45 protein-coding genes and 3 pseudogenes are annotated in these 56,263 nt (G+C 40.7%); 34 read left to right on the forward strand and 14 right to left on the reverse strand.

What is annotated here, in order from left to right; translation table 11 throughout:
* Positions 1-194, reverse strand: a pseudogene (locus tag V7K35_RS14440) (hypothetical protein); the annotation flags it as partial.
* A 20-nt stretch (positions 195-214) separates the two neighbouring features.
* Here V7K35_RS14440 and V7K35_RS14445 point away from each other — a divergent pair.
* The 8 genes from V7K35_RS14445 to V7K35_RS14480 all read left to right on the forward strand — a co-directional run bounded on the left by V7K35_RS14445 (position 215) and on the right by V7K35_RS14480 (position 11,803).
* Positions 215-604, forward strand: coding sequence for a hypothetical protein (locus V7K35_RS14445; protein WP_335079984.1), 390 nt, complete (start codon positions 215-217; stop codon positions 602-604).
* Between the two features lie 57 nt (positions 605-661).
* Complete coding sequence (locus V7K35_RS14450) at positions 662-1,942, forward strand: S41 family peptidase (protein ID WP_335079985.1); 1,281 nt, start codon at positions 662-664, stop codon at positions 1,940-1,942.
* A 45-nt stretch (positions 1,943-1,987) separates the two neighbouring features.
* Positions 1,988-2,896, forward strand: a complete 909-nt coding sequence (locus V7K35_RS14455; protein ID WP_335079986.1) for a hypothetical protein — start codon at positions 1,988-1,990, stop codon at positions 2,894-2,896.
* A 206-nt stretch (positions 2,897-3,102) separates the two neighbouring features.
* Positions 3,103-4,632, forward strand: coding sequence for an efflux RND transporter periplasmic adaptor subunit (locus V7K35_RS14460; RefSeq protein ID WP_335079987.1), 1,530 nt, complete (start codon positions 3,103-3,105; stop codon positions 4,630-4,632).
* Positions 4,629-7,751 (forward strand): efflux RND transporter permease subunit, encoded by a 3,123-nt coding sequence (locus tag V7K35_RS14465; protein ID WP_335079988.1) that lies wholly within the window; start codon positions 4,629-4,631, stop codon positions 7,749-7,751. Before V7K35_RS14460 ends, V7K35_RS14465 begins: the two co-directional genes overlap by 4 nt.
* A gap of 158 nt (positions 7,752-7,909) precedes the next feature.
* Positions 7,910-8,233 (forward strand): DUF433 domain-containing protein, encoded by a 324-nt coding sequence (locus V7K35_RS14470; protein ID WP_335079989.1) that lies wholly within the window; start codon positions 7,910-7,912, stop codon positions 8,231-8,233.
* Positions 8,234-8,248: 15 nt separating this feature from the next.
* Positions 8,249-8,599 carry a DUF5615 family PIN-like protein gene (locus V7K35_RS14475; protein WP_335079990.1) on the forward strand — a complete coding sequence of 117 codons (351 nt, stop codon included), beginning with the start codon at positions 8,249-8,251 and terminating at the stop codon, positions 8,597-8,599.
* 75 nt (positions 8,600-8,674) lie between these two features.
* Positions 8,675-11,803, forward strand: a complete 3,129-nt coding sequence (locus V7K35_RS14480; protein WP_335079991.1) for an efflux RND transporter permease subunit — start codon at positions 8,675-8,677, stop codon at positions 11,801-11,803.
* A gap of 445 nt (positions 11,804-12,248) precedes the next feature.
* Here V7K35_RS14480 and V7K35_RS14485 read toward each other — a convergent pair whose 3' ends face one another.
* On the reverse strand, positions 12,249-12,425 hold the full coding sequence (locus tag V7K35_RS14485) for a hypothetical protein (RefSeq protein WP_442939727.1): 177 nt from the start codon (positions 12,423-12,425) through the stop codon (positions 12,249-12,251).
* A gap of 364 nt (positions 12,426-12,789) precedes the next feature.
* Positions 12,790-13,377, reverse strand: coding sequence for a hypothetical protein (locus tag V7K35_RS14490; protein ID WP_335079992.1), 588 nt, complete (start codon positions 13,375-13,377; stop codon positions 12,790-12,792).
* A 516-nt stretch (positions 13,378-13,893) separates the two neighbouring features.
* Between V7K35_RS14490 and V7K35_RS14495 the strand changes: the two genes are divergently transcribed.
* Positions 13,894-15,333, forward strand: a complete 1,440-nt coding sequence (locus V7K35_RS14495; protein WP_335079993.1) for a DUF3131 domain-containing protein — start codon at positions 13,894-13,896, stop codon at positions 15,331-15,333.
* 277 nt (positions 15,334-15,610) lie between these two features.
* On the opposite strand, the gene V7K35_RS14500 is transcribed toward V7K35_RS14495, so the two are convergent.
* Both V7K35_RS14500 and V7K35_RS14505 read right to left on the reverse strand, forming a co-directional pair.
* On the reverse strand, positions 15,611-15,946 hold the full coding sequence (locus V7K35_RS14500; protein WP_273770523.1) for a hypothetical protein: 336 nt from the start codon (positions 15,944-15,946) through the stop codon (positions 15,611-15,613).
* A gap of 8 nt (positions 15,947-15,954) precedes the next feature.
* Entirely contained in the window at positions 15,955-16,389 is a 435-nt protein-coding gene (locus V7K35_RS14505) for a hypothetical protein (protein ID WP_335079994.1), read from the reverse strand.
* A 630-nt stretch (positions 16,390-17,019) separates the two neighbouring features.
* Here V7K35_RS14505 and V7K35_RS14510 point away from each other — a divergent pair.
* The 4 genes from V7K35_RS14510 (at position 17,020) to V7K35_RS14525 (ending at position 23,622) form a co-directional block, all read left to right on the forward strand.
* Positions 17,020-19,827, forward strand: a complete 2,808-nt coding sequence (locus V7K35_RS14510; protein ID WP_335079995.1) for a DUF3131 domain-containing protein — start codon at positions 17,020-17,022, stop codon at positions 19,825-19,827.
* 182 nt (positions 19,828-20,009) lie between these two features.
* Complete coding sequence (locus tag V7K35_RS14515; protein WP_335079996.1) at positions 20,010-21,110, forward strand: tyrosine-type recombinase/integrase; 1,101 nt, start codon at positions 20,010-20,012, stop codon at positions 21,108-21,110.
* A 3-nt stretch (positions 21,111-21,113) separates the two neighbouring features.
* Positions 21,114-22,715 carry a tyrosine-type recombinase/integrase gene (locus tag V7K35_RS14520; protein ID WP_335079997.1) on the forward strand — a complete coding sequence of 534 codons (1,602 nt, stop codon included), beginning with the start codon at positions 21,114-21,116 and terminating at the stop codon, positions 22,713-22,715.
* Positions 22,708-23,622 (forward strand): DUF6262 family protein, encoded by a 915-nt coding sequence (locus V7K35_RS14525; RefSeq protein WP_335079998.1) that lies wholly within the window; start codon positions 22,708-22,710, stop codon positions 23,620-23,622. Before V7K35_RS14520 ends, V7K35_RS14525 begins: the two co-directional genes overlap by 8 nt.
* 87 nt (positions 23,623-23,709) lie before the next feature.
* Here V7K35_RS14525 and V7K35_RS14530 read toward each other — a convergent pair whose 3' ends face one another.
* Positions 23,710-24,549, reverse strand: a complete 840-nt coding sequence (locus tag V7K35_RS14530) for an MT-A70 family methyltransferase (RefSeq protein WP_335079999.1) — start codon at positions 24,547-24,549, stop codon at positions 23,710-23,712.
* A gap of 363 nt (positions 24,550-24,912) precedes the next feature.
* Here V7K35_RS14530 and V7K35_RS14535 point away from each other — a divergent pair, with 363 nt between their 5' ends.
* The 8 genes from V7K35_RS14535 to V7K35_RS14570 all read left to right on the forward strand — a co-directional run bounded on the left by V7K35_RS14535 (position 24,913) and on the right by V7K35_RS14570 (position 32,984).
* Positions 24,913-25,533, forward strand: a complete 621-nt coding sequence (locus tag V7K35_RS14535; RefSeq protein WP_335080000.1) for a PD-(D/E)XK nuclease superfamily protein — start codon at positions 24,913-24,915, stop codon at positions 25,531-25,533.
* Between the two features lie 3 nt (positions 25,534-25,536).
* The gene (locus V7K35_RS14540) at positions 25,537-25,785 is read left to right on the forward strand and encodes a hypothetical protein (RefSeq protein WP_335080001.1); all 249 of its coding nucleotides are present in this window, start codon (positions 25,537-25,539) and stop codon (positions 25,783-25,785) included.
* Positions 25,786-25,894: 109 nt separating this feature from the next.
* Positions 25,895-26,143 (forward strand): hypothetical protein, encoded by a 249-nt coding sequence (locus V7K35_RS14545; RefSeq protein ID WP_335080002.1) that lies wholly within the window; start codon positions 25,895-25,897, stop codon positions 26,141-26,143.
* A 522-nt stretch (positions 26,144-26,665) separates the two neighbouring features.
* Entirely contained in the window at positions 26,666-27,724 is a 1,059-nt protein-coding gene (locus V7K35_RS14550) for a hypothetical protein (protein ID WP_335080003.1), read from the forward strand.
* Positions 27,725-29,194 carry a DUF3131 domain-containing protein gene (locus V7K35_RS14555; protein WP_335080004.1) on the forward strand — a complete coding sequence of 490 codons (1,470 nt, stop codon included), beginning with the start codon at positions 27,725-27,727 and terminating at the stop codon, positions 29,192-29,194. It abuts the gene before it with no gap.
* Positions 29,195-29,290: 96 nt separating this feature from the next.
* Complete coding sequence (locus V7K35_RS14560; RefSeq protein ID WP_335080005.1) at positions 29,291-31,276, forward strand: glycosyltransferase; 1,986 nt, start codon at positions 29,291-29,293, stop codon at positions 31,274-31,276.
* Positions 31,277-31,337: 61 nt separating this feature from the next.
* Positions 31,338-32,048, forward strand: coding sequence for a PIG-L deacetylase family protein (locus V7K35_RS14565; protein ID WP_335080006.1), 711 nt, complete (start codon positions 31,338-31,340; stop codon positions 32,046-32,048).
* A gap of 609 nt (positions 32,049-32,657) precedes the next feature.
* Complete coding sequence (locus V7K35_RS14570; RefSeq protein WP_334798096.1) at positions 32,658-32,984, forward strand: STAS domain-containing protein; 327 nt, start codon at positions 32,658-32,660, stop codon at positions 32,982-32,984.
* 284 nt (positions 32,985-33,268) lie between these two features.
* Here V7K35_RS14570 and V7K35_RS14575 read toward each other — a convergent pair whose 3' ends face one another.
* The 5 genes from V7K35_RS14575 to V7K35_RS14595 form a co-directional block, all read right to left on the reverse strand.
* Positions 33,269-34,459, reverse strand: coding sequence for a SpoIIE family protein phosphatase (locus V7K35_RS14575; RefSeq protein ID WP_335080007.1), 1,191 nt, complete (start codon positions 34,457-34,459; stop codon positions 33,269-33,271).
* Positions 34,460-35,161: 702 nt separating this feature from the next.
* Positions 35,162-35,830, reverse strand: a complete 669-nt coding sequence (locus V7K35_RS14580; protein WP_335080008.1) for a nucleotidyltransferase family protein — start codon at positions 35,828-35,830, stop codon at positions 35,162-35,164.
* A 12-nt stretch (positions 35,831-35,842) separates the two neighbouring features.
* Entirely contained in the window at positions 35,843-37,000 is a 1,158-nt protein-coding gene (locus V7K35_RS14585; RefSeq protein ID WP_335080009.1) for an XdhC family protein, read from the reverse strand.
* 434 nt (positions 37,001-37,434) lie between these two features.
* The gene (locus V7K35_RS14590; RefSeq protein ID WP_335080025.1) at positions 37,435-37,884 is read right to left on the reverse strand and encodes an ISAzo13-like element transposase-related protein; all 450 of its coding nucleotides are present in this window, start codon (positions 37,882-37,884) and stop codon (positions 37,435-37,437) included.
* On the reverse strand, positions 37,806-38,126 hold the full coding sequence (locus V7K35_RS14595) for a hypothetical protein (RefSeq protein ID WP_335080010.1): 321 nt from the start codon (positions 38,124-38,126) through the stop codon (positions 37,806-37,808). Before V7K35_RS14595 ends, V7K35_RS14590 begins: the two co-directional genes overlap by 79 nt.
* A gap of 587 nt (positions 38,127-38,713) precedes the next feature.
* Here V7K35_RS14595 and V7K35_RS14600 point away from each other — a divergent pair.
* From V7K35_RS14600 to V7K35_RS14625, 6 genes are all read left to right on the forward strand, one after another.
* The gene (locus V7K35_RS14600) at positions 38,714-39,886 is read left to right on the forward strand and encodes a substrate-binding domain-containing protein (RefSeq protein WP_335080011.1); all 1,173 of its coding nucleotides are present in this window, start codon (positions 38,714-38,716) and stop codon (positions 39,884-39,886) included.
* A 590-nt stretch (positions 39,887-40,476) separates the two neighbouring features.
* A complete protein-coding gene (gene nifH / locus V7K35_RS14605) occupies positions 40,477-41,445 on the forward strand; it encodes a nitrogenase iron protein (RefSeq protein ID WP_335080012.1) in 969 nt (322 codons plus the stop codon).
* Positions 41,446-41,827: 382 nt separating this feature from the next.
* On the forward strand, positions 41,828-43,222 hold the full coding sequence (nifE, locus tag V7K35_RS14610; protein ID WP_335080013.1) for a nitrogenase iron-molybdenum cofactor biosynthesis protein NifE: 1,395 nt from the start codon (positions 41,828-41,830) through the stop codon (positions 43,220-43,222).
* Positions 43,222-44,532 carry a nitrogenase iron-molybdenum cofactor biosynthesis protein NifN gene (nifN, locus tag V7K35_RS14615; RefSeq protein WP_335080014.1) on the forward strand — a complete coding sequence of 437 codons (1,311 nt, stop codon included), beginning with the start codon at positions 43,222-43,224 and terminating at the stop codon, positions 44,530-44,532. Before nifE ends, nifN begins: the two co-directional genes overlap by 1 nt.
* Before the next feature lie 284 nt (positions 44,533-44,816).
* Positions 44,817-45,668, forward strand: a complete 852-nt coding sequence (locus V7K35_RS14620; protein WP_335080015.1) for a type I restriction endonuclease — start codon at positions 44,817-44,819, stop codon at positions 45,666-45,668.
* An 84-nt stretch (positions 45,669-45,752) separates the two neighbouring features.
* Positions 45,753-46,121 (forward strand): hypothetical protein, encoded by a 369-nt coding sequence (locus tag V7K35_RS14625; RefSeq protein WP_335080016.1) that lies wholly within the window; start codon positions 45,753-45,755, stop codon positions 46,119-46,121.
* A gap of 122 nt (positions 46,122-46,243) precedes the next feature.
* On the opposite strand, the pseudogene V7K35_RS14630 reads toward V7K35_RS14625, so the two are convergent.
* Positions 46,244-46,447, reverse strand: a pseudogene (locus V7K35_RS14630) (ABC transporter permease subunit); the annotation flags it as partial.
* Between the two features lie 126 nt (positions 46,448-46,573).
* On the opposite strand from V7K35_RS14630, the pseudogene V7K35_RS14635 reads away from it, so the two are divergent.
* The 6 genes and pseudogenes from V7K35_RS14635 to V7K35_RS14660 all read left to right on the forward strand — a co-directional run.
* Positions 46,574-47,008 (forward strand): annotated as a pseudogene (locus tag V7K35_RS14635) (transposase family protein); the annotation flags it as partial.
* A gap of 349 nt (positions 47,009-47,357) precedes the next feature.
* The gene (locus V7K35_RS14640; RefSeq protein WP_335080017.1) at positions 47,358-48,119 is read left to right on the forward strand and encodes a HesA/MoeB/ThiF family protein; all 762 of its coding nucleotides are present in this window, start codon (positions 47,358-47,360) and stop codon (positions 48,117-48,119) included.
* Positions 48,120-48,210: 91 nt separating this feature from the next.
* Positions 48,211-49,179: a helix-turn-helix transcriptional regulator gene (locus V7K35_RS14645; protein ID WP_335080018.1), complete on the forward strand. Its 969-nt coding sequence runs from the start codon at positions 48,211-48,213 to the stop codon at positions 49,177-49,179.
* Between the two features lie 204 nt (positions 49,180-49,383).
* Positions 49,384-52,020 (forward strand): TonB-dependent siderophore receptor, encoded by a 2,637-nt coding sequence (locus V7K35_RS14650; protein WP_335080019.1) that lies wholly within the window; start codon positions 49,384-49,386, stop codon positions 52,018-52,020.
* On the forward strand, positions 52,020-53,030 hold the full coding sequence (locus tag V7K35_RS14655) for an iron-siderophore ABC transporter substrate-binding protein (RefSeq protein WP_335080020.1): 1,011 nt from the start codon (positions 52,020-52,022) through the stop codon (positions 53,028-53,030). Before V7K35_RS14650 ends, V7K35_RS14655 begins: the two co-directional genes overlap by 1 nt.
* Positions 53,031-53,058: 28 nt before the next feature.
* The gene (locus V7K35_RS14660; RefSeq protein WP_335080021.1) at positions 53,059-53,718 is read left to right on the forward strand and encodes a hypothetical protein; all 660 of its coding nucleotides are present in this window, start codon (positions 53,059-53,061) and stop codon (positions 53,716-53,718) included.
* Positions 53,719-53,936: 218 nt separating this feature from the next.
* Here V7K35_RS14660 and V7K35_RS14665 read toward each other — a convergent pair whose 3' ends face one another.
* Positions 53,937-54,146: a TOBE domain-containing protein gene (locus V7K35_RS14665; protein WP_335080022.1), complete on the reverse strand. Its 210-nt coding sequence runs from the start codon at positions 54,144-54,146 to the stop codon at positions 53,937-53,939.
* A gap of 618 nt (positions 54,147-54,764) precedes the next feature.
* Between V7K35_RS14665 and V7K35_RS14670 the strand changes: the two genes are divergently transcribed.
* On the forward strand, positions 54,765-54,959 hold the full coding sequence (locus V7K35_RS14670) for a hypothetical protein (RefSeq protein ID WP_335080023.1): 195 nt from the start codon (positions 54,765-54,767) through the stop codon (positions 54,957-54,959).
* A 665-nt stretch (positions 54,960-55,624) separates the two neighbouring features.
* Here V7K35_RS14670 and V7K35_RS14675 read toward each other — a convergent pair.
* Positions 55,625-56,263: CAAD domain-containing protein (locus V7K35_RS14675; RefSeq protein ID WP_335080024.1), on the reverse strand; the 639-nt coding region annotated here is incomplete at its 5' end.

The following is a 56,263-nucleotide window of genomic DNA, read 5'->3' on the forward strand; positions in this document are numbered from 1 at the left end:
AAAGACTCATTAACGGAGTTCAAAGACTCATTCACGAGTATAAAAGACTCGTCAGCGAGTATAAAAGACTCATTAACGGAGTTCAAAGACTCATTAACGGAGTTAAAAGACTCGTTCACGAGTATCAAAGACTCGTCAGCAAGTATTAAACCAATGCCCCCTGCCCCCTTGGTCAGAACAGTCGGATTACACACAACAAAAATCAGAGAAATAAATGATTAAAAAACAGATAATTTTACCAACCCTTTTACTTGCAACTATCCTGATTGCAGGAATGACAGGTTGCACCAGTTCAAAGTCTCCAGATGTGTCTCAAGGAGAGGACTCTGGAACAAAGGTATCTAATACCAACACTTCTGCGACAAACTCTCCTGGGGCGAATACGCCGGAACGCGCCGAGAAACGCGAAGCAGTTCGCAAGCAAGTTGAGGCAGTTCTGACTCCAGATCAGGTAAAGCAATTGTCAGCGAAATTACAACAAGGTGAAAGAATGCGTAAAGCAGTATTGAGCCTGAATCTCACGGCTGAACAAAAGACTAAAATTCAGGATATTTTTAAGACTGCCTATCCCCACCGGAAAGGGCAATCCCAAGAGAAGTCCTAGTGCAAAAAGTCAAAAAAAAGAATACTTATAAGGTAATAGATGCTAAATAGTTAAATTATGTTCAAGCAAAAATTGATCCTCAAGATAGAACTCGCTATTATCACAGCAATCCTGGCAGGAAGTAGTCTCTACGCTTCAAAAGCTCTAGGTAAACCCCAACCTAGCCCCCAAAGACTCGTGGATGAAGTGTGGCAAATCTTAGATAAAAATTATGTTGATGTCAGCTTTAACCATCAAGATTGGAAAGCAATTCGACAGCAGTATCTTAACCGTTCCTATAGTTCCAACAAACAGGCTTATGGGGCGATTCAAGAAATGGTGGCTAAATTAGGCGATCGCTACACAGAGTTTTTCGACCCCCAGGAATTTCTTGCCTTAAATAAAGACCTTTCTGGCAACCTCAGTGGTGTAGGGCTGGAACTGGCACAGAATGAAAAAACTAAAGCTTTAACCGTTGTCGCCCCAATTCAAGGAACGCCTGCTTTTAAAGCAGGTATTTTGCCGGACGATGTAATTGTCCAGATTAACGGTCAAAGAACTCAGGGGATGAAAATTGAGGATGCCGTTAAGCGGATTCTCGGCCCGGTGGGAACCAAGGTAGTACTAACGATTCAACGGGGCAATCAATCGCAAACTTTCAACCTTACCCGCGCAAATATTGCTATCCATCCTGTAACTTACAACACGCAAACAACAGCAGTGGGTAAAATTGGTTATATTCGTTTACCAGAGTTTACGCAAACGGCGGCGGGAGAGATGCATCGAGCAATTCAAGCATTAGAAAAACAGCAGGTGCAGGGCTACGTTTTGGATCTGCGTTCCGATCCAGGTGGACTGCTGGATGCGAGTTTGCAAATTGCCAGTATGTGGTTGAAGCAAGGGGCGATCGTATCTTTGGTAAATCGAGACAAAGTTAAAGAAAGTTACAATGCGTCGGGACACCCCCTCACCAACAAACCTTTAGTGATCCTGGTCGATAAGGGATCTGCTAGCGCTAGCGAAATTCTGTCGGGAGCGCTGCAAGATGACAATCGCGCTAGGTTAGTAGGGACTCGCACCTTCGGTAAAGGTTTAGTTCAATCCGTAGAGCCACTTTCTGATGGTTCGGCGCTGAAACTAACGATCGCTAAATACTACACACCCAAAGGTCGAGATATCAATCATGTCGGCATTGCACCAGATATTAACGTGGAGTTAACTGAGGCACAACAGAAAGCATTGGTGCAAAACCGAACTTTGGGGACATCAGCTGATCCTCAGTATGCTAGCGCCGTTGCTGACCTGAGCAAATTGATTCAGTCACAGGCTAATCATGTAAGTTTACAACGTGGGCAATAAGTATAGGGATACTCTTGAGAATATCTCCTATCGCCACTTTCAATCATGTCAACCCGCAAAGCCCAACGACTTCAAATTTGTGAACCAGTCCCAGGTCTGCAAATCTTGGTTCGACTCAGTAACACTCCCCTAGTGCGGACAGTCATAGCTACTGTTACCCATCATCAGCTAGCGATCGTCGGGCTTGTATTTGTTGCCACCTTGGTTTTTGCTATGCGGGATAACGCCCCCTGGCTGACAGTGCCTAAACAGGTGGCGATTGAATTCTTTTCTGCTGTATCCCAGTCCTTAGCTGCTTTATTGGGGGTGTTAATTGTTTTCCTGACGTTTAATAGTCAGTTGATCGCTCAAAGGCAGCATGAGGACTACTATACACTTCAGATTCAGATTGACCAACTCATTCGTCTAACTCAATCTCTTCCCCCCGAACTCAGTAATTTTGAGGAAACTCTGATAGCGCTGATTAACTATTTAGTTCCCTTGCATTTAAAGGATTTACCAATTTGGGCAACTAGTTCCCAGGTGCTAACTTTGGACAAGCTTTTAGACAATTTCAAGAATGAAGATGAATGGGCGCAAGGGCAGCAACAATACTCCTTAGCTACCCATCTATACCGACAACAAATTTTACTTGTCATCAATAACATCGAAGAAATCGTGGAGGGATTTTCCAGGCTTTACAATCGCATCCTAGAAATGAGCCGTTTCATTCTGGCGATCGTCAAGTTGTCCTTTCTGTTGGGAGTTTCGCTCCTATTTCTGCTGTTATTTGGCATTATCGATTTGCAAAGGAAGTTTCCTGATCTCAGCCTACCTGTAATTGTTTCTCTAGCAATTTGGGTGTTGATTGCTCTTTTGGAGCTAGTGCTTGATACTTGGTTTCTTTACAAAGACCTTTATGGCTCGTTGAGTCATTATCTGCGGTTTTTCCCTAATAAAAAATCCCCTAATTAAGCAGTTAAGTGAACAGGAACTACTTTTGCAGCTAAATCAAAGGAAAAAAGCCAAGCAGAAAATGATCGCGGTTAATGAATTAGTACGGAATAACGAACCGCCAAGGCGCAGAGGACACGGAGAAATGAGAGTTTGAGAGATATTTTGCTTAAGTCCGATCATACTGAATTCTGTTTTTAATAAACTAAAATCCAGTGGAGGTTCTGATGAACCATGAAATTGCTAATGAGAGTTTGACTGAAAACGAGAAGAGTATAAAACCAGAGCTACCGCGATCGCCAAAAAAGATTACTTGGGTAATTTTGGGCGCGATCTTGCTGGCTGGACTAGTTGTTTTTGGTATTCATGCGGGTGCAGCCAAGACAGAGAAAACTGAAAAATCTGGCCGGAATCGGCAGCAAGTAACACCTGTAACCGTTGCAATGGTGACACAAAAAACGGTTCCGGTACAATTGCAGGCGATCGGCAATGTGCAATCGGGGTCTACAGTATCGATTACGCCCGAAGCTAGTGGACGGATCATTGGAGTTTATTTCAAGAAAGGTCAAGATGTGAAGAAGGGACAACTTTTGTTTACCTTGGATGACCGATCGCAAACTGCTGCAATCCAGCAAGCTCAAGGAACTGTAGCCAAAGACCAAGCCTCGGTACAACAAGCAAGAGCTACATTAGCTAGAGATTTGGGTCAAGTAGACCAAGCTAAAGCGACTTTAGTCAAAGACCAAGCCTTGGTGCGACAAGCTCAGGCAAATTTGGCCAAGGATCAAGCCCAAGAAAAATTTGCCAAAGGACAGAGCGATCGCTATGGTACGTTGTACAAAAAGGGCGCTATCAGCTTGGATCAAGCACAGCAATATGTTGCCAACAGTCAGGCAAGTACAGCAACCCTACAAGCAGATCGAGAAGCGATCGCTAATGCTGAGGCAGTTTTGAAAAGCGATCGGGTGGCGTTGACGAATGCCGGTGCAGTTGTCCAGGGCGATCAAGCTGCGATCGCTAATGCTCAAGCCGTTGTCCGTTCCGACCAGGGAGCATTGGACAATACCAAAGTGCAATTATCTTACGCCAAAATTTATGCGCCAATTGATGGTCGCGCTGGCAATATTCTGGTGACTCTGGGCAATGTGGTGCAAGCTAACAGCACAACTCCACTTGTTACCCTGACCCAAATTCGCCCGATTCAAGTTGCTTTTTCCATTCCCGAAACAAATCTGCCTCAAGTACAAAAGTATATGGAGAATGGCAAGCTGAAGGTAGATGTAACGTTCCCCGATAATCAAGCTCATCCTTTACCAGGTGTTTTGGCATTTGTCAATAATACGGTCGATAACACTACGGGGACAATTCAACTGATTGGCGACTTTGACAACACTCAGGGACATTTATTTCCCGGTCAATTTGTGAACGCAACGCTAACGTTAACCGAAGAACCGAATGCAACGGTTGTTCCCTCCCAAGCCGTGCAGAATGGCCCGGATGGACAGTTTGTCTTTGTAGTTAAGCCAGATATGACGGTAGAAAATGTGCCAGTTACAGTTAGCAACAGCATTAATGGACTAGATGTGGTTGAGAAAGGGCCGCAACCAGGCGATAAAATTGTCACCGATGGTCAAGCGAATCTCGTTTCGGGAAGCAAGATCCGCATCAAAACAGCCGGCAATAACTCAAATGCAGATGGAAATTCCTCGAAGTCAAGAAGAAATCATGCCCCGAAATCAGGCGGAGGTGATTCGTGAACCTCTCAGAACCATTTATCCGCCGTCCGATCATGACGACTCTGGTGATGGCGGCGATTTTAATCTTCGGTTTCATGAGTTATCGCTTGCTGCCAATCAGCGATTTACCAAGTGTGGATTATCCCACAATTCAGGTAAGTGCCGCCCGACCGGGAGCCAGCCCCGAAACGATGGCAGCATCGGTTGCCCGTCCCCTAGAGAAGCAATTTTCCAGTATTGCTGGACTCGATTCGCTCAATTCAACTAGCACTCTGGGACAGACTCAAATTACCCTGCAATTTAACCTGAGCCGCAATATTGATGATGCGGCGCAGGATGTGGAAGCAGCGATATCGGGAGCATCGGGGCAAATTGCTACTGATTTACCTAATCCTCCTACCTACAGCAAGGTTAACCCCGCAGATCAACCGATTCTTTACCTTTATCTGGACTCACCCACTCTGCCCCTTTCCCAGGTAGACAATTATGCCGAGACTTATTTGGCGCAAAAGCTATCTACAATCAATGGGGTAGCACAGGTAGCTGTTTACGGTTCCCAAAAGTATGCGGCTCGAATTCAACTTGATCCGCAGCAATTGGCAACGCGGCAAATTGGGTTAGATCAGGTAGCGACGGCGATTCAACAGAATAACGTCGATTTGCCCACTGGTAGTCTTTCGGGAAATCACAAGAATTTTACAGTCCAAACCAACGGGCAACTCCAGGATGCGGCTGCTTATCGCCAGTTGATTGTGTCTTACAAAGATGGAATGCCCATCTATCTCAATCAACTGGGTCGGATAATTGACAGTGTAGAAAATGACAAGGTAGCAAGCTGGTACAACAATACCCGCGCCATTATTCTCACCATTCAAAGACAGCCCGGAACCAATACGGTGCAGGTTGTAGACACGATTAAGAAATTGCTCCCGAATTTGCGAAGCCAGATTCCGGCATCCGTGGAAATTGGGATTCTCTATGATGCGTCTCAGTCAATTCGAGATTCAGTGGATGATGTCAGATTTACGTTGATTCTGACCATTGGTTTAGTTATCTTAGTAATTTTCCTCTTTTTGCGGAACCTCTCGGCGACGGTGATTCCCAGTTTGGCATTACCCGTTTCGCTGATTGGTACCTTTGCCGTGATGTATATGTTGCATTACTCACTAGATAACCTGTCGCTGATGGCGTTGACCCTTTCGGTGGGTTTCGTAGTGGATGATGCGATCGTCATGCTAGAAAATATCGTCCGTCACATGGAAATGGGGGAACGTCCATTAGAAGCAGCGTTGAATGGGTCAAGAGAAATTGGTTTTACAATCCTGTCGATGACCCTTTCTTTGGTTGCAGTCTTCATCCCCATGTTGTTCATGAGTGAAGTGCTGGGACGATTATTTCATGAATTTGCTGTGACGATCGCAGTTGCAATTCTCGTATCTGGTTTTGTGTCTTTGAGTCTGACTCCGATGTTGTGCAGCCGTTTTCTGCGTCCTGTGGATCATGCTAATCAAAGTCGCTTATATCAAGCTTCCGAATATGTGTTTGATCGCTTGCTGGGTTTGTACGATTGGAGTCTCAAAAAAGTCTTAAAATATCACCGCACCACGATGATTTTATCTGTCTTTTTATTCGCGGTGACAGTTGGACTGTTGGTGATAGTTCCTAAAGGCTTTATTCCTAGCCAAGATACCGGACAAATTACAGCCATTACCCAAGCAGCCCAGGATGCATCTTTCGATAATCTTGTCCAGCATCAGCAGACAGTTGCTAACCTGATCCGCCAAGATCCGAATGTAGATGCAGTCAACTCTAATATTGGGGCGGGAGCCAGTGCTAGTGGCAGTGGGGCAGCAGTTGCAGCCAATTCCGGGAGTTTGTTTATTCGCTTAAAACCGCGATCGCAGCGCCAACTAGGTGCTGATGAAATCATTCAAAATTTGCGAACCAAACTCGCCACTGTTCCAGGCATCCAAGTATTCTTACAAAATCCCCCAGCGATTCCCATTGGCGCTCAACAAAGTACAGGACTTTATCAATTAGCACTTCAAAGTTCTGATGTCAAACCCTTACAGGAGTATGTTCCTCAACTTGTTGTCAAGATGAAGACTTTGACAGAACTCCAGGATGTCAACAGCGATTTACAGTTTGCTTCCCAAATTCAAATTGACATTGACCGCGATAAAGCATCAACTTATGGAATCACCGCCGAGCAAATCGAAAATACCTTGAGAAATGCCTACGGCTCCTACCAAATATCAACCATCTATGCAGCGACCAATGAGTATCAGGTAATTCTGGAATTAGCGCCTCAGTATCAGGAGGATATCAATGCTTTGTTGACACTGTACATTAACTCCAGCACAGGAGTGGCAGTTCCTCTGAAGACATTTGCCAAACTATCTCAGGGAGTCAGCCCGTTAATGGTCAATCATAACGGTCGAATGAACGCCGCCACCATTTCCTTTAACCTCGCTCCTGGTGTTTCCTTGGGAAATGCCAACGAAGAGATTGAAAAACTGATTGATCAGGTAATTCCTGCCAGTATTAGCACCAACTTTAAGGGTGCAAGCCAAGTATTTCAAAGTTCACTGCCGAGTTTGGGTTTACTGTTAGCGATCGCTGTCCTAGTAATTTATCTGATTTTGGGTGTTCTTTATGAGGATTTCATTCACCCAATTACGATTCTTTCCGGTTTGCCTTCAGCAGGTTTTGGCGCATTGTTAACGCTGATAATATTCCATGTCGAACTGAATGTTTACTCCTTCATCGGCATAATTCTCTTGGTGGGCATCGTCAAGAAAAACGGGATCATGATGGTGGACTTTGCAATTGTTGCCCAGCGAAATGAAGGCAAAAAGCCATCTGAGGCGATTTATCAAGCCTGCTTGGTGCGTTTCCGCCCGATTATGATGACGACAATGGCAGCGCTAATGGGAACCTTACCCATAGCGATCGGATTTGGGGCTGGTTCAGAATCCCGCCGTCCTCTAGGTATTGCAGTTGTGGGCGGACTGGTATTTTCTCAGATATTGACTCTGTATTTAACTCCCGTATTTTATATCTACATGGAATCGTGGCGGAAAAAGCTCAGTCAAGTTAAGTTCCGTCGGGTATTTTCATTTACAGGCGGGCGATCGTGATTTTCAACAAGCAATATTAGTGTTTTACCTATGCTCGATTTAACATCAATTTTCTAAAGGAAGGCTACAGATTAAAATAATTCATAATTATGAATTACGAATTACGAAATAGCACCACACTAAAATTTAGATCCTAGCGTTTCTGGAATAATGACACTATGACTTTAGCAATAGAACAAGAAATTCCTCCCTTAAGTGAAGATGCAACAGGTGCAATTCGAGTAGGTAATACAAGGGTTTTGCTAGAAATGGTGATTCGTAGCTTTCAAGATGGTGCATCCCCTGAATCTATTGTTGGGCGTTACTCATCCTTGTCATTATCTGATGTATATCTGACTATTGGCTACTACCTTCGACATCGAGATGCTGTGGAAGCATACCTCGTTCAACGTGAACAATTAGCTGAATCTGTTCATCAACGTTTGTCAAGTGTTCAACCTGATTTGAGCCTAATTCGTTCTCGCTTATTAGCCCAGCAATAAGCTTAAAAAATGTCAATGCTGAAGTTATTGAGCGATGAGAATTTCAATGGCGATATTGTGCGAGGACTATTTCTGCGTCAACCGAATCTTAACTTACTTCGGGTTCAGGATGTTGGTTTGCAGGAAGTAGATGACCCAGCAATTTTAAATTGGGCAGCAGCAAGCGATCGCATACTCCTCACTCATGACCGTGCAACAATGCCAGATTTCGCTTACGAGCGATTGTTAAAGGGAGAACAAATGTTGGGTTTGTTTGTAGTGAATGACCGGATGCCGATTAGACAGGCAATTGATGAATTACTGCTGCTGGTTAATTACAGCGATCAGTCGGAGTGGAAAGGGATTGTCCTATATTTGCCCTTATGAAATATAAACCTAAAACAATACAGACTGAGCGATTTAATTGCACATCTCTACCACATTTCTGGGAGAACACAACTCATGAACCTTTCAGAACTCTTCATTCGTCGTCCAGTCATGACCACCTTGGTAATGATGGGTATCCTCATCTTTGGTCTGATGAGTTATTTCCTGTTACCCATCAGTGCGCTGCCTAACGTTGAATATCCTTTTATTTCTGTCTCTGCTAGTCTCCCTGGTGCTACCCCAGAAACAATGTCATCTTCGGTCGCCGCACCCCTAGAAAGACAGTTTACCGAAATTGCCGGACTCAATTCATTCAATTCCACCAGTTCAACTGGCAGCACCAACATTTCCCTACAATTTGACTTTAGCCGCAGAGTGGAGGATGCTGCAAAAGATGTGCAGGCAGCCATCTCAGCCGCAGCCGGACAACTGCCCGCCGGAATGCCTCACCCCCCCACTTACCGCAAAGTTAACCCGTCTGTCTCACCAGTTCTTTTCCTCTATATGTATTCTGAGACACAGCCAATCTCGACAGTAGATGAATACGCAGAGGTAACAGTTGGTCAGCCAATATCGATGATCAATGGTGTTGCTCAAGTACAGGTTTTTGGTCAACAGCAATATGCAGTCCGAGTCCAGCTTGACCCGCGAGAGTTGGCATCCAGGGGAATTGGTCTAACTCAGGTGAAAACTGCAATTCAACAGGGAAATGTCAACTTACCAACCGGCAGTCTCTCTAACACTTATAAAACCTATACGATTCAGGCGAACGGTCAACTCACCGATGCTGCCAGCTATCGCCAACTGATTGTAACTTACAAAAATGGTGCGCCCGTGCGGCTCCAGGATTTGGGACAGGTGATTGACAGTGAACAAAACGTTAAAGTCTCAAATTTGTATAGCGATCGCAAGGTGACAAACCGCCATTCCGTTGTTCTCGCCGTGCAGCCGCAGCCGGGTGCCAATACAGTAAATATCGTTGATGCTATCCAGAAACTTTTACCTACACTCCGCGAACAAGTTCCCAAATCGATTGAAATGGGGATTATGTACGATCGCTCCCAAACAATCCGAGCCTCTGTCAACGATGTGAAGTTTACCTTGGTTCTCTCGGTTTGTCTAGTTGTCTTGGTGATTTTCTTATTTTTACGTGACATAACTGCGACGCTAATTCCTAGTTTGGCGCTACCTGTAGCCATTATTGGCACTTTTGCTGTAATGTATCTGTCGGGCTTCTCCTTAGACAACCTCTCACTAATGGCGTTGACCCTCTCCGTGGGCTTTGTCGTGGATGATGCGATCGTCGTGTTGGAAAATATCGTCCGTTATCGAGAAATGGGCGAATCTCCCCTAGACGCGGCATTGAAGGGATCAAAGGAAATCAGCTTCACAATTTTGTCAATGACGCTTTCCCTAGTAGCGGTGTTCATTCCGATCATGTTTATGAGTGGAATAATCGGTAAATTATTTCATGAATTTGCCGTGACGATCGCTGTGGCAATTTTGGTTTCGGGTTTTGTTTCCCTCAGTCTCACCCCAATGTTGTGCAGTCGATTCTTAACTTCATCTCATCAGCAAAGACCAAATCGGCTCTATCGAGTCTTAGAAGGGGGATTTGATTTACTCCTGCGGGGATATGATTGGACGCTCAAGCCTGTCTTAAAATACCGCCTGATGACGCTGATTGGTTCTGGTATTCTGCTGGTAATGACCGTCTATCTGTTCATCATCGTTCCCAAAGGATTTATTCCCACAGAAGACACCGGACAACTGATGGCGAACACCAAAGGAGCGCAAGATATTTCTTTTGATGATATGCGCCGCCACCAGCAAACGGTTGTTGACATCATTCGTAAAGACCCCAACATTGAAGCAGTTGACTCGATTGTGGGTGCAAGTGGCCCGAACGCATCGGTCAACTCTGGGCGAATTACGATTCGGCTCAAGCCACGTTCTCAACGTCAACTGAGTGCTGACCAAATCATTCAAGAGTTAACCCCGAAGTTGAGACGGACAACTGGGATTAAAACATTCCTCCGCTCTCCGCCAGCGATTCCCATTGGTGGACAACAAACTAATTCTACTTATCAGTTCACGTTGCAAAGCTTAAATTTGCAAGACCTACGCCAATACGTTCCTAAACTTGTAGATAAAGTCAAAACCCTACCAGGACTCCGGGACGTTGATAGCGATTTACAACTCAGCACTCCCCAAATCCAAGTCAAAGTTGACCACAATAAAGCTGCAACTCTTGGGATTACCGCCCAACAAGTTGAACAAACCCTCAGTGCTGCCTATGGTTCCAGCCAGGTATCAACTATCTATACCCCAAATGACCAATTTTATGTAATCTTAGAAGTGAAACCGGAGTTTCAGCGAGATCCCAGTGCCCTATCGATGCTGTATGTGCAATCGAGTACTGGAAAACAGATTCCCCTAAGTGCGATCGCCAATATCACCCAGAATGTCGGCCCCCTCACTGTCACTCACGTTGCTCAACTTCCCTCTGCAACTATCTCTTTTGACACCCTACCAGGAACGTCTCTAAGTCAGGCTACAGATGCCATCAAGCAAGCAGCCAGTGAGATGCTACCCTCAACAATTACCCCCAGCTTTCAGGGTTCAGCCCAAACTTTCCAGCAGTCCTTCAACGATTTAGGCGTGCTGTTGTTGGTATCTATTTTAGTAATCTATCTGATTCTCGGTATCCTCTATGAGGATTTCATTCACCCGATCACCATTCTTTCTGGTCTACCTTCGGCGGGTTTTGGCGCATTACTGACGCTGCTGATTTTTCAGGTTGATTTAAATCTTTACTCTTTCATCGGCATCATCCTGCTAGTGGGCATCGTCAAGAAAAACGGGATTATGCTAGTGGATTTTGCAATTGAGGCGCAGCGAAAGGAAGGGAAAAATTCCTTTGATGCCATCTATGCGGCTTGCTTGATTCGCTTCCGTCCGATTATGATGACGACGATGGCAGCTTTAATTGGCACACTCCCGATTGCTCTGGGGACGGGAGTAGGTTCAGAAGCGCGTCGGCCTTTAGGGATTGCGATCGTTGGTGGATTACTGTTCTCTCAGATATTGACTCTCTATCTGACTCCAGTGTTTTATACTTACATGGAGGCATGGCGAAAAAAGCTTAGTGTACAAAGTAGAAAAGCTGAAAAAAAGCATCTGCCAGCAATTAAAAGTCAATGATAGTTTTTGATAAAATTGGATTCAGGGGGCGACAGGGGAGCTAAAGAGCTTGCTGTATAAGTGGCATAGCTTTCAAACCTTGGCGATAAAACCTCTGCTTATTGCGAATAGAACTTATGAGTTCCTCAACCCATATTTGACACTCATGAAAAGCAGTTATCCAATTTTGTCAGTATAAACCTATCCAAAAATTACTGTGCCGTTTTTTAGTTCTACCTTTTTCTTGAGTCCGACAGACATAGAGTTGTTGTATTTGTAATTTAGTCCTTTGTCGAATGGCACTAAGAAAAGCCGAAAAGCTTGTGTAACCTTGTTCCCAGTCTGAAGACTGGGAACGAGTTCCAAGAGGCTCTGCCTCTCGTTAACAAAGAGGAGGCGGAGCCTCTCACAATGGTTTCCCAGCCTGGAGGCTCTTAACGAGGCAACACAAGACTTTGGACTTATCTTAGTGCCATTCAGTCCTTTGTCCTTGTAACCAAGCAGAAGTCATTGCCAAGGTAATTAACAAAATTAAACGTACAAGTCTATCAGGATTAGCTTTAGAACCCTCCAGATTGTAACCACCAGTTTTACAGTCTTTAAACATCGCCTCTTCAACTGGTCGAATCTCTTGAGGATACATTGAAGTCTGACTCCAGATATAGCAAGGGACTGGGGACTGGGTGAAAAGCCTTTTTGTATCTAATACCAATTCTCTATGAAGATGCACAGAATATTAAACGAACCGCCAAGTACGCCAAGAGCGCCAAGAATGGAGAGTTACTCATTTAATGCAGCTTCACATTAAATTGGTATAAGTTTTATCATGTGTTAATGTCCTAAGCACCTTAGCTATTGCTATACTAGACCGGGAGAAGGTTTCAGATTTGATTTTACAAGTTTGTCCGTTCGCGTTGAAAGCGCTGGGTCGTCGCAAGAGCTTGATGCTGCCGAAACTAGTATGGCAGGCCCAGTCAGGTGCAGCACCTGCTTTAGCAGTATAGTTCTCACCTACAGACCAAATTGGGCTGACTACTGTACAACCGAAATAACGGCTGGTGACTAACTTTTACATTGCTATGGCGCAGATTGAAATCTGTCGGTTGGAGTCGATACTCGGCAAAAAGCCGCAGCAGTTCTGCTTCGTGTTCGACAGCGAACACTAAGAATAGATCCGGTCGGCGATCGCCAGTTAGAATATTGATCGCCTGATACACTGGCTCAGGGATGAAGAACGGGGGATCAACGACAATCACATCAAATTCTCGGTTAATCGGCTGCGGCTCCCGCAAATCATAAGGGAGGAAATCCGCGAATTCGGCAAATTTCGGGTCAATGTCTAGAAGCGTAACCCGACGCCCTCGTCGAAACCATTCAGCTGCAAGCCGAGGTGTACAAAGGCAACAGGGATTTGCATATACATCCAGCGCGCACACGAGCGTGGAAGCGGTTTGTTGTGTGAAGAATATCTGGCTCAACGTGAAGTCAGGAGGTACAAACTGGTCGATGGGATCTACCCTAGACTCAAACCACGGCTGACCAGGACCGATTGCCATCCGCTCCGTCAAAACCCGCTTAAGTTGATCTTTGTCCATACGTAGACCTCTTGCGACATCTGTATAACGTCTCAAATCAGCGGCTACTGAGGTCTTTGATGCACCACTAGGATCTCATGTCAGTCGGCTGCATCGTAATGTTAGCTTGAATTTCTCACAACTGAAAAATAATTTAGATGATTTTTGAAAAAGAAATTACTAGCTAAAGTGGTTGAATCAACATATCCCATTTTGGGAAAAGTGGATTTGGCTGTAATCTAGACTCGACTTGCTGGCTTTCTTAGTCAGGGAAATCTCTTTTTGGTAAATAGTCTTACTTTGAGCAAGTGAGCGAGATACTGACAGGCTTCATCAATAAATAGAACGTCATTGTTAGTTAGATTTAAAAGTTGGGAAAAATGTATTTGGTGAAACTACGCAAGTATAGCCCCTGCCATTCTGCTTAGACAAGTCTGCGATGGATAGCTGTCAGAGCTACTCTCTTCGATTTGCTAATCTCCTAAGCTGTCTGACCACTGCTATAACAGTAATTTACAATATGAGGCTTGAATCCGCATGAGTTCTGATTTTCAACCACCACCTAAGAGTTTGTCCATACTAGCTTCTGTAGGAGGAGTTGTTACCGCTGTAATAGCGATCGCAATTTTAAATTTTTGGTCTAAGCAACTTTCTCAGACTGTTCCCATAGCAAAATCTAAAATATCAACTGCCAGTCTTGATGCAAAATCTATAGTTTTGCAAGGGACACCTATTACTAAGAGCCAACTAACAGAAGCTAAGACTCCCTATGTTGCCCCTGGAGTCGGATCATTAACTCCAGAGGAAACTGCAACTGGCCGTCAGGCTTGGTTATACTTTCAGCGTAACTGGAACAATGAAACTGGCTTAGTTAATTCTGTCGATGGTTTTAAGTCTGTGACGATGTGGGATCAAGCAGCAGCGATCGCAGCCTTAGTCAGTGCTAGAGAACTCAATATTGTGCCTGCGGCTGAGTTTGAAGCAAAAATGAGCAAAATGTTGAAAACACTGGCATCTATGCCCTTATACAAAGGTGAACTGCCCAACAAGGTCTACAATGCAAAAACCCTTATACCAGTTAATTATGGTCAACTTGAAAAACGCGAAGAAATTGGTTGGTCAGCCATCGATTTAGGGCGGATGGCAATCTGGCTAAAAATTGTCGGGGCAAAGTATCCACAGTTGCGATCGCTTTCTACAGACGTTTGGAAACATTGGCAAGTCAACCGTCTTACCAAAAATGGACAAATGTACGGTACTGCCGTTATTAAAGGCAAAGAACAATATAACCAAGAAGGTCGCTTAGGGTATGAAAATTATGCTGCCTATGGTTTGAAGCTTTGGGGCTTGGATGTTAAACAAGCCTTAGATTATCAGTCCCATACTGCCTTTGTTAATCTTTACGGACAGGGAATTCCTTACGATCAACGGGACTATAAAAACTCTGGAGCGAATAACTACGTTCTTAGCGAACCCTATATTTTAGATGGTATCGAAACTGGGTTTCAATCTTTGCCTAAAGCTTATGCTGATCGGATTTTGGCCGCTCAAGCAGCGCGTTATGAAGCGACAAAACAATTAACTGCCGTTACCGAAGACAACTTAGATCGACCTCCATACTTTGTTTACAGCAGTTTGTTTGTTAATGGAGAACCTTGGGTAACCATCACAGATACCCAACAACAGCACAATGATTTGCGATTTCTCAGTGCCAAAGCTGCGATCGGTTGGCATGTGCTTTACAATACTACTTACACTAAGCAGTTATTTGATTTTGTCCAAGTTAACCTTAACTCTAAGGACGGCTGGTACAACGGCTTTTATGAATCCCTGCGTCAACCGAATAAGACTCTCACCGCCAACAATAATGGCGTGATTTTAGAAAGCTTGCTGTATAAGCAAGTCGGACAACCACTTACTGTGTGGGCAGGAGTTACAAGCCAGAAGTTAACCGAAAGGGTTATTACAACACCATAACTTATAGTTAAGATTCTAAAGCAATGAAAAAACTGGCGTTGCATAGAAGTATAAATTCGAGCGACGCCAAATAGCCTGTCTTAGATATCGTTATGCAATGTCCAAGGTGTGCATCAACTTATAACCGCAAGAATAGCAAAAAATGGGGTATACAAAATCACATATGTTTTAACGGCTAAACTCACTTGACGCAGACAACCTTTGCAACTTAACCAACTATTTTGAGGTGTTCTAGTGCAGTGACTTGTTAGGGTGCGGCGATAAATAGGCTTGAGAATTACTCGTAGCGCCCTTTTTTCGATTTAATCACCTCAATTACATCATCGTGCCTTTGCCCTTCAATAACATCCTTGAGATGAATTTGCCCACTAATGTATTGAACGTGGATACGCCAGCCTGAAACTTTATCGATATCAGCACGATAAATTGCTTGCTTTACACCCTTTACTTTGTGCAGTCTCGTTTTTGGAAATTTTCTTGTTCTGTGACACTCGTTATCTTCAAGTTCTGCCAATGCTTCAAGAAAACAAATCTTTAGGTCGTCATCTGGCAAAATCTTCATAGCTTCGTAAATAATGCCATATTCATCACACAGAGTAAGGGTTTGCGCCATAAACAAGCTTACGGAATCTGGGCAATTTCTCGATTGTCATGGAATAGCTCTTGATACAAAGATTCTGCTACATCTTTATATGCTTTATCGAGGTCATCGTGTTTGACTACTCGAAAAAGAGTAAAAATAACTTGCCCAAAAATTGGATCTTCGTCAACTGCCAAAATCACCCTTAGTTTTTGAGAAATCCGTAGCGTATACAGCGAAGATTCGTAACCATTAAGATATGACAGTAGAGGAAGACGACGCAACTTACGATAAACATCAGCTTTTTGAGTTGGGAAGAGGCTAGCGCAATCGTTAATTTTTTGAATCACTGTTGCTTTCTCATCTTCGCTTAACTTAGCAAGATCCTTCTCAAAGCGTCTTGTTGACTCAATTAGAACATCCACGTTACAAACTGCCAATCTAAATTTAGCTACTTGCCCTGATGATTTAAGCATAACAACACTCGTTGCTCAAATAGCCCTGCAAGAACTTAACAATCCTTAAGCTTGTGTGACTAGGCTGTAGGAAATAAATACAATCATTCTAAATTAGCTAGGATATACGATAAAATCAGGCTTTGAGATATTTATTGTTGATAATTAGGCAAACAATTTATATTTCTTCATATACATTGAATTTTTCTTACCGACTTACTTATACAAACTTTTTCCGTATACAGAACCCGTTTAGAAAACAATATAGAAAATTTCCGTATAATTCACCCTGGTATCCAGAATTTTTCCGACTATCATCCTGTAGTCAGATACTATACAGATTTTTTCTGGATATCAAACTATGGAAAAACGCCCGAAGAAGTTGATGGAACAGCTTCAGAATGTAATTGCCTTAAACATGATTCGTACAGTACTGAGAAAACCTATATTCTGAACCGTGGTAGTCGAGGTGTTCGGAGTCCGATTGACTTATAAAAAATCTATTATGAATGCGCGATTTGATGTTGTTCACTGGCTTCTACTCGACTGAATTAATAAAGCCATTATGAAAAGAACAGACCTGGTAAAGCTCGATTTATGAATTATAACTGTACAGACGGGCTATGACGCTCCTAACTCTTTCTTTGAATTATGATATACAAACCCCCTCAACAAAAGCTGTTGAGATGGATTGCATTGTTCCTAGTTGGGACATTTCTGCAATTGTTGTTTTACATCCCGACACCAGTCTTATCCCAAAATTCCAATAGCTGTAGCAATATTACAGCCCCACTCACCCCTGAAGAACAAATTTATGCTCGTGGTGCTTGGCAATATTTTGTCAAAAATTATCAGCCAGCAACAGGATTTACCAATTCTACTGGGGGTTATCCTTCCGGTACACTCTGGGATATGGGTAACTACCTGATGGCATTGAATGCTGCACGATGGTTGAATCTTACTGACCAAGCGGACTTTGATTCCCGCCTCAACAAGTTTTTAACGACTCTCAGTAGCCTGAAGTTATTTGAAGATACCTTGCCCAATAAAGTCTATAACGCAGCCACAGCAGAGATGGTTGATTATGGCAACAATCCCCTTGAGCGGGGTATTGGCTGGTCTGCTTTGGATGTCGGGCGAATACTTGCGGCGTTTGATGTCATCCGTACCTGTCATCCTCAATATAATGAGTGGCTCAAAGGAATTGTAGCGAAATGGCAAGTGGCGCGATCGCTCAAAGATGGACAACTTTTTGGCGCTACTGTTCTCCCAGACAACAAAACGTTATTAGTGCAAGAAGGACGACTTGGTTATGAAGAATACGGCGGTAGGGGTTATCAACTTTGGGGTTTCTCTGCACCAAAAGCTATTGCTTTTGAGCCGTTTAACTTAGTCGAAATTAATGGTGTACAAATTCCCGTTGATACGCGTGACTTTAAAAGCACCAACGCTAATAATTACGTTGTTAGTGAGTCTTATATCCTTGATGGGATTGAGTTTGGCTTGCAAGGTGAGTTAGCTGATTTTGCTGCCAGGGTTTTAGAGGTGCAAAAACGGCGTTACGATAGCACAGGTCAGTTGACTGCGGTAACAGAAGATAATATTGACCAAGCGCCTTATTTTCTTTACAACACCGTCTACGCAAACGGTGCAAACTGGGCAACTATTACCGATGCCAACCAGCCTTATCCACAGTTTCGTAGCATTAGCACAAAAGCTGCTTTTGGCTGGCGTTATCTTTTTCCAGATAATGCCTATGCCCAAAAAGTTTTTGATGCAGTCAAGGATCTCCGTAGTCCTGATGATAGTGGTTATTATGCTGGCATTTATGAAGAATCAAAACAACCCAATAAAGCTTTGACAGGTAATACTAATGGGCTAATTTTGGAGATTTTATACTACAAAGCTAAGGGAAATCACCCTTTAATTGCTTCCACTTCTGCAAATGTGTCTACTGGTAAGCCCAGTGAAAATGCTTCTCCTGCAACAGCCTCAAATCAACCGAATTCTACTGTTACGACTCCGACTGCAACCCCTACTGACACTTCTAAAATTACGGAAGTGACCGTTGCACCTATTCCACCAGTGGATAGTCCTAAGCCATCATCTCAGATGAAGATGGCTCGACCACTGACAGTTATTGAAAGGCGTTATGCGGAAGCCGCTTGGCGATACTTTCAAGCGAATTATCACTCCAAGAGTGGGCTGATCGACGATCGCAGTGATTTCAAAGGCGCAACTCTCTGGGGCTTAGGAGATTATCTCGCAGCACTCCATGCAGCGCGATCGCTTGATATAATTACCCCAAAAGAATTTGACCAATGGACTCGCCATCTTTTAGCAGCCTTGACAAAGTTACCGTTGTTTGGTGGAGAGTTGCCGGGTCGGGGTTACGATACGCGATCGCTCCAACCAGTAGATTATGGTGGAAATCCAGTTCCAGAAGGAAACGGTTGGTCAGCTTTAGATTTAGGCAGGATACTAGCAGCGCTTTACAACTTAAAAACTTGTCATCCAGAATATACGGCTGCCGTAGATAAAATTGTGCTGGATTGGTCATACTTGCGTGTGGTGCGTGAAGGTATTCTCTCCAGTGCTATAACCGCCAAAGCTGAAGATGGGCGATCGCTTACTCGCATCAACCCTGAAACCCGCTTGGGTTATGAGGAATATGCAGCTCGTGCTTTTCAATTATGGGGATTTAATGTTGAGCATTCTGCTATTGGTGGTGAATATCAAACTGCCTCAGTAGAGGGAGTGAAAGTACCAATTCAACGCCGTCGCACAGATACTAACTCCAAAGTTAACCAATACACAGTTAGCAATCCTTTTTTACTCTATGCACTGGAGTTTGGACTAGATCCACAAATGCGATCGCTTTTTGAACCAATTTTTCAGGCGCAAGCTGAACGTTACCGTCGCACCGACACCCTCACAGCCTCAGCCACCACCTTGATTGATCGTAAACCTTACACTGTCCACAGCACAATTACTGGAAAAGGTGAGCCTTGGGCAGCTTTAGCAGATGACGGGCAAACTGTACCAAAGGGGCGATTGGTAAGTACAGCAGTCGCTTTCGCCTATCATGCCCTGCTTCCAGAAAACAAGTATAGTCAAGAGTTATTGCAAGGAACGACCGACTTATACAATCCATTAGCCGGCTTTTATGAGGGTTTCTATGAAGCCACAGGTAAAACAGCAATTGGTTTCACCAGCAGCACCAACAGTATGATTTTGCAATCCTTGCTATACAAAGTGATGAATCGACAACCCCTAATTCGTCCGACTACCACGATGAACTCTCCTTGGTGGGTAGCAGTTAGCAAAAGTGATTCTGGGCGAGGTCTACCCAACACTACCACACAACAAATCAAGTTAATTTCTGATTCTTCTGGAAGTTACTGGGTTTCGGATAGCGAAAATACTCGGCTAGTAACTGGCACAAAAGTTACAGAATAAGTTGACACGCACCTCCATTTAAGCTCATCCCACGCCTTGCAGTTATTTCTTATTAAATCATAAATAAAAACAACAACAACAGCGTAGCTGATATGAAGTTTTATCACTACGCTGTTGTCATATATATACAGATTAATCATTTAAGTCTATAATGTAAACATCGATATTCCGGGTAGGTGAGGATGAAAGTCCAAAAAGGTATCCTCCCAGACACCAACCGTCAGGTTTGGATGGTGCTGGATGACGATTATTTGCCTATTGAGCCAATCCAGAAATACCTGCATTATTTAGACAGCGTAGGGCGTTCTCCAAACACGATTCAGACCTATGCCCATAACCTCAAACTGTTCTGGGAGTTTTTACGGGATTCAAAGTTAAATTGGCTCGAAATTGATTTAGAGCAGCTATCAAACTTTATCCACTGGTTGAGAAACCCCAACTCCGGGGTTTTATCTGTTCAGCCACAGGTTTCTAAACGCTGCGAGAAGACTATTAATCATTGCCTGACAACTGTTTGTGGGTTCTATGAGTTTCAAGAGCGTATAGGGGCAACTGAAGGGGTAGGGGCTTATCGCTATCAATTGCAGCCAGGACGTAAATACAAGTCTTTTTTACACCACATTAGCAAGGGTAAAGAGGTTAAGACACGGCTATTAAAAATCAAAGAACCAAAGACATTCCCTGGATGTTTAACACCTGAGCAAGTTAACACCTTAGTTGAAGCCTGTAACTCATTGCGTGACAAGTTTTTAATTAGGTTGCTATATGAAACAGGATTACGAATAGGTGAAGCGTTAGGACTAAGACATGAAGATATGGTTACTGGTAAAACCAATGAAATTCATGTAGTACCAAGATTAGATAACGTTAATCATGTTAGAGCTAAATCTGGAACAGAGCGAACAGTTCACGTTAGCAAAGAACTGATGCAATGGTACTCAGCTTACTTGATAGATGAGTACCCAGAAGATATTGATTGTGATTTTGTTTTTCTAGTGATTAAAGCTCCAGGCAAGGGTGAAATTGGCACACCATTGGCTTATAAAACTGTTGATAGTTTGTTTAGACGGCTGTCCAAAAAGACAGACATTAAAGTTAGCCCACATCTACTGAGGCATACCCATGCAACAGAATTAATAAAGTCAGGATGGGAAATGACTTATGTACAAAAGCGGTTAGGACATACTGATATTCAAACAACTGTTAACACTTACGTTCATCTTTTGGATGAAGATTTGAAGTCAGCTTACAAGGAATATTTACAACGTAGAGGGAAAGAATAATAAATGCAACCAAAGCCTGAAGTCAATAAACAGATTGATTTACAAATAGTCAAAGATAATACAGAGCCAGTTTGTTATCGATGCGGAAGTAGTGAATATCATAAACGTGGACTGACAAAGGCAGGCAAACAACGTTATTTTTGTTTAGATTGTCGCCGTTATTTTGCTGATGATGTTGACTATACGAACTGTAAACCTAATTATTTAAAATTAGGAGACGATGTTTGGGATGCTTCTGTTCTGGGAGTTAAAACTAGAATTTATAGCCAAGAGACTAAATTAGTTTTTTTGTATTTTAAGCAGAATTGGCTAAAAGATACAGTTAAAAAATTTATTAGATATAAAGCCAGTAATACATCTTTTAGGCAATTACAAAAATATATTCAAAAGTTAGGTGAGTTTTCTAAGTTTCTTGAGATATATTATCCTTTAATTACTTTTGAAAGTTTAACTAGAAAAGTCATGATTGACTTTATAGATTTCTTGAATCAGAAAAAACTTAATAACGAAACAAAAAATCAGTATCTTGGTACTATAAATATATTTTTTGAAACTGGCAAGATGAATTCATGGTTTGATGTACCAGCTTATTTAATTAAACCTGAAGATTATGGAAAACTAACCAAACATCTTCCTAGATATATACCAGAAGAAGTAATGCAACAGCTAAACCAACATTTAGAGGCACTGCCAGAATCAGTGATGCGAATGGTGTTGGTACTTCAGGAGACAGGGCTAAGAATTGGTGAGCTTTTGCAATTACCAATGAATTGTTTAAAGTTTGATGCTAAAGGAGGGGCATATATTCAATATATGAATTGGAAAATGAGCAAGGAAGACACTAAGCCAATTTCTATGGAATTAGCAAAGACTATCAAAGAGCAAGAAAATTACATTAGACAACATTTAGAGCAAGATTTTGAATATTTATTTTGCGCTAGGAAAACTGGTAAGTATCGTGATAGAAATACTTTTTATCCCAAAGCTAAAGTTATGGATGATAAGGCTTTCATTAAATTTTTAAAGCAACTTACTGAAGACTTTGATATTAAAGATAACTCAGGTAAACGTTGGAATTTTGAATCTCACCAGTTTCGTCATACGGTTGGTACAAGAATGGTAAATCTTGGTGTACCGTTCCATATAATTCAGCGATATTTAGGGCATGAATCGCCTCAGATGACGATGACGTATGCCCATATTCATGACGAGACTCTCAGAAAAGAGGTTGAGAAGTATCACGAATCAAGAGTAGTTAATTTCCAAGGTGAAACTTCTGAATTAGATGAAACGATACTGTCTAGTAATGACGACTTGGAATGGTTTAAGAAAAACGTACAAGCTAGAGCATTAGAACATGGTTATTGTGCTAGACCCAAGGTATTGGGTGATTGCGACATCCCTGGTTTTGATGGTTGCTATAACTGCCCTCATTGGAGAACTAATAAAAACTTTATACCGATTTTAAAAGACACTTTAGAGCGTACCAACAACGTTTTAGAAAAAGCTCAAAACTGTGGTTGGCAGCTACAAGTTCATAAAAATACGCCTATTAAAGAGAACTTAGAGAAAGTCATTAAAATCTTGGAGGCAGACAATGACTAACAGGAAGATAGAAGCTTTACAAGAGGCAGCAGCACACAAAGCTAAGGAATCAGCAGAACGTGTAGAGAAAGCACTTGAGAGGATGATAAAACAGGGACAGGTAATTAGTTTTAAATCTGTTGCTCAAACCGCTAATGTGTCTACCGCTTACTTGTATAAGCAGGAAGATTTGAGGAGTAGAATTGAAACTCTGCGTGACCAGCAGAAGCAAAGACCTAAATCTAAACAGGCTCCACCAGCATCGGACAATTCTAAATCTGTAATTATTTCCACCTTGAGGGAAGAGAACAAGAAATTACGAGCAGAAATAGAAGGGCTACGCCGAGTCAATGAAGGGTTAGCAGGTAGAGTTTATCATTTACAAGGTGCTGAGGAGTTAGCAGAAAGACTCAAGAGCGAAAATGCAGAGCTAAAGAAACAACTAGATGAATGTCGCCGTCAGTCTCCACCACCTCAAAAAGATGATCCAAAAGTAACCTCTATAGAAAAGAAGCGAACTAAAAAAAGTGGTGGCAGCGATAGTATTAAATCTGAACTAGATGCACTAAAAATAAAAATAAGTACAACCCTGTCAAAGTTGATAGAACAGGTTCCAGAGGAAACAGTACTAAAAGCGATTGATACGCTCAAAGAAGCTTTATCCACTACCAAGGTACGCAATCCAGCAGGGTTTTTAGCAGAAGCTATCAGAAATACTTGGATACCGAATGAAGGGTATGAGGAGAAAGCAGAACTGGATATTTTTAAAGAATGGTTCCCAGTTGCTAGGTCAAAAAGATTAGTTATAGCCTCAAGAAAAATTGAAGGAGTGCTACACGTTTGCACACCTGAAGGTGAATGGATTTCTTTTGGAGAAATGGTTGTTCAATATCCACTAGAAAGTTTGAAGCTCAAAAAAGTTGATTAACACTATTAAGATAATTAATCTTCTTACGCTGAGGCTCCTTGAGAATAACGGAGCAATTGTCATTCGACGCTCTTTAGATGCTGAAATTTACATTGGGAGGACACTTGATCTTTGCACTTCTACAGCCGTCTCGTGTGATACATCTGATTGGTTATCAAATTTATCTACCTCATTACCCCAAACATCCCATCCTTCTCTTTTTTGTCTTGCAAACATTTCCAATTTTGTTCCATTACATAGATGACTAACTAGCTCATAAAACTCTTCTGGTTTTCTTGAATGTTCTCTTCTAGGTGCTTTTAAAATAGTCGGTTCATTGGTTAATTTTTTAGAGTGTGAAAAGCTGGTTACGTGACCGTGAACTGCCAGAATACAGTGTTCTGTAGAGTTTCTCAACCAGTGTCCTGTACCTATTCTAGTTGTTCCTTTTTTTGAAACTTTTTCCCAAGTCAGAATTGTTTTTAATTCAAAGCCCCAATGTTTAATACATTCTGCCGCTTCTAATAAATGATTATTTGTAAACCATAGCCATAATACAGTTCCTTGTTTATCGCATAGCTCTGGAATTGGTAGTAACAGTATTTCTTCTATTTTCATTGGTGGGTATGGTATTCGGTTTCTATGAGTTGCGTCATCTTTTCTAAGATTATAAAACCAAGGTGGATCGATAACAATACAGTTATATTTTTTATCAGAAATATTGTAAGTTTTAGCTTTTAGTTTTTCTTCTTCTTCCTTAATTTTTTTTAAAAAATCTTCTTTATGACTTTGGGGTATATTTAATGTTTCTATGGTTTCACAAGCTTTTTCGTATTTACCAAGGTATGTGTGATTTTGTCTAGGGGTTTTGACTGAGCTATAACGTTTAGATTCGATTATGTAATAATAGTTCGTCCCGTTTTCTTGCTTAGTTCTGATAAAAGTCATATTTTAGAATATAGATTTATAAAAACTGTAATCAAATTATACATGAAGTTATTTGTAGTGTCAAATTATTTTTGTCACTACAAACAACTCCATGTATAGTTTAAGCTATAAAGTGCTTTTACAGTAACACAATAATTATTATAAATATTCATATTTGTCTAAATCATCAGTTTAAACACTTTCTCATTTGCTTGGCTATTTAGTAAATATTAGTGCTGTAAATCAAGAATAGATCCTATTGCAACGTTCTTACTCTTATACGTATTTACACTTAAAATATTAGTGTAGTGACATTTTATAAAATGATCTTGTCACTACATAACTTTTAGTGTAACAATGTTGCTATTACTTTCCTCGTTAAATATGGATGAATATTTTTTAGAAAATTCAATTAGCTGTGCTAATTGTCTACATTCTGTTGTTATTGAAGACAGCAATAATAAAGAAATATATTACTGTGTAGAACTTAAAGAAAAGATTCCTGAAGGAGAGGATATTGGTGCTAATACTAATTGCCAGTATTGGGCTGTAGAACCTAGTTGCGAGAACAAAACTGTTTCTATTTTAAATGGAGGTAAACGTGCCAATTCTTCAGGGAAATCTTCTGAACACCTTATTGGATGTCTTTTAGAGCAAAGAGGCTTTAAAGTAAGGTATAGATATCCAGTACCTTGTAAGGGTATTTGGGGCAATGATCTAGTTGTCGATATTTTTTGTCAAGGTATTCCTCGTTTTCGTAATGGGTTAATACTTGAATCAAAGTGGCAAGACTCTAGTGGTAGTGCTTACCAAAAGATTCCTTATGCAATTGAAAATATAAAAAGTAAATATCCATGTGAAACAATTTTGATTATTGATGGAGAATGGATGCGTAAAGGTACGGGTAAAAGTGCTTTTGAATGGGCTAAAGCTCAAATTGGTGGAAAGTTGCTTGCAGTTTATACTTTTACAGAATTTGCCTCTTGGGTTATTAAGGAGCTATAAGTTATGGAAAATCAGAATTTTTATATTATTTGGGATTCAAGTTCTTCTGCTGCCTATGGTGGAGCATTAGGAGTTTATAACTCTTATGAACTCGCGCTAAAGGCAATGCAATCTTATGTTAGTAAGGGTGGTGTAGAGTATTTACACTGCTATTTAGTAGAACTCAATTCGCCAGTTTCCGATTGGGAACAAGTAATTGGTTATAGTGAGGGAAATAGTCAAGAAGATAGTGAGGGAGAATGGAGTTTATAGTTATGAAATTTACCGTATAAAAAATAGATGGCTATAAAATTTGTATAGATTAAATTATTGTTTATACATTTATTAAATTTATTTTGTAAGTTATTAAAATATTCAATGTATGCAAAATCAAAAATCTTACCTTGTTTTTGACTTAAGTTCTGAATGTTCTTTTGGTGAAGGTCTTGGAGTTTATACATCTTATGAGCTTGCAATTAAAGCAATGCAAGATCGTATTAATGATTATAATAACGTGGATACGGACATTTATTTACATTGCTTTTCAATAAACCTTGACGACCCTATATGTCAGTATCGTCCAATAGCTAATTACTCTGAAGGAAAATGGGATATTTCTCAACAAAATTGATATGTTCATTCTATAGCTCAGATTACTTTATAGATATATCTATAAAGTCAAGTAATTGCTGGAAAAGAGTTATAAAACTTTAGCTATAGATAATGTGCGTTAGTTAAGTGGTGCGCTAAGAAAATTTTAGGGCTACCGGGGAACTACTCTTCTGCCAGGGCGATTGTTGAAGAAAGGATAGAAGAGTAGGATTAATGAATAACGTTGTAGAAACTGACAACAACGTTGAATATTTACCTAGTCAACGTTGTAGACGTTATAAACGACATAATTTTAGGGGTGGGTTTTCCCGCCGACTTTCTGTAATTACTAGGACTTACGCAAAAACTCTCTGAAACTCTTATTTCTCTGTGTCCTCTGTGTCCTCTGCGGTTCGATTTTCCGTTACCTGTGCGTAAGTCCTGATTACAAAGCTATGTTTGTTATTTATCAGTTGTATTTGGGAATACTTGTAGATGATGCAGTAGCTTTCACAAGCAACACGCATTCAGATTCAAAATCCCTGTTTATTCCTTCAAATCTATGAACAAGGTACGACTGGCGTTGATGATGCTAATTTTACTAGGAAGCATCTTTGCAAATAAAAATCTAATGGCGGTTACTGATGCCTCAGGGCAACTCGAAAACCGGAAATTAAACCAAATTCGCAACCAAACAGCTTCCAATACTCCTGTACTACTGGGACTTTATGCCCCGGATTATTTAGGAGATCAAAGTAAAATTGACAGCGAATTGCGTCAAGTCGATCAATGGGTTGGTAAGCGCCATTCTATTGCTGGATTTTTCTTAGATATCGAAGACTCGAATCCTGCCTACAACATTCCAGTTCCTCTAAAACAACTGAGGCAAAATGGATACACAGCCTTTATTAATCTCAAATCCACTCGTTCAGCAGCGCAGATTGCTAGAGGAGACGTAGATAGTTCTCTGCAAAAAGTGGCAAAAGCCTATGCTGACTGGGCAAATGGAGGCAAGGATCGGATTGCGTTTATTGCGCCGTTGCAAGAGATGAACATTACTGGAGAAGCATACAGCAAAGACCCGCAGAACTTCAAGTTAGCTTATCAACGTATCCAAAAGATATTTAAAGAGGCTGGTGTATCTTCACAGACAATACGTTGGGTATTTGCGCCTAATGGTTGGAGTGAAAACAATGAACATCGCTTTGAAAACTACTATCCTGGGGACAAGTTCGTAGATGTCGTTGCCTTTAGTTCGTATAACTGGGGATATTGCAGTAATTCTTCTTGGAAACATTGGAATAGCCCCAAAGAGGCTTTTGAACCATATATTAAGCGCATGAAGGTTATGGCTCGCAGTAAGCCGATTTTCATCGCTCAAACAGCTAGTACAAGTAATACGCAAAAGGGTTTACAAAAAAATGCCAAAGACCAATGGTTAAGAGACTCTTATACTCAGCTATCTGCAATGGGTGTAAAAGCCATCATTTACTTCAATATTAATAAGGAATGTGATTGGGCAATTAACAGTAATACCGGCAAATCTGCTGGTTATAAAGACGCAGTAAATAATCCGGCTTTTGGCTATTTATCCCCTGCTGAGTTGGCAAAGAAGATATAGATGGCAATAAGCGTCATTAAAAGCATGATTTTGCAATCAGTTTTGTACACAACTACAAATCAACAACTCCTGCTTTGTCCGAGTCTAGCGACGTGGCAATGTTCTCCTACTCCATCTATACTCATTGCTGCCCCTGATAACTTTAACCTTGATGTCGAAACACCACGGCCACAAACCGTTGCAGAACCTACTGCTCCCACAGTCACCCCACTACCACTACCACTAAAACCAAAACCGACACCTACGCCAGAAAAACCTGTTATTCCTTCGCCAATAACTTCTTTACCACGATTGACGCAAGAAACAGATCAAATTGCTGCCAAGGGGGCTTGGAAATATTTTGAGCGTAACTGGAATCCCCAAACAGGTTTAGTAAATTCGGCAGACAATTTGCCCTGGACAACTTGGTGGGATCAGGGTAGCGCCTTATTAGGAATTCATGCAGCTTACCAGTTAGGGTTATTGCCAAAAGATAGGTTTCAACAACGGATGAACACTTTGCTAGAGACGTTGGAAAAACTGCCGCTACCTGCAACAGGTTTGCCCAACAAAGCTTATAGCACCCCTACTGTTGAAATGCGCCAACTCAATGACACTCCCGATCCCAAGGGTATCAGTGGTTGGTCAGTCTTGGATATGGCGCGATTTTTATTAGGATTGCATGTTATGCGATCGCACTATCCAGAATATAGCGATCGCATTAATCGGATCGTGACTCGCTGGAATCTATCGAAACTTGTTAAAGATGGTTGGTTAAATGGTGCTATTCCTAGAGCAGGTGGACTTCAAGAAGTCCAAGAAGGGCGGTTAGGCTATGAGCAATATGCTGCTCATAGTTTAAAGCTATGGAACATTCAAGCTACTAATGCTCTCTCCAATCCACCAGTTAAGATGGTTGAGGTTGATGGTATTACTCTGCAAATCGATCAACGGAATTTAAAAAACTCTGGAGCTACTAACTATCTAACAAATGATCCTTATTTGCTTTGGGGTTTAGAAATGGGTTGGAATGATGCTGTCAAGCCTCAAGTCCAAAATCTTTTAAAAGTGCAACAACAACGATTCAAGCGCACTGGAATTTTAACTGCTATAAATGAAGATTCGTTGGATCGTCCTCCTTATTTTCTATATTACAGTGTCTACGCCAATGGTAAAGCTTGGCAAGCTGTTAACGTTACAGGAAAAGCCTATCCCCAATTCCGGTTTATAAGTACGAAAGCAGCATTTTCTTGGTTTGCTCTCATGCCAGATCAGCCTTACACGAAAAGGCTACGAGACTTTGCTCAAAATTTATCCGATAAAAATCGTGGCTATCTTTCAGGGCGATATGAAAACTCAAAACTAGGTGTTAATGCTTCAGTTGACATTAATACGAATGCGATCATTTTAGAAAGTTTACTTTACCAAGCCAGAGGCAGACATCCACTGGTGCTTGATGCAAGGAGCCAGGAGAAACAGGAGAGACAGTAGAAGTAAATAAAATTTTTAACAATTCATAATTACCAATTTTTAACTCAGCAGTTTTTCTCGTTACACTAGCCTTTTCCATTTATTACCGATACTAAGATGACTTCAATTTCTATTAGTGATAATTCCTCAAATTTTTCCGGCAATAGTCGCTCATCACTCAAAAAAAGAACACTGTTATTTCGTTACCTGGCAGAAATCAATTTAATTTTTGGGTTCTGGTATTTGCAATGGCGCATTACCCATTCAATCAATTTTGATGTGCTGTGGATTTCTATTCCTTTGTTGATAGCAGAAATTTATAGCTATCTCGGTGGTGTAATGTTTGTAATTGGGTTATGGCGTCCTTTAGTGCGGCAGATTAAGTCTCTCGACCAGATGACCCCACCTCTACCCAGATCCGAATGGCCAACAGTAGATGTATTTGTGACCTGCTACAACGAGCCACCAAAAATTGTCGAAGAAACTGCCAAAGCTGCTCTGACAATGGATTATCCGCCAACAAAGTTACGGGTTTTTGTCCTTGATGATGGTAATTCGGCTGATATACGGACTATGACAGAAAGATTGTGTATTGAGGATTTGCAGTCACCACAACTACAACAAGAAGCAGCTCGAATTGATGCAGAACACTCTTGTTTGTTACAGCGCCTGAAGCAACTGGAAAATCTCACACCTAATACTCAAGCCGCTGAACAATGGCTGCAAGCATCATCATCAGAGCCAATAGTTAACCAGTTGGCTACCGAATTTGTGCAAAGTCTGCGACAGTTCATACTTTGGTTACCTCCAGATCATCAAAGTATAAGCGATCGCCTAACCACCGAACGGAAAACCTTAGAAAAAGCTATTCGTAACAAAGAACTGGAACTAGTAGAACTCTCCCGGTTCCGCTACATTGCTCGCCCCAAGACACCTGGCGTAGCGCATCATGCTAAAGCAGGCAACATCAATTACGCAATTTTTTCTGGAGAAACAGCAGGAAATTTTATTGTTACTCTAGATGCAGATCACATTCCCAAACCAAATTTTCTCAAGCGAGTTCTGCCTTATTTCTATACATATAATCTTTCAACAGGAAAATACGACCAGAATAAAATTGCTTTTGTACAGACCCGCCAGGATTTTTACAATATTCCTCCAGGCGATCCTTTTGGACATCGAGCAAATTTATTTTATGGGCCACTTCAACAAGGTAAAGATGGTATGAATGCTGCGTTCTATACGGGCACAAATGCGATATTGAGGCGTGAGGCATTAGTTAGTGTAGGACTGCAAAATTTTGCTGATGAATTTACCAAAGATGAAAAACGTTTAGATGAATTTGATTTAGTTGGTGGAGTATCAAGTAATAGCATTACGGAAGATATGAATACAGCCATGCGTTTGCATAGTGCTGGCTGGAAATCTATTTATCACAATGAACTTTTGGCACAAGGTTTAGCACCAGATGATTTGAGTTCTACTCTTAAACAGCGATTACGCTGGGCACAAGGAACTATCCAAGTGCTAGTTAGGGAAAATCCACTGACAAAATCAGGGCTAACGTTTTGGCAAAGGTTACAATATTTTAAAACGATGTATAGTTATTTCTCTGGTTTTGCAACTCTAGTTTTTATCTCTTGTCCAATTATCTACTTTTTTACAGACATTGTTCCAGTTAAAACCTACGGATCTGACTTTGCCCTTCACTTTTTTCCAGCTTTTATTGTCAACCGCCTCACTTTCCTAGCAGCTACCTGGGGCATTCCAGCTAGAGAAGTTTGGCGCTCTGAACAATATGCGATCGCTTTATTTCCCTTGATGATCCAAGCAGTATGGAGTGTATTTACAGGACAAAAACTTAATTTTCAAGTCACACCTAAACAAAGGCAATCCGGTATTTATCTTCGACTGGTTTGGCCACAGTTAGTTGTCTTTACCCTTACTATCTTAGGAATATTATGGAGTCTTTACTGTTTTGCAATTGGTCATCTAAATAATCCTTTTGTTCACCTACTCAATGGTGCGTGGGCTATCTATAACTTGCTACTTTTGTCAGTTATCATCCGCGCATCTGTTTGGCAGCCTCCAAAAGAAGCCTAAGAGGGACACAAAGGAGAATAACTCTTAACTCCCTTATAAATCCAATCTAGAAAACACAGCTATGAATTCTTATTCAGACTCAAACAACTTTGATCAACAAACTGTCTTAACAATTTATGCTCATGCTGATGATGAAGTTTTACCTGCTGCTGGCACTCTCAGTCTGATGTCCAAGGCAGGATGGAATATTCGTTGCTTAATTTTGACTGATGGCAGTCTTTCTAGTTCAGCTGTTAAGGGTACACGTCATCAAGAAGCAGATGCAGCCGGTAAAATCATCGGTGCAACTTACGAGTTTTATGCACTTGAGGAGTATAATTTTTCTACACAAGCAGTGATTAAAGTTACTGAAGATGCTATTGAGCGTTGGCAACCGGATCTGATTATTACTCATGCACCACAACCTGAAAAATATGGACATAGAGATCATGAAGTATGTGCGATCGCAGTTTCTAATGTTGCTACCCGTAAAAATATAACTTTATGGTATTCAGCACCACCTGTTTTTTTACGTGGTTTTGAACCAAACTTTTTTGTGAATATTACCTCTGTAATTGAGGAAAAGGTTGCAGCTATCGGTTGTTATGAATCAGAGTTAAATAAAACATTTATGCAACTTGATGCCATACTGGTTCTATCTCGTTTTTGGGCACGAGAGTTAGGTCAGAAAGATGGTTATTTTGAAGCTTTTGAAATCTCCCGGCAATGTGTGGATGCTAGCTTTTTTACTACAATAGCAAATAAGAATCACCAATCAATTAAACAAAGCTAATTGCATATAAAACACAAATTTTTTGTAATTGACTACGGGGTGTTTGCAAATAAAAACACAATATATCTCAATGAATTAAGGAGTTACAGGGATTAATCCCAAGGATTCTACCTCATTGAATAAAGGTGAAAAAGTGGATCTGAAAAAGAGGAGTTAAGCAACATTTGTTACTTGTTTACAAGAAGACTGAACTTTTGTAAGTGAAGAAAGAAAAGGTTTACCAATGTATACAACACTCGTTGCTGCTGTCATAAAATCCATGACATTTCATTTTACTTGAGCGTAGTGACAACAGTTAATATCCTTTGCGCAAAATACTTACAATTTGAATTTGAAAGCTAAAACTGTTATGTCGCTTTCCTTACAGGAAGACGAATAGCTCTAACGGGTACGCATTATTAGTTGATTTTACACCCTCAGCTTTCACAAAAAACCATAAAGCTGGTTTAACTTTCAGTAACTGGCAACAAGTACAAATAGTTTTGGCAAGTGCTATTTTTCTTTGGAATCAATCGGTTATAAACTATGCTCTATCTATTGCGGTTTAATTATGTCAATGCCAAAATATAAATATATATTTTTCAAAGCAAAGATTAGGAAAATAAAACCATGAGTTTGAGTGTAGAAGTTTTAGAACTAACTGGAATTTTAGATGGAATTAGAGGTAATGAATTGCGTCGTGAAGTTAGCGCAATTGTTGCAAACGGAACTGAGATATTGTTGCTTGACATGAAAGAAGTAAAGTTTATTGATAGTTCTGGTTTAGGTGCTTTAGTATCAGCAATGCAAATAGTACGAAATGCTAATGGTAAACTTTTTGTCTGTTCCATTAGCGATCAGGTCAGGATGTTGTTTGAACTGACTAAAATGGATAGGATTTTTAAAACCTTTACTGATCAAGATGAATTCAATCGCCAAGTGTTGGCAACACAATAGGCTGCTAAACAATACAACATTTAAATAGACCTGTCCAGAAATTTATAACCCAGTCTTTACAAGGGTTTTTAATCAGTACAGGAATAAGGATTTGGCATAGTTGATAATAGTTTAAAGGTAAAAAATAGTATTTTCAAACTTTGAACTTCAACAATATTTATTATGCTGTATGATACCCAAAATCTATATGAGGCAAATTTTAGGGTTTATAAAGATAAAATTTTATATCTTATCTTTATGCTTATTTGATTTTCGGACGGGTCTATTGTGATTATTTGAATATGTTAACTAAAATTAACTTTTACTAAAGATAAGTCATCATCAAGATTATCTTGAGCGTTTAAGGTAAGAATCTTGGCTAAGAGTTGATTTAGGTTACACGTATCTTTCAGGCTATATTCGGTTAGTAAGTCAATGAAAGCATCAATACCCCAAATTTTACCATCTGGCTGATTAATTTCATAAGCCCCATCACTGAAGATGTATAAAGTGCTATTTTCTTCGATTTCAAGAATAGCATCCTCAAATTTGACATCAGCTAAAAAGCCAATAGGTAAATCCAAAGAACTTAGCTGTTTAACTTGGATGCTGTTCGTAGAGGTATTAGATAACAGTAAAGCTGGTGGATGTCCGGCGTTGGCATAAATGAGTTGGCGTTTAAGGCGGTGATAAACTCCATACCAGATTGTGAAGTATTTATCACCGTGCTTTGTCATTTGGAAGGCGTGATTGAGCGCTTTTAATACTTCACTAGGTTGAGAAAAGTTAGTGTTTGGTAGAGATTGCGATCGCAATACATTCAGCACGGATACTGACAGCAGGGCTGAACCGACCCCATGACCTGATACATCTAACAAATAAATTGCCAAATTATCTTCATCAATCCAATGATGGTCGAAACAATCACCCCCTAGCTGCGCTGAAGGAATAAACAGATTTTCTGTAGTTACTGATCCTACAAGCGGTGATGGTAGAAGCGATCGCACATAAGCAACTGCCTCAGACAATTCTGCTTCTAAAATTTGCTTTTGGGTTTGCAAATCCTGATTAAGTGTCTCTAAAGCTTGCTTTTGACTTTGTAAATCCTGATTTAGCTGGTGTAATCTTAGTCCTGCTCTTACCCGTGCTTTCAATTCATTCATTTCTATTGGTTTAGAGATAAACTCGTCTGCTCCAGCGTCAAGTCCTCTAACTCTATCTTCCTCCTCTCCTCGAGCTGCTCCCCTAGCCGTCAATAGAATAAAAAAAGTAGTCGCCAACTTTGGATCTGTTCTAATTCGACGACAGACTTCTAGCCCATCTACCTGGGACATCATCCAGTCACAGATAATTAGAGCAGGATGTAGCAGTTGTGCTTGTATAATTCCTTCTTCGCCATTGCTGGCTACAGTAGTCTCATAACCCTGCTTTTGGAGTGTGCTTTTCAGTACTGCTCGCACTGTAGGGTCATCATCAATAACCAGAATTTTAAACATAAATTACAGTTTTCTAAATAAATAGCTGCTTTAATTTAACTTAAACCTTGTCTAAGTTGAGACCCGTAGTTTTTCCTAATCGGGTTTGAGATGAGTTGTAACCCACAAACGATCCCTTGATCGCGCTCGCCCGGTATTTCACGCCGCGACTACCAGCGAGCCTGGTTTGCGACAGCTCCTTATTGATGTCGGAGTGATAGTAGCGCTCAATAGCTTCAATGTCGGGGAACTCAACGATGATCAGGGCTGAGGGTTGCAGTCACCCTTGATCGTCTTGTAATTATTGCCGCGCACAATAAAGCGACCACCAGCCGCGACAACATGCTCAGTGGCAGCCCCGCTCATACTTGACCAGCTTTGACGGATGGGTGACTTCTAGTTCGATGATTTAAATAAGCTGGCATAATTTTGTTCTCTATCGACTGAGTTCTGTTGTAGAAAAGCCAGATGGTTTACTACGTGAGCGTTCACGTACCAAGATTTGCACATCCCGCGCTTCGTCGGCTTGGTCAAGACAACGTACGTGCCTTTGCACCCGCACCATGCTTCCTGACAAAATTACCTATACATAAGCCCAAGTTATAGGTGTTGAGGTAAGAGACTGTAATCAAGGCACTTGTTTTACACCACCCGGCGCCCAAATTCAAAACAAGTCCTTTTGGTTCGTTAATAACTGCGTGCCATTCTATTTTATTGCCATCTTCACAGATACTCGTTTTGTTCCATCTGAACTTCAGAAGCCAAATTGGTAATTGATAACAATTGTTTATAATCTTTTGGTGTATCAATATCAATATTACCTAGTGGAAACGGAATGGAAAAGACTTCATTGAGGTTATTATTAATAACTTTTTTTGCTCCTGAAGTTTCTTTTAAAGCAGCAAGTTCTGAAAAAAACATCTGACTAAATAGAGATGGGACACCTAATGTACCCGCATATTCACAAGCAATGATCGGTTTTTTCTCTGAATAATATGCATCAACAAGCTGATTGATAATTTGGTAAGAAACAAATGGCTGGTCGCAAACTGTAATAACTACCGCTTCTATTTTTTGAGGAAGATTATTCAACAATTCTATACCGCTTTTGATTGAAGTACTCATTCCACAAGCCCAATCCAAGTTCTTAATCACTCTAACGGGAAGTTGCTTAATTTGGGGATGAATCTGTTCTGCATTTGCTCCAAGTACTACTACTACAGGTTGGCAAACTGAAGCGATCGCCATTTCTGTAATGTATTGCAAAAAACTATGTCCTTGGTAAAGCAATAGTTGTTTAGGTGTACCCATACGAGTAGATGCACCAGCAGCAAGAATCATAATGGCTATGGTTGATTTTTTATTGTCTATTTGCTCAATGTTAAATACCATGACAGATAAAAACTATGTGGTAACTAGCAAGTTTAAGTTGCTTTCATAGCATTGGTGAATTGGTTGATTGCGATTTCTTAAAAAATTACCACTGCGGTTTGTCAGTACTGCTTGAATTTCAGCAATAATGGCGATCGCTATTCCTTCCGGTGTATCTGCACCGATGTCAATTCCAATAGGACCATGCAATCTTTTTAATTGTTCAGTAGTATAAACTATTCCTTGCAAACGTAAATCTTCAATCAACCTTTCAGTCCGCGCCTTAGGGCCTAAAACCCCTATGTAGCGTGCAGGAGATGGTAGCAACATTTTCAAAATTTCCAAGTCATCAAGATAATTATGTGTCATCACTACAGCAACTGTGTAGGCATCTATAAATACCTGTCTTTTTAGAATTTCTCGCCGACTAAGAATCACATCACAAGCCATAGGAAATCGCGATCTAGTTGCCTCATTAGCTCGGCAATCGACTACAGTAACTTGCCAACCTAATGCTTGAGCAAACTGTGCTACGGGTACAGCGTCATAACCTGCACCAAATATTACTAAAGATGTGGGTGGGTGGATAACTTCGATAAAAACTTCTACACTGCCTAAAGGTAACTGATAGTTGTTTACGCTTGACTTTTGATTAGCAAAGGCTGCTTGAGTATCTGCACTCAAAGATTGAATTAAATGTGGATCTTTAATGTCAGTCAGAATTTTACCGTTTGGATACAACAGTAAGCGCGACCCAAGTTTCACATCTACCCCGCCTTCAAAAGCAAAGATTGTAGCAATAATACCCAAATGTTTTTTATGAAAGCACTCCTGTGTAAAAGCGATCGCATTCAGTGTGCTTTCTATCTCAAGACGTTCGATGAGAACTTGAACCATTCCATTGCACCCTAGACCAAAGCCCCAAAGAATATCTTCAGAGGCGGTATTATCGTAAGTAACAACAATTGGTTTGCCGTCTAACATTCGTTGTTGAGTATGCTCAAATACGTCATTCTCCAAGCAACCAGCGCTGATTGTTCCGATCATCCGACCTGCATTTGTCATCAACATTTTAGCACCCGGTTGGCGATAGGTTGAACCTTGAGTTTTAACTACAGTGGCAAGGAAAGTGATTTCACCATTTTTTTGACTTGACTCGAAGCCTTCTAAAATTGCTTGTAATTCGTTCATTTGATTGCTTATTTTCTGTTTATAGCAGTTTATCAGCTTGAGCAAGCAGTCCCAATGAAAATAATGTGATGACTAGGCCATTCTGCATTACTACTAGTGTCAAATACGAGTCGATTACCACCCATCAACGATTAAAGCATATCCATGAGACTGACTGCGTTGTTTACTGCCGCAGGTATCACAGTGTTCTGCTACCCAAGATAAGTTAAAATCTCGCTGAAATCATACCCCGCAGGATAGTTGTCAATTTGAATTATTTATCTATTATAAGAGTTAGTAGGGAATACTGATTTTTTGTGACTTACAATTTTAGCAAAGTTATTAAACATGGAGTGTAAAGTCACACAAATAGTGACAGTGGAAGGAACCAATAATGTGATGGACTGTGTCGAGTGTTACGATTTCATGTACGTGAAGACCTATACCGCCAAGATTTAGGGATAATAAAGTAATTGAATTGGTCTTTGTATCTGGTCAACAAATTCAACCATTCTTTTTAAGGATTGAGTTCGTACTCCGCTACTTTCGGAACCGTTATCAATTTTAATTTGTATTAGTTCAGTATCCTGTCTTTGTTCTGATGTAATTGTTTTCCACCAATGAATCAGGTTATCAACAATGAAATCGCTGGTTTTATAGGAACTACCAAAGATAATATGTAGTTGCCCATTATCTTCGTCTACAATCCCACAGGGAATATATTTTTCCTTGCATCCCATATCGTGGTCGCTAGCTTGATTGTCCCCTCTAATTTTTCCTCCACGCGAATAATCGCCAATATTTACGGTGGCTTTACAGTCCATGCTTAGTCTCTTAACTGATTCGCTAGTTGCAAGATTTTCAAAGTCTTTGATGTTGTTGAAGATGTCATCTGTTTGTGGTATTTTTTTGGAGGCTTGGCATTTACAACTAGCCGAAGACGATAGCCCATTCGGTTCAATACTTGTGCCATTGTACTAGCTCCTGGCAATTGCTCCGGGCTAAATCCAAGCTCTTTTATCTCTTTCAATGCCGATGCTGTTAGTCTGGTATCGGCTAATGATGTTTTCAATGTCGGGTCTTGTTTAGCATGAGATTCCGCAAGATGCAGCAGTGACAATGCTGCAACTGCAAAGTTTCTCCTCACAAAGGTTTGCTCCGCTAAAAATTGACTGTAATCTTACACAGGTTATCCCTGTTCGTTTTTCTGCCAATCCTACCTCTATATTTTGTCTACCCCAGCTAAATACCGTTTCTGCCTGCCTTGCGCTTCCCTTCAAATATTTCAATGTCATCTGTGCCTGAAAACTCCGACGTTCTACTCCATTCATTTTCGATGCTGCCAACCGCAAGTCTTCTATTTGCAATGCTGTTAATTATTTGGCTGCACCTGCTGTGGCTAACGTATCCAAATGCTTGCTCCTATTTGTTTTGCATCAAGGCTACATTCTACCTCTATTGGTAAATTCTTTCCTATAAATCACCTTAGTTGCGGTGTGACAGTTCTGGATGCGGAATATGGGTAAAAAGCAACCACCCGCAAAAATAATTTGCGCTAGGCAAGCAAATTGGCAATTTCTGTGATAGTCTTTTAATATGGGGAATTAAGAAAGCGAAAGCACAGTCATGTCTGTCGTCAAAGAGAAATGATATAAACTCGTAGACCAGACTTTCGCCTTGGCAGATGCAATATTTAAATCCGCTACGGCTTTTTGAAACTAAGAGACAAAGCCAATGAAGCAGGATAGTGACCTCCGTAATAACTTGAAGTCGATTAGAACTCGTTTAGGCATGAGCCAACAAGATTTGGCTAACATCGCTAATGTGACTCGTCAGACTATTAGTGGTGTAGAGTCGGGACAATATGCCCCCTCAGTAGCCATAACACTTCGTTTGGCCAAAGCGCTTGGCTGTCAAGTTGAGGATCTATTCTGGTTAGAGCGGGATTTACCTAAAATTGAAGCCGTTCTTGCCAAGCCTGTTCCCTATGGTCAGCCGCTACGAGTCAGTCTGGCTCGCGTAGGAGGACAATGGATAGCTTATCCCTTGATTGGCAAGGATGCTTTTCGCCAAGATATGATTCCGGCCGACGGTGAAGCAGTTGCCGGGGTTCCCGCAAGGTATCTGGCGGGTGAGGATAAAAGCCGGATAGGTACAGATAAAGTTCAAGTCCGGCTTTTAGACGATAATCTGGATACCCTTCACAACACAATTGTGATTGCTGGCTGTGCGCCTGTGATTTCATTATGGGCGAGAGCAACTGAACGTTGGCATCCCCAACTGCGAGTCCAATTTAACTTCGCCAACAGCATGGCTGCATTATATAGTCTATGCCAAGGTGAAGCGCACATTGCCGGGATGCACTTGTATGATCCTGAGACTGGTGAGTATAACACTCCCTTTGTTCGAAATGTTCTGGCTGGGAGGGAAGCAGTTCTGATTACCCTTGGTGTCTGGGAGGAGGGACTTTTGGTAAAGTCTGGTAACCCAAGAGGAATCAGAACAGTTGGCGACTTGGTACAAAGGGGAGCGACTATTGTCAACCGCGAAATAGGTTCCGGTAGTCGGATGCTTTTGGAACAAACACTGCAAGAGCAGCAGATACCGTTCCATGCTATCCAAGGCTTTGACCATATTGTCAAAAATCACCAAGATGTTGCCCAAGCTGTAGGATTAGGAGTTGTGGATGCAGGTATTAGTACGGCATCTATAGCTACCGCCTTTGGGCTGGGATTCATTCCCCTGCATCAATCAAGATACGACTTAGTGATTCTCAAGGAATATTTAGAAGAAGCACCAGTACAGCAATTGCTTAGTACTTTGGGACATCGCCTGGTTCACTCACAATTTGAAATTCTCGGCGGTTACGATATCAGCAAAATCGGAGAAGTTGTAGCGACTGTTTAGAGTGGATTGCAATGCTTGGTTGGTTGTGTGTTAAAGGAAAACTTCGCGTAAATTTAAATTCCTGCTGCAACCACTCTTTAGGTATGAGCAACCTTCAGGGGATTACAACAACTGATAATGCTGAAGAAAGGAGATATAAAGTTATGCCAATTCGTAATTCGTAATACTCGCTTCCGGGAGAAGTAAAGTACGTACGCTCTCTACGAGACGCGCAAGGGACGCGGACTCGCTAACGCTACGTTAACGTAATTAAGAAATTTGGATTTAATCTAGGTTTCCAGCTTGGAATCTGTAGCTTTCTTTTTTCCAATTGGTATTACTACCGCCAGAGAAATCATTTGAGTGAGCGGATGGTAATACTTGCAATATTCCTTGAGTGATGTCTTATTGGTGTAGCCATTAGTCAGAAAAAATAATGACTAATAGTCAACGAAAACTGACCAAAACTTGAATATGTTCTTTCTTCAAACTCTTTTTGCTGTAGAACGAGCACCTCCAACGACGTTCTACACATGGTCAATGCTGTAACTTGACAGCACAATCGCCTCATTAACTGACAAATCCACCAAACAATTACAGGATCAATCATCATGTCCGACGAAAAAATTAGACAAATTGCTTTCTACGGTAAAGGCGGTATCGGTAAATCTACCACTTCCCAAAACACCCTTGCTGCAATGGCAGAAGTGGGTAAACGCATCTTGATTGTGGGATGCGACCCGAAAGCTGACTCTACACGTTTGATTCTGCACTGTAAAGCTCAAACCACCGTGTTGCACCTCGCTGCTGAACGTGGTGCTGTGGAAGATATCGAACTTGAAGAAGTTGTTATCAATGGTTTCCGAGATATCAAATGCGTGGAATCTGGTGGTCCTGAACCTGGTGTAGGTTGCGCCGGTCGCGGTATCATCACCGCCATCAACTTCCTCGAAGAAAACGGCGCTTACTCAGATGTAGATTTCGTATCCTACGACGTGTTGGGCGACGTTGTATGCGGTGGTTTCGCTATGCCAATCCGTGAAGGTAAAGCCCAAGAAATCTACATCGTTACCTCCGGTGAGATGATGGCGATGTTTGCTGCTAATAACATCTCTCGCGGTGTTCTCAAGTACGCCCATACTGGTGGCGTGCGCTTAGGAGGTCTAATTTGTAATAGTCGTAATACTGACAGAGAAGACGAACTGATTAGCACATTGGCGGCCAGATTGAGTACTCAGATGATTCACTTTGTTCCCCGCGACAACATCGTGCAACACGCAGAATTGCGCCGGATGACTGTCAACGAGTACGCACCTGATAGCAATCAAGCTAATCAATACCGGACATTAGCGGACAAGATTATCAACAATACAAATTTTGCTGTTCCTACACCTATTGAGATGGACGAGCTAGAAGATTTGTTGATTGAATTTGGTATTCTCGAAAGCGAAGAAAATGCTGCAAAACTGATAGGTGCTGCTAACGCTCAAGCAGATAGTGAGAAGAAGCTAGAAGATGCTCAAGGCGAAGCACTAGAAGCACTGAAAAAAGGAAACGTAGAAATAGTTTCCGGTAGCTAGAAGAAGTAAGGTTCTTTGTCTGACTCAGGTGCTAAAGACAAAGTAAATATTAGGTGGGCGATTCTCGCCCACTCTCTCACCAATCCTTTAAAATGGAGGTAATCGAATTGCTAATCTTAATTTCTGCGTGTTTTTTTCACAGTCATAATGCTAATACACTAACACCTACAGGGCAAGATTAATACTTTAATAGTCTAGTTCGTGTTTTTGTTTTCTCCTTCTCTAATTTAGTTGGTTGTTTATGTTCTAGGGGATGGAAAATTCTTTTTCTCATTCCCTTTTATTCCATGTTTTAGATACACAGTAAATAAATAAAAGTCATATAAAAGCCTTTGGGAATTCAGTTAATACCTAACAACTTCTACCTATTGTCACCAAACAAATGAATCACACTCCAGGAAAAACCAACGATTCACTCAGTAACTCAAATTCCGAAAATGCTCGTCAGCAGCAGATGCAAAACAAAAAAAAGTCTTCCACACAATTACCCCAACCTGGAACTACCCAAGGGAGTTGCGCTTTTGATAGTGCAATGATTACTCTAGTACCAATCACCGATGCTGCTCATGTAGTTCACGGCCCAAGTGGCTGTGCTGCCAGTATTTGGGGAAGTTACAGCAGTCTTTCTTCTGGTTCTATGCTGTACAAGATACGCTTTAGCAGCGACATTGATGAGAACGATATCATCTTTGGTGGAGCCAAAAAGCTGTATAAAGGCATTTTAGAATTACAAAGACGCTACAAACCTGCGGCGGTGTTTGTTTACTCCACTTGCATTACCGCTTTGATTGGAGATGATATAGAGGGAGTTTGCAAAGATGCCACCGAGAAAACAGGAATACCCACTATCCCTGTACACTGCCCAGGGTTTATTGGGAATCAAAATTTAGGCAACCGTGTTGCTGGTGAAGCAATGCTAGAACATGTTATTGGAACAGCTGAACCAGATACTAGTACACCCTATGATATCAACCTAATTGGTGAACACAATATTGCAGGTGCAATATGGAATGTTCTACCGTTATTAGAGAAATTAGGTATTAGAGTTTTGGCAAAAATTACAGGTGATGCTGTCTACAAAGAAGTTTCCTATGCCCATCGCGCCAAACTTAATGTGCTGCTCTCGTCCAAAGCACTAATTAACATGGCAAAAAGCATGGAGAAAAAATATGGTATTCCCTATATTGAAGAGTCTATTTATGGCATAGAGCAAATCAATCAGTGTTTAAGAAATATTGCCGCAAAGTTGGGTAATCCTGATTTGCAAGAAGGTACAGAAAAACTAATTGCAGAAGAAACTGCTGCAATAGATGAAAAACTCGCTCTGTATATTACCCGATTACAAGGTAAGCGGGTTATCCTTTCTACTGGAAATTTCAAGAGTTGGTTGATTATCTTTGCTGCTAAGAAATTGGGGATGGAAGTTATTGCTATTAGTACTAAGAATAATACTGAGGAGGATGGAATTAGAGTCAAAAGTTTACTGGGTCAAGATGGCATAATTCTAGAACAAAATAGTTCTGAAGAAATTTTACAGATAATTAACGAAAATCAAGCTGATATGTTAGTTGCTGATAAACGCCATCAAGACGCCTCTCTCACAGCTAAGATTCCATTCCTGGATATTAATCAAGAACGCAACCATCCCTATGCAGGCTACATAGGAATTTTAGAGGTGGCACGAGAACTGTATGCCGCTTTTTACAACCCTGTGTGGCAGCAAGTATGTCAGCCAGCCCCGTGGTCAGTAGGAAATTCTTCTGAGGAGGATATCTAATGGCGATTATTAGCATTACGAGTACATCAGTTGCAGTTAATCCCCTGAAGCAAAGCCAAACTGTAGGTGCAGTTTTAGCCTTTTTGGGGTTAAAGGGGATGATGCCTTTATTACACGGTTCTCAAGGCTGTACTGCTTTAACTAAGGCAGTATTAGTACAGCATTTCCGTCAGGCGATTCCCCTTTCCAGTACAGCAATGACAGAAGTTGCAACCATTTTGGGTGGTGAGGAAAGAGTTGAACAAGCAATCTTGACTTTGGTGCAGAGGTCTAAACCAGAAATTATCGGTCTTTGTAGCACTGGACTCGTGGAAACCAGAGGAGATGACATGGGGCGCTTTGTTAAGGAGATTCGCTACCGTCACCCAGAACTAGATTATTTACCAATTGTGCTTGTCTCTACACCAGATTTCAAAGGTACATTACAGGATGGCTTTGCTGGTGCAGTTGAGAGTATAGTCAGGGAAATCCCCCAAAAAAGCTCCAAGCAAGATGCTTGTCCTACACAAATCACTATTTTGGCGAGTTCTGCCTTCACACCAGGGGATGTACGGGAAATCAAAGAGATTGTCACTTCCTTTGGACTTGTACCTATTGTTGTACCTGACCTTTCTGGCTCACTAAATGGTCATATAGAAGATTCCTCTAGTGCCATAACAGCTAATGGCACAAATGCAGCACAGTTGCGCTCAATTGGTAATTCTGTATTCACTTTGGCACTAGGCGATAGTATGCGGGGTGGGGCGCAAATTTTGGAGCAAAGATTCAATATACCTTACGAAGTATTTAGTGAATTGACGGGACTCACAGCAGTAGATAAATTCCTCCAAGCATTGGCAGATATCAGTGGTATCAGGGTACCTGAAAAATACCGCCGTCAACGCCGTCAGCTACAACATGTGATGTTGGAGAATCACTTTTACTTTGGTTGCAAGCGAGTTTCTCTAGCGCTGGAACCAGATTTACTTTGGTCAACAGTTTCTTTTTTGCGATCGCTAGGAGTTGAGATTCATGCAGCAGTGACAACAACACGCTTTCCTCTGCTAGAAAAACTTCCCATTAAAAGCATCACTATCGGCGATTTGGAAGACTTTGAGCAACTGGCGGTTGGATCTGATTTACTAATTACCAACTCTCATGGAGCGGCGATCGCTCAACGCTTAAAAATTCCTCTCTATCGTCAAGGGATTCCCATTTTTGACCGCTTAGATCATGGTCATCCCACCAAGGTTGGCTATCGAGGTACTATGCAACTTTTATTTGATATTGGCAACCTGTTTTTAGAGCAAGAAATAAAGGTTAAGCATTAAACAGAGCTAACTCTAACTGTTCATGACATTATTACCAATAATATTGGTAATAATGTAGCACAAGATACAATCTTGCAGATCAACTTCAGCTTTGATAGTTACTATCAAACCGTATATTTCATCTGTGAATATACCAACCGATGCCAGTAACTAGGCACTAGCTTTTGCGTTGACTCAAATTAAGTCTTCTACTGTTGATGAATCCAGCACAACTAAAAAAAACTGCTAAGACGAGTCGTGTTTCAAGAAAGCTTCGCCACCGTTTTGATTTCACACAATCTGCGATGCCTACGGCGGGCTACGCCTACGCACCATCTTTGCTTACCTGGTTCGAGGTTATTGGCTACACAGTTTTGTTAGAGGCAGATATTGCTTTGGGTAAGCATCAGATAGGGCGTAGCAGTTATAGTGATGTGGTTTTGTATCAGCGCCTTTGTAGTGCTTTGCAGAAAATTAACCCCACAAAACCTGATGAGGCGATCGCCGCAGCTATCCATCAGGTTACTTACACAGAAAGTTCTGACTTGCCAAAAAATAACTGTCGCTTTCACAAATTCTTGACTAATGGTGTGGAAGTTGAATATCTGTATAACGAAGAAATAGTTTATGACAAAGTGTGGCTGATTGATCCGTCTAATTTACTGAACAATGATTGGCTAGTCATTCATCCCTTGACTGTAGTTGAGGGGAGTTATGCTCACTGTCCTGATGTAGTTGTTTTTATCAACGGTTTACCCTTGGCGGTTATTGTCTCGATTCAGCCAAGTGATGAACAGTCCACTTTCAAAGAAGGTTATCAACAAATTCAGACCTGCTGTCAACAAATACCAAAGCTGTTTGACTACAACACATTCCTAGTTATTACTTATGGAAGTCGGGCCCGAATCGGTACATTAACCTCGGGCTGGGAGGAGTTTTTACCCTGGCACACGATTGATGGCGAAGACTTTCCTGCCAAGGGCACAACTGAACTAGAAGTGCTAATTCAAGGTATTTTTGACAAACGGCGTTTCTTAGAGCAAGTATTGCACTTGATAGTGTTTGAGGAGAACGGAAGCAGTATTAGTAAAAAATTGCTTCGCCGACCTTTTTGTACTACACAGTACCCCAAAAAATATTCGTGCCAAGGTTGGTAAGTACTGAGTTATCAGTGATTAGTAGAAAAACTAAATCACAATTCAAAATTCCCAATTGCTACTTTCAGCATGAAAGTTATAACTATGAACACAAGTTGGTATGAACAAGAGCTAGTCAAAGAATTCAAAACGGTTATTGCTCATTCTTTCCCACAAGTCGAGGAATTGCTAAAACACTGTCATGTTAAACTTATCGAGTCTTATTGGGGAAGACCTCGTGTTCACTTTCTGCCATACTTCACAATTTATTGCCCTGACAATCTGATTGCTGCTGTCAAAGCCCAGATATCTATACTCAGAGAAGTAGCAGAATATGCGGGATTAGTTGAGGTTGTGTGCCTAAATGCTACGCATCTGCTGCGAGATCCGATGTCGAAGGTAAAGCAGATAGATCCGTGTTTGTGGTTAGAACTACAATGGCTTGTAACACAAAAACAAGAACATTTACTATGATTTCCCGACTTTGGGTGCAACTACAAAAGTGCTTATTATGCCATCTTTGAGTAGATGGCATGATTAAAACACGCAGGATAATTGCATTTTTTGACTAATAATTCTTAATCCATAGTTATTTACATTGTTTGCGTTTGTCCTGGCATATTGCCCGCCAGCATCAACGTGGCACCGAACTCACCCAAAGCACGGGCAAAGGCGAGAGTTGTAGCCGCTACAATTCCAGGTAGTGCTAGAGGTAGACTGATGCGCCAGAAGATTGCCACTTCCGTTGCACCAAGAGTTCTGGCTACCCGCAAGAATGAGGGTTTAAGGGATGTAATCACAAGGTAAGCTCATCTAATTTGGTATAATGCGAACTTGATAAATCAAAGAAAATCAGGATAAATGACCTAATAAAAGACGTACTTTACAACTGAGCAGGATAAATGAGAAGACTTCAATGCTGTTGTCAAAAAAAAAGATTTTTTAGCGCAAAACAAAGAGAACATACTTTAAAAACGTAGGTAGTTATCCACCAAAAAATTAGTAAAATCATCTGTTTAGTGCATGGTATGGGGAGAATCCATGATTTTAGACTATTTAAAAGTACTGGGATAAAATTTGGAGAATTACTTAAAGTTATAGCGGATAAAGGCTATCAAAGGATTAATAAGATTCATCAATTGAGTGAAACACTGATTAAAAAACCAAAAGGTGGAAGGTTGACGAAAGAACAAAATAAATACAATCGAGAACTCAATCGATTAAGAATTGCTGTTGAACATGTAAATCGTCGTCTAAAAATATTTAAAATTTTGTCTGATAGATATCGAAATCGTCACCGACGTTTTGGCTTAAGGTCGAATTTAATTGCGGGAATTTATAATCACGAATTAGCTATGTAAATAGATTGAAAACTTAAATTTATCAAAAAATTTCAGTAATTAATCTATAACTGAAACTGAAGTTCATTTGCTCCCCGCAGCATTTCATCAAAGACAATCGCCTGCCCCGTCCCAACACTGTTTAATAGCTTTAAAAGCTGTAGCGCATATCCTGCATAGCTTAGAGCTTTTCTTAGTGCCATTCAGCTCAGTGACCATCATAGACATCGCTATATTTGCACATAGCTCCCTTAATAGTGCCTGGAATAAATACCAACTTTACAGGTATTAAATTAGAAAAGTGTATAGACAACTACAATACTTGATACCAACTAAGTGATAAATTTTACGACTGATAAAGAGGTAAAAAGTGATGAACTTAACGCCCAGTGAGTTAGAACGCTATCACCGCCAAATGATGCTTCCCAATTTTGGAGAAGCAGCACAAAAGCGCTTGAAGTTTGCAACGGTTTTAGTTACAGGTGTAGGGGGATTGGGCGGTACATCAGCACTTTATTTGGCAGTAGCAGGTGTTGGGCGGCTAATTCTAGTTCGGGGTGGTGACTTACGGCTAGATGATATGAATCGTCAGGTTCTGATGACAAATGATTGGGTAGGTAAGCCAAGAGTATTCAAAGCCAGAGAAACACTGCAAGCTATTAATCCTGATATTCGGGTGGAAGCAGTTCATGATTACGTTACAAAAGAGAATGTAGATTCTTTAGTGCAATCTGCTGATATAGCTGTTGATTGCGCCCACAATTTCACAGAGCGGAACTTGCTCAATGAGGCTTGCGTGCGCTGGCAAAAACCAATGGTGGAAGCTGCGATGGATGGAATGGAAGCTTACCTGACGACGATTATTCCTGGCGTCACTCCTTGTCTATCATGCTTATTTCCAGAAAAGCCGGATTGGGATCAACGTGGGTTCGCGGTTCTCGGTGCTGTTTCTGGGACACTAGCTTGTCTTAGTGCATTAGAGGTAATAAAGCTGATTACTAAGTTTAGTCAACCCCTATTGTCACAACTGCTGACAATTGACTTGATGCGAATGGAATTTGCCAAACGACATTCTTATCGCGATCCTTCATGTCTAGTGTGTGGTAGTAGTTCTTGTTCGGAAAATTCGTAAACAACATCTTTATAAACAACTGAATCTACTCGATGAGCCAAGTCTCTGTTATTTTGACTCTTTAAATACTTCATAATAGCCTCCCATTACAATGACATTAATACTCTCGCAAGCTGATTACTTAAAACTACTATACCAAGCAGAAATAATTCAGAATAATGATATTTCGGAGAGTTTGGACATCACCAGAAAGTATCAATTTGGGGAAGGGTATTGGCGACAGATTCAGCTACGAGATGGCATATCTTTAGACATTTCCAAATATCAGCAGCCCAAATCATTAATTTTAAAATGTCATGAGCGAAAACACCCATTAGAATTTCGATTCTCGGTTTTGCTAGAGAGCGAATTTAAAGACCTTGAGTTCAAGACTGGAGAATACTTTTTGAGTGGTAGTGGGATGGCATCTGAGTGTGATGTATTCGAGGCTAAATCACAGCGAATAGTAGAAGTAGCTGTTCACATACATCCAAATGCATTTCGCTACTTTACAGAAAATACGTCTGGTAAACTTCCCAGAGAATTAGAACATCTTATTAGACATTGGGATCAACCGACTTATGAACGCTATGGAACTCAAACTCCTGCAATGCAAATAGCAGTGCAGCAAATTCTTCAATGTCCCTACCAAGGCTTTACTAAACAAATTTATCTTGAAGGTAAGATTTGGGAATTAGTTGCAATGGTAGTTGATCAAGAAGTACAAATCAAGCAAGGTTGCTTGCAGATTAATCCACTCAAACCATCAAATATTGACTGCATCTATGATGTTAGGGAAATTTTGTTGAAACATTTAGACAACCCACCCTCTCTTATCGAACTAGCACGACAAGTTGGTTTAAATGATTGCACAATGAAGCAAGGCTTTAAGCAGGTTTTTGGGACTACGGTATTTGGCTATCTGCACCACTGCCGGATGGAACTAGCCTATAAGCTGCTTATTGAAGGAAATATGAAAGTCACAGAAGTTGCACAGACAGTAGGCTATGCTAGCCTACCTTCATTTAGTAATGCTTTTCGTAAGAAGTTTGGGGTAACTCCTAAGTCCTGCCAGAAATAAAAATTCCGGATGGAATAAAAAAATTCCGGCTCGAATAAGACGCAAATATTTAAAAGTTGTATATTTTTACAATAACTAGGTTGGTATAAACACATTTTTTTACCAATTTAATTAGTAACAGTACTTGGGAACTAAGAACTGAGAATAAAATTATACTTAATCACCAATTTCAAGACTTAGTACCCGTTGAGGAGTGGATGTCAAGTGTTCATTAAACTACAATATACTGCTGTTTGCTGGTTAATATCTATTGTTTCTCTAACTTTAGCCAATCCAGCATATTCTGAACAACCGTTAGCCAAAAAAACTTTAGTACCCTCAGGTGAAGTCTTCCAAGAAATTCAAACATTGAATCAGCTACAGCTTCCTAAAACTAATGCTTCATATTTATGGAGAGTACCCAGACAGAACAAATTTCTCGAAAGTCAAGCAACTACAGATGTAGTATTAGTTACGGATGTAAAGGTTAACTCTACTAATAAAGGGATAGAGTTAATTTTAGTCACAGCTAATTCTCTTAAATTACAAGTTTTACCGAAAATTGAGGGTAATTCCTATATTGCAGATATCCCTAACGCCAAGTTGCAACTAAGAAGTGGGGATTTTAAACAATCAAAGCCAGTAGCCGGAATTGCATTAATTACAGTTGCAAATTTAGATGCGAACACATTGCGAGTAACGGTGACTGGGGAAATGAGTGCGCCTGCGGTGGAGTTGTTTGATAGTACAAAAGAAGGTTTAGTTTTTGGAGTGACCCCTAGTACTTCTAGTGCTCAACAGCCAACAACAACGCCAGGACAAAAACCATCTACAACAGAGCCAGAAAAGCCCATTGAGTTAAATGTGACTGCTCCACCAGATACAAATTATCGGGTACCAGATGCCACTACTGCAACGAAAACAGATACGCCATTACGTGATGTTCCTGCTTCGGTTCAGGTGATTCCTCAACAAGTTATCGAAGAGCAACAACCGCGTAACTTAATTGGAATACTCTCAAATGCTGGCGTCGTCCAAAATAATTTTTCATCTCGAATTGCAGACACTTTTTCTATTCGAGGTTTTAGAGCCAGAAACGTTTATAGAAACGGTGTCAAAGACCGCTTTGCAGATGTTGCTGCTTTATCAAGTTCGCTGACAAATATAGATAGAGTAGAAGTTGTTAGAGGGCCAAACTCTGTAATTTATGGTCAAGTCAATCCAGGTGGGATCATTAATATAGTTACTAAAAAGCCTTTGAGTCAACCTTACTATGCCTTAGAGGTAAGGCGTGGTGCTTATGAACTTTTTGAACCTTCACTTGACCTTTCTGGTCCTGTGACAAAAGATGGCAGTCTGTCGTATCGTTTAAACACTTCTTACAGAACCACAGAAGACTTTACTGATTTTTATAATGAAAAGCGTTTTTTCGTTTCGCCTGTTGTTAATTGGCGCATAGGGAAAAATACAAATCTAACTTTTGATTCCGAATATGAAGACATACAACAGTCACTAGGTACTGGTGATGATCAGATTGCTAGTGCAACTATACTTCCTAACCCAAATGGCAAAATCCCTATTAACCGTTATTTAGGGGAACCGACTGATTTGTTTAACCGCCACCTTAATAGATATAATTACAATCTAGAACATCACTTTAACGATAACTGGTCTATTAGTAATTCATTTCAAGCTGCATTTTTAACCATTGATTTACGTGAAACAGATGTTTCCAGTCTGCTGGAAGCAGACAACCGCACTATCGAAAGAACACAGATTACTTATTCAAAGCCAACAGAGTATGAAGCTTACACAATAGATACTCATGTTGTTGGTGATTTTAACACTGGTAGTATTAAACATAAACTTTTGGCGGGGTTTGACTTATTCAGACAAACCCGAAGCACTGGTATAATTAGAACAGCTGCGGCCCCTCTTGATGTCTTTAACCCAGTGTATGGTCAACCTTTAGGTGCCATTCTTGGAAGAGTTGATGTCTACTTTAGAGATGATGCTTTAGGCTTTTATCTTCAAGACCAAGTGACACTTGCCAATAACCTCAAACTGCTTGTGGGCGGACGTTATGACCTGGTAGAGAATGAGTTTGCTAATCGGATTGCTTCAACGGCGAGTGTCCAGTCTGATTCTGCCTTTAGTCCAAGGGTAGGCATAGTTTATCAACCCATAGCGCCTGTCTCACTCTACGCCAGCTATAGCCGCTCTTTTGAGCAGGTAACGGGTGCAGGTCGAGATGACAGCCTTTTTGAACCACAGCTGGGTACTCAGTATGAAGTGGGCGTTAAGACTGATTTATTCGATAACAAACTCTCAGCAACACTTGCTTTATATGATTTAACATTAACTAACATTTTGACTTCCGATCCTACCGATCCCGATTATAGTGTGCAAACAGGAGAACAAAGAAGTCGGGGAGTAGAACTGAGTGTCACCGGAGAGATTCTTCCCGGTTGGAATGTGATTGGCTTTTACGGTTATACAGACGCACGCGTTACCAAAGACAATGATATTCCAGTCGGGAATCGAGTAGAAGGAGTACCAGCTCATGTCGCTAGTTTGTGGACAACTTACACCTTTGCTACTGGCTCTCTCAAAGGTTTTGGGGGTGGAATTGGCTTTAACTACGTTGGAGATAATAAGCCAGATAGTTTGAATACATATACGATCCCAAGCTACTTTCTCACCAATGCAGCTCTGTACTATCGGAATAATAACTTTAGCATTGGACTCAATCTCAACAACATATTTAATGTTCGATATTATGAAGCAAGCTTTGACTATCTCCAAAGAATCATTCCTGGTCGTCCGTATACAGCAGAGTTGTCAGTGAAGTGGGAATTTTAATGAGAACAACTCATTGGTTAACCAAGTGTTTTGTCCTATCCCTGCCCCTTTCAGGATTGCTTGCTGTGGTAGTGTGGCTAAACGGTTGTTTCTTTTTTAATTACCCAAAAATTAGCCATGATAAGAGTGTTTCTTCTTTAAGTCAGGTTCGAGTAGTTCAACACTTTATGGGTAAGACAATAGTTCCTGCTCATCCTCAACGAGTTGTTGTACTTAGTGGTAGTTGTTTAGAAAATGCTTTGGCGTTGGGGATCAAACCTATAGCTGCCTCAAAGTCATTTGTCTCACAGTTGCAGCGATTAGTAGGCCCGCTATCAGGTATTGAAGATGTAGATTGGCTCTCTCCTAGTATCGAAAAAGTCTTGTTTCTCAAACCAGACCTAATTCTTGGTATGCATTTTCATCAAGATATTTATCCACTGTTATCACACATTGCACCCACTGTTTTGGCTCCTCCTGGAACCACTGGAGCTTGGAAAGAATCTTTTGCTTTCACAGCCAGGGTTCTCGGTAAAACTAAAATAGCCCAGCAGGTAATGGATAATTATTATGCACGTTTGACACAGTTTAAAGCAAAAATGGGCGATCGCCTGAATACAACTTTAGTCTCGGTTGCCGAATTGCGTACTGATGCACTTTGGCTATGGGCGAAGGCAAGTTTTCCAGGAGTTATTCTCAAAGATGCGGGTGTTGCACGTCCTTACTCTCAAACTTTGGATAGTCAAGCAACCCTAAATCTACGGGGTGGCCCTGCTGGGTACGCTTTATCAAATGAACTCCTGAGTGAGTTAGATGGGGATATTTTATTTCTAGTATCAGAAGACGTACTGGGCACAAGGGATTTACACCCAATGCTTGAGCAACTCAAAGCAGAACCGTTGTGGTCTAAGTTGAAAGTTGTCCAACAGGAAAAAGTTCATGAGGTAGGATTTTACTGGGTTCAGTTTGGCCCCCTTGCAGCCAATCGGATGATAGACGATTTGGAGCGATATTTAGTTAAACAACAATAAACTATTTGAAAGTTTTTTAAGAGGGACTATGTTGAATTTGAGTGCAATTAGTAATGCAACTATGCAGTCAATTCCTTATAAATGGATTGTGTTTGAAAACTTGCTTGACACTTTAGTACAATCTGAACTAGCAAATAGTTTTCCGACTACAAACTATAAAGAATATCATGCTAGAGACTTTGAGCCAGATGAATACCCGGAATATACATATGATGACTACAGGTTTTTTGCACGCTGCATTCTGGATGAAAGTAAGTACAAAGGTCTACAAGATATCAGCGATCTGAGTCTTAGTTGGCAAAAATTAATTGAACAACTTCTCACTCCTGATTATCGAGAGGGGATGGAGCATCTTACTAATTTGGATTTGAAAAACCATTCACTAACAATTTATTTAACACGACATGATTTAGGGTTCTGGAACCGTCCTCATACAGATATCCCGCGTAAACATGTAACTCAACTTTTCTATTTCAATGAAGGATGGAACCCAGAGTGGGGAGGGTATTTTCAAGTTCTTAAAGATAATCAGACTACTTCTGTAATTCAAGAAGTTCCACCATTGCCGCAATATTCAGTTGCTATTGTACGTTGCGATCGCTCTTGGCACATGGTTTCTCCTATTTCCTTGAATGCAACTCAACACCGTTTGCATCTACAGACTTGCTTTTGGCTACCAGAGTCTTAAACCATTTGATAATCAAATTATTAAGATTTCAAGAATCTCAGCAAATCTGAGCATTTTTATCTCACCAGAGACATAGAAGAGCGTTAAACACTCAGGGATTAGCAGATACCAGAGAGTCCTTTATTTTTGCAGTCTGCTACAACTTTTACCAAAATAGTTAGATAATTGTAGCGATCCACTTATAGAGCGATCGCTACAACTTATCTACTCATTTCGAGCTATTCTGTACCAATTATGACATCCGACGCTTTAATTACAGCGATCGCTTGTTTCCCCTCTTGAAGTTGGAGATGCTCTACTGACTCTTTGGTAATAATTGCAGTTATTTCCACCCCAGGCACAATTTCTAATATGACCTCAGAGTTGACTGCTCCTGGGTGAATTTCCTTAATAGTTCCTTTTAAGGAATTACGAGCGCTAACTTCCATACTTTAATACTCCTTAGTTATAAGATAATTCTGAACTAGGTTATAGTAACAATTATCAGATTGTTGGATTATCCTCATTTAGTGAGATGTTATCTTCTGCCTTACAGAAGAACTTAGATATCACACTGGTATTAGAAGATGCTGAAAAAGTTGATAGTGGAATAGTAAAATGGACAGTTAAAGCTTGGCAGAACATTCATTCAAAACTGTTTTTAGTAATGTGTCTACTTAACTATTTTGGTGCATTCTAATAATTATTGCTACATAAGCTAATTGTCATTCATTTTTCTAGAATGATTCACTCGTAGTAAGGGCTATACAAGTGATTGCCGCTGCCAACAATCATTTTCCACTCGCTGCAATTTTGATTCAGTTTATCCAAGATTTTAAACTTGTATTTTTTGCTTTGGATCTACAAATTTTTTATTGAGTACTAAACCCATAGCCTTTTGATAACTGTTAAACCAAATGGTGCTGCAACAGACAAATAATCTGGTAGCTCAACTACTTGCAAGCTCGGATCAATTTTTTGCGATGCGATCACGTCAGTAGATAAATTAAAAAAACGAAGATTAAAGAAACTCGATAAATGGTAATCTCAGCAGTCTTTGGCGACAAATGATAGAAGAACTGTGGACACCTACACCTGCTTACCGTCAAGCTTTAACACAGATGTCTGGGATGGAATTGAAAGACTGTGCAATGGTGATTGGGTTTCGTCGATATAATCTAGATCACTGTCATCGCCCTCATACTGATAAACCATCGAAAGCTTTGACTCATTTGCTATTTTCAATGAACAATGATCTATAGACTATCTTCTTGGATTTACTAATAGCTTGTTTCAAAAATGTTGAGAATGAGAAACTTATCAAGTACATTCTCCATTGTGAGTGACACTCGATGTATGGTGATTGCATAAATAGGATTGCTGGCAAATGTCTCGACTTCCTCAATATTAATGTTTAAATAGTCCTTGATTTGAGCATTTAAACTTTATGAATTATTCAACAGTATTTATGGCATATTTTATTATACGAATTTGTATTTTTGATTGAACGTATAATACCAACTTGCTTGGAAGAAATCAATTCAACTACGTAATTAAACGCTTACTTTATCAAAACTTTAAGTAAAAAGCTTTTTTATTTTGCACGACTTACACACATGACAAGACTTCATGAGTAACTACGACTGTGGTGTTTTTACGATGCCTACGGCGAGTGTACCCCTGAAAACCAGTTATGCAGAGCGTCTCGTAAACCCTGTAGCATACGCTTAGGGTGCAGCTTCTGTCTCCGACACGCTATTGGCGTTGGTAGAGAAGCGATCGCAATGTCTTCGACGGGCTACACTTACGCACATAGCTATTTGATCTCAAAATCAGAGCAACTTCTTGCATAGCTTGGGGATGTGTTTGTTTGCCTTGTGCCTTCTTTCACTATGAAAAAAAGCAAATGTGGAGGCATAACAGCTTATTAATCTTGTCCCTGGACAATTTCTTTTTGGAGAAAACTAATTTGTGCAGCTAATTCTTGCCGAGTAGAAGCTTTGAAGAGATATCGGAAAACAAACCAGATTAAGTAACCAATTCCAGTCAACTCAAAAACTAGATTTAACTGGGGAATATCATTTATTACATCTAATACAGCAAGAATTATCTTAACTGCAACAGTCACTGTAATAATTGTAGTAAAACAAATAATTGGCATCTGGTACTCAGTGGAAAAGCTACCTAAGTATTTAGGCAATTGCTCCAAAAAGGCAAAGAATTCACCTCCAATGTGCTGGCGTTGAGGTAATGGTTGATTATTAGGTATTAGCAATGGTTGAGTATCAACTTTTAAACTTTCAAGTACTGCGAAGTTTACCGCCGTAGGCATCGGTTCGGCAGATGTAATATCAATAGATTTGGATTGTTCTACTTCACTCTCCCCAAGTTTACTATTTTCTTCAGCGATAACAGTTTTCTTTTGGTCATCACGGATATCAATTTGAGCCAACTTCATCAAAGGAGAGTAAATGGCATTGTACATATCCCGTGCCATATTCACCGCACCTTCAAAGCCCATGTATGGACCATTGTGGTAGCCATGACCATTCACATAAGGCAAATG

It is taken from the genome of Nostoc sp. (genome assembly GCF_036917275.1).
In the GTDB taxonomy this organism is placed as follows: Bacteria; Cyanobacteriota; Cyanobacteriia; order Cyanobacteriales; family Nostocaceae; genus Nostoc.

What these genes read in the sequence shown, in the direction of transcription:
- V7K35_RS14445 (WP_335079984.1), top strand. Translation starts at nt 215, where the DNA reads ATGATTAAAAAACAGATAATTTTACCAACCCTTTTACTTGCAACTATC.
- V7K35_RS14450 (WP_335079985.1), top strand. Translation starts at nt 662, where the DNA reads ATGTTCAAGCAAAAATTGATCCTCAAGATAGAACTCGCTATTATCACA.
- V7K35_RS14455 (WP_335079986.1), top strand. Translation starts at nt 1,988, where the DNA reads ATGTCAACCCGCAAAGCCCAACGACTTCAAATTTGTGAACCAGTCCCA.
- V7K35_RS14460 (WP_335079987.1), top strand. Translation starts at nt 3,103, where the DNA reads ATGAACCATGAAATTGCTAATGAGAGTTTGACTGAAAACGAGAAGAGT.
- V7K35_RS14470 (WP_335079989.1), top strand. Translation starts at nt 7,910, where the DNA reads ATGACTTTAGCAATAGAACAAGAAATTCCTCCCTTAAGTGAAGATGCA.
- V7K35_RS14475 (WP_335079990.1), top strand. Translation starts at nt 8,249, where the DNA reads ATGCTGAAGTTATTGAGCGATGAGAATTTCAATGGCGATATTGTGCGA.
- V7K35_RS14480 (WP_335079991.1), top strand. Translation starts at nt 8,675, where the DNA reads ATGAACCTTTCAGAACTCTTCATTCGTCGTCCAGTCATGACCACCTTG.
- V7K35_RS14485 (WP_442939727.1), bottom strand. Translation starts at nt 12,425, where the DNA reads ATGTATCCTCAAGAGATTCGACCAGTTGAAGAGGCGATGTTTAAAGAC.
- V7K35_RS14490 (WP_335079992.1), bottom strand. Translation starts at nt 13,377, where the DNA reads ATGGACAAAGATCAACTTAAGCGGGTTTTGACGGAGCGGATGGCAATC.
- V7K35_RS14495 (WP_335079993.1), top strand. Translation starts at nt 13,894, where the DNA reads ATGAGTTCTGATTTTCAACCACCACCTAAGAGTTTGTCCATACTAGCT.
- V7K35_RS14500 (WP_273770523.1), bottom strand. Translation starts at nt 15,946, where the DNA reads ATGGCGCAAACCCTTACTCTGTGTGATGAATATGGCATTATTTACGAA.
- V7K35_RS14505 (WP_335079994.1), bottom strand. Translation starts at nt 16,389, where the DNA reads ATGCTTAAATCATCAGGGCAAGTAGCTAAATTTAGATTGGCAGTTTGT.
- V7K35_RS14510 (WP_335079995.1), top strand. Translation starts at nt 17,020, where the DNA reads ATGATATACAAACCCCCTCAACAAAAGCTGTTGAGATGGATTGCATTG.
- V7K35_RS14515 (WP_335079996.1), top strand. Translation starts at nt 20,010, where the DNA reads ATGAAAGTCCAAAAAGGTATCCTCCCAGACACCAACCGTCAGGTTTGG.
- V7K35_RS14520 (WP_335079997.1), top strand. Translation starts at nt 21,114, where the DNA reads ATGCAACCAAAGCCTGAAGTCAATAAACAGATTGATTTACAAATAGTC.
- V7K35_RS14525 (WP_335079998.1), top strand. Translation starts at nt 22,708, where the DNA reads ATGACTAACAGGAAGATAGAAGCTTTACAAGAGGCAGCAGCACACAAA.
- V7K35_RS14530 (WP_335079999.1), bottom strand. Translation starts at nt 24,549, where the DNA reads ATGACTTTTATCAGAACTAAGCAAGAAAACGGGACGAACTATTATTAC.
- V7K35_RS14535 (WP_335080000.1), top strand. Translation starts at nt 24,913, where the DNA reads ATGGATGAATATTTTTTAGAAAATTCAATTAGCTGTGCTAATTGTCTA.
- V7K35_RS14540 (WP_335080001.1), top strand. Translation starts at nt 25,537, where the DNA reads ATGGAAAATCAGAATTTTTATATTATTTGGGATTCAAGTTCTTCTGCT.
- V7K35_RS14545 (WP_335080002.1), top strand. Translation starts at nt 25,895, where the DNA reads ATGCAAAATCAAAAATCTTACCTTGTTTTTGACTTAAGTTCTGAATGT.
- V7K35_RS14550 (WP_335080003.1), top strand. Translation starts at nt 26,666, where the DNA reads ATGAACAAGGTACGACTGGCGTTGATGATGCTAATTTTACTAGGAAGC.
- V7K35_RS14555 (WP_335080004.1), top strand. Translation starts at nt 27,725, where the DNA reads ATGGCAATAAGCGTCATTAAAAGCATGATTTTGCAATCAGTTTTGTAC.
- V7K35_RS14560 (WP_335080005.1), top strand. Translation starts at nt 29,291, where the DNA reads ATGACTTCAATTTCTATTAGTGATAATTCCTCAAATTTTTCCGGCAAT.
- V7K35_RS14565 (WP_335080006.1), top strand. Translation starts at nt 31,338, where the DNA reads ATGAATTCTTATTCAGACTCAAACAACTTTGATCAACAAACTGTCTTA.
- V7K35_RS14570 (WP_334798096.1), top strand. Translation starts at nt 32,658, where the DNA reads ATGAGTTTGAGTGTAGAAGTTTTAGAACTAACTGGAATTTTAGATGGA.
- V7K35_RS14575 (WP_335080007.1), bottom strand. Translation starts at nt 34,459, where the DNA reads ATGTTTAAAATTCTGGTTATTGATGATGACCCTACAGTGCGAGCAGTA.
- V7K35_RS14580 (WP_335080008.1), bottom strand. Translation starts at nt 35,830, where the DNA reads ATGGTATTTAACATTGAGCAAATAGACAATAAAAAATCAACCATAGCC.
- V7K35_RS14585 (WP_335080009.1), bottom strand. Translation starts at nt 37,000, where the DNA reads ATGAACGAATTACAAGCAATTTTAGAAGGCTTCGAGTCAAGTCAAAAA.
- V7K35_RS14600 (WP_335080011.1), top strand. Translation starts at nt 38,714, where the DNA reads ATGAAGCAGGATAGTGACCTCCGTAATAACTTGAAGTCGATTAGAACT.
- nifH (WP_335080012.1), top strand. Translation starts at nt 40,477, where the DNA reads ATGTCCGACGAAAAAATTAGACAAATTGCTTTCTACGGTAAAGGCGGT.
- nifE (WP_335080013.1), top strand. Translation starts at nt 41,828, where the DNA reads ATGAATCACACTCCAGGAAAAACCAACGATTCACTCAGTAACTCAAAT.
- nifN (WP_335080014.1), top strand. Translation starts at nt 43,222, where the DNA reads ATGGCGATTATTAGCATTACGAGTACATCAGTTGCAGTTAATCCCCTG.
- V7K35_RS14620 (WP_335080015.1), top strand. Translation starts at nt 44,817, where the DNA reads ATGCCTACGGCGGGCTACGCCTACGCACCATCTTTGCTTACCTGGTTC.
- V7K35_RS14625 (WP_335080016.1), top strand. Translation starts at nt 45,753, where the DNA reads ATGAACACAAGTTGGTATGAACAAGAGCTAGTCAAAGAATTCAAAACG.
- V7K35_RS14645 (WP_335080018.1), top strand. Translation starts at nt 48,211, where the DNA reads ATGACATTAATACTCTCGCAAGCTGATTACTTAAAACTACTATACCAA.
- V7K35_RS14655 (WP_335080020.1), top strand. Translation starts at nt 52,020, where the DNA reads ATGAGAACAACTCATTGGTTAACCAAGTGTTTTGTCCTATCCCTGCCC.
- V7K35_RS14660 (WP_335080021.1), top strand. Translation starts at nt 53,059, where the DNA reads ATGTTGAATTTGAGTGCAATTAGTAATGCAACTATGCAGTCAATTCCT.
- V7K35_RS14665 (WP_335080022.1), bottom strand. Translation starts at nt 54,146, where the DNA reads ATGGAAGTTAGCGCTCGTAATTCCTTAAAAGGAACTATTAAGGAAATT.
- V7K35_RS14670 (WP_335080023.1), top strand. Translation starts at nt 54,765, where the DNA reads ATGATAGAAGAACTGTGGACACCTACACCTGCTTACCGTCAAGCTTTA.